Genomic DNA, 57,671 nt, shown 5'->3' on the forward strand with positions numbered 1-57,671 from the left:
GACTACCCCCACCCCCCCCCCCCCCCACCCCCCCCCCCCCCCCCCCCCCCCCCCCCCCCCCCCCCCCCCCCCCCCCCCCCCCCCCCCCCCCCCCCCCCCGCTTTCGTGTGTCGCCGAAAAGTCAGTCGGCCGCCGCCGGCTGCGGTGCCAGCAGCGCCGGCAGCCGGGTCGTCCGCGGCTTGGCCGGAACCTCGGTGACCGCCCGGGCGAGGGCCTGCTCGACGCCGTGAACCACGGAAAGGTGGCGGTCGGCACGGCTGAACGCCGTGTAGACCCACGGGCGGCTCAGGGCCTGGGCCGCGTCGCCGGGGAGGACCACGACGACCGCGGGCCAGCGGGCACCCGCCGCCTGGTGGGCGGTCAGCGCCCAGCCGTGCCGCACGGACTGCTCCACCCGCTCCTTCGGTACGACCACGGCCTCGCCGGCGCAGGACAGGTGCAGCCCCTCGGCGTCGGCCTTCACCACCTGGCCGAGCACCGTACGTCCCGGCGCGGGGGAGTACGCGACGCGGTCGCCGGGGTCGAAGCCGCCGAAGCGGCCGGGGCCCGGGTTGAGACGCTCCTTGAGCGCGGCGTTGAGCGCGCGAGTGCCGGCCGCGCCGCCATGGCCCGGTGTGATCACCTGGGTCTGCTCCGCCGGGACGCCGATCGCACGCGGCACCGAGTCCGCGACGAGCTGCACGGTGCGGTGCACGGCCTCGCCCGCGTCCCGCACCGGCACGATCACGACCTCCTTGCCCGGCGCCTCGACCTGGTTCAGCTCGCCGATGCCGACCCCGGACACCAGCTCGCCCAGCGGGCCGGGATCAGGCCGGCGCGAGGCGATCTGCGGGCAGACCCTGGCCGCCAGCAGATCGGCGAACACCCGCCCGGGCCCCGCCGACCACAACACTCCGGGATCCCCGGCGAGCACCAGCCGGGCCCCGTCCGGCAGTGACTCCGTGAGCAGCGCGGCCGTCTCCACGTCGAGCTGGGGTGCGTCGAGCACGACGAGCAGATCGAGGTCGAACGCCCCGTCCGCGTCCCGGCCGGGCCCCTCGGCGCCGGACAGCAGACCGGCCACGGTGGCGACGCCGGGCACGGACCCCGTCCCGGCGGGGTCGGCGGGGTCGCCGGGCCCGCTCAGCAGCGCCGAGAAGCGCTCCCGGCCCAGCGAGCTCTGCGTGGCTGCCCAGGCGCGCAGTCCGAGAACCCGCGCGGCACGCAGCAGCGCCGCCGGTTCGGCGCGGGACGCCTCCCCGCCGGTGTGCAGGACCAGGCCATGGGCCCCGACAGCCCGGATCAGTTCCGCGGCGGAACCCGCGCCGCCCGCCGCCCGCTCCCACTCCTCGGCCGAACCGTCCTGCTTGGGCGCCGAGTTGATCAGCCGGCCCAGCCCGTCGGCGAGGCTCTCCTCCGCGAGGGCGTACCGCTCCAGGCCGACCAGGACACGGACCGGCCGCTCCTCGCCCTCCTCCGCCTCCTCGTCCTGCCGGGCGGGGGCGCCGGGCTCGTCCAGGGCGTCCTGGAAGGCCAGCGCCTCCCCCTCGGCCAGGGTGTTCTGCACCGCCGTATCGGCGTCCGGTACGCCCCGCTGCGCCAGCGCGGCGATGAGCGCCGGCAGCTCCAGGGCCGTGTGCCCGGCCAGCGCGGCCTGCTCCAGGAGCCAGTTGGTGACAGCCCGGCCGCGCCGCTCGTCGTCCGGTCCGGCTTCCGCGCCGAGCAGCGCACGGGCGAACCCGTCGGCCTGCTCGGGCCGTACGCCCGCGAGGCGCAGCAACTGCCAGGGATCCGCGCGCAACTGGTCGGCGGCGCCTTCACCGAGCACGGCGGCGGCCTGCGCGGCGAGCGCCTGCGGGGCGCCGCCGTCGGACAGCACGCCCCGCACCGACTCGACGGACTCGGGCGCGGGGGCCGCGGGCGAGGCGGACACCGGTGCGGGCTCGGGCCGGCGGGTCTGCTCGGGAGCGGGGCGACGCGGTGGCTCCGGCTCGCTGAAGACGGTCGCCGTGGGCTTCGCACCGCTCTCCACGGCCCGTACGGCGGCGAGGAGATCGGCGGCCTGACCGCTGAGCTTGGCCCCGCTGGCGACGGGCGCTGTCTTCTCGGCCTTGCGCCGCTCGATCCGCTCCCGCTCGACTCGCTGAGCGGCGAGCTCGGCCTCGGCCTCCGACTGCTGTGCGGCGCTCTGCGAGGCTTCACCTTCGACGGTGTCCGACTCGGCCCCGGTGACCTTCTCGCCATCGGCGGATGTGCCGTCCGCGCCTTCGCCTCCCGACCTCGAAGCGGCGGCCTCGTCCCGGGCGGCGGCCCCCGGCGTCCCCGGCTCCGTGTCCTCCGTGGTCTCGGGTGGCTCCGTGCTCACAGCGTGCTCCAGTCGTGATCGGGATAGCGGTGCACGGGCGCCGACACGTCGTCGAGCGCCCGGCAGATCTCGTCAGGAAGACTAAGGGCCTCCACTGACAACGCCGCCGTGAGCTGCTGTGCGTTGCGCGCGCCGATGACGGGCGCGGTCACACCGGGCCGGTCGCGGACCCAGGCGAGGGCGACCTGGAGCGGGGAGACGGCCAGCCCGTCGGCCGCCGTCTGCACGGCGTCCACGATCCGGCTCGCCGTGTCGTCGAGGTACGGCGCGACGAACGGCGCCAGATGCTCAGAGGCGCCGCGTGAGTCGGCCGGCGTGGCGTTGCGGTACTTGCCGGTGAGCACGCCTCGGCCGAGCGGGGACGAGGGCAGCATGCCGATGCCGAGATCGAGCGCGGCCGGCAGCACCTCGCGCTCCACACCGCGCTGGAGCAGGGAGTACTCGAGCTGTGTGCTCGCCAGCCGGGTGCGTATGCCGGGCGCCGCGAGCTGCCAGGTCGCTGCCTTGGCGAGCTGCCAGCCGCAGAAGTTGGAGACACCGGCATAGCGCGCACGGCCGCTGCTGACCGCGAGGTCGAGCGCCTGGAGGGTCTCCTCCAGCGGGGTGTACGGGTCGAAGGCGTGGATGTGCCAGACGTCGACGTACTCCGTGCCGAGCCGGGCCAGCGAGGCGTCCAGCGCGGAGAGCAGATGGCCGCGCGAGCCGTCGAAGCGGCGGTCAGGGTCGGGAACGCTGCCCGCCTTCGTCGAGATGACCAGGTCCCGCCGCGGGATCAGCCCTTCCATCAGCCGCCCGAGCAGATACTCGGCCTCCCCGTCGCCGTACACGTCCGCCGTGTCGACGAGGGTGCCGCCCGCCTCCCAGAACGTCTTCATGAGGTCCGCGGCGTCGTGCTCGTCGGTGTCCCTGCCCCAGGTGAGGGTGCCGAGCCCGATCCGGGACACGCGCAGGCCGGTGCGGCCGAGATGCCTCTGCTCCATGAACGCCGAGATTACTGGCCAGAACCTGCCATGTGGGGGCCTGTGGATAACCAGTTTCCCGGACGGTTGGCGAGGATGCGCGGGGGCAGTCGGGCGACGCCCGCCACATCGGCCTCCCCGCGAGTGGCCCCCCGCGCTAAGGTCTGGCCCACAAGGGACGTTACTGATCGGTAAGGGGATCGGCCATGCAGCTCGGGATCAACCTCGGCTACTGGGGTGCCGGAATGGACGCGGACAATCTCGCCGTCGCGCAGGAGGCCGACCGGCTGGGCTACGCCGTGTGCTGGGCCGCCGAGGCCTACGGGTCGGACGCGGCCACCGTGCTTAGCTGGGTCGCCGCCCAGACCGAGCGCATCGACGTCGGCTCCGCCATCTTCCAGATCCCGGCCCGCCAGCCGGCGATGACCGCGATGACCGCCGCGACCCTGGACTCCCTGTCCGGCGGCCGCTTCCGGCTCGGCCTCGGCGTCTCCGGACCGCAGGTCTCCGAGGGCTGGTACGGCGTCAAGTTCGACAAGCCGCTGGCACGCACGCGTGAGTACGTCGAGATCGTCCGCAAGGCCATGACGCGCGAGCGCCTGACGTACGAGGGACAGCACTGGACGCTGCCGCTGCCCGGCGGCCCCGGCAAGCCGATCAAGCTGACCGTCCACCCGCAGCGTGAGCACATCCCGCTGTACATCGCCGCCATCGGCCCGAAGAACCTGGAGCAGACCGGCGAGATCGCCGACGGCGCCCTGGTGATCTTCCCCTCCGCCGACCACCTGGAGGACACCACGGTCAAGCACCTGCGCGCCGGGCGCGAGAAGGCCGGCAAGACCCTGGACGGGTTCGACATCTGCCCGACCCTGCCGCTCGCCGTCGGCGACGACAAGGACGTGGCCACGCTCGCCGACACCTTCCGCCCCTACACCGCGCTGTACGTCGGCGGCATGGGCAGCCCCAAGCAGAACTTCTACAACCAGCTCGCCCAGCGCATGGGGTACGAGAAGGAAGCCGCCGAGATCCAGACCAAGTACCTCTCCGGCGACAAGCAGGGCGCCGCGGCCGCCGTACCGCAGGACCTGATCGACAAGACCACGCTGCTCGGCTCCGTCGAGCGCATCGCGGACCGGATGAAGGCCTACGCGGCCGCCGGGGTCACCACCCTGTCGCTGGCGCCGGCCGGCTTCACGCTCGACGAGCGGCTCGCCTCGCTGCGCGCCGGCAGCGAGGCCCTGGAGCGTGCCGGACTGGCGTGACGCGGGCGCCGCAGGCCTGGGGAAGTTTCAGCGGCCGTGGTGGGGGCTCGGGGGTCTTCCCCGCCACGGCCGTTACGCAGAACAACGCGCGCGTGCCCACCCGGTTACGCCCTGTCGTGACCCCGATGGTCATTCTTTTGGCGGAGTTGTCCGACTGAGCTGTTGCAGCGGCCCTCTCGCCGCATTTGACTCGTTCTTTGCGGAGTCCTGCGGCGTCCCGAGAGAGGTGCCCCACGATGCTTTCGGCCAAGAGTCTGTTCCAGGAGATCCTCGACAACGACGAGTCCTTCCGGCTGTTCTGCTCGATCGCCGCCAGCGGCGAGTCCCAGGGCGGCTGGGAGAACGCGCGCATCGCCGCGCTCGTGCCCGACAGCGAGCGCGCCATGGCCCCCAAGATCACCCGGCACGGTGCGGACGAGGACAAGCACGGGCGGATCTTCAACGCCCTGCTGAAGAAGCGCGGCCTCGAACCCGTACCCGTCCCGCCGGACACCGACTACACGATGCTTCTGGAGAAGCACGGCATCGGCCTCGCCCACGAGAAACTCAAGGCCGACAAGCCGCTCACGGTCGACGACATCATCACCTACCTCGCCCACAGCCGGGTCACCGAGCAGCGCGCCGCCGAACAAATGATCATGCTCCGCAAGTACTTCGCCGACCACCCCGTGATCGGCAAGGCCGTCCGGATGATCTCCGGCGACGAGGACAACCACCTCGCGTACACGCACGAGGAACTGCTGCGCTTCGCGGCCGCCGGGCACGGCCGGCTCATCCAGTCCACCCTGCGCGCGTGCGCCCTCGCCGAGATCCGCGTCTACCGGGACGTCAGCCTCGCGGTGATGGAGCACATGGGACGCGTCCTCGGCTGGCCCCGGGCCAAGGCCGCCGTGCTCGCCGCGGGCATCCACGGCGTGTACGCCTGGGAGCGGTTCGCGGGCTGGCGACGCATGGTGTCCCTGGCGATGCCGGAACGACGCGACGCCCTCGGCGGGCCCGCCGCCTCGGCACCCGAGTTCGCCTGACGCGCACCACCCGGCCGGCTACAACCAGCCGCGGCGTTTGAACAGCCGGTACAGCAGCACCTCGACGGCGGCCAGGGCCAGGATCAGCACCGGATACGAACCGGTCCAGTGCAGCTCCGGCATGTGCTCGAAGTTCATGCCGTAGATCCCCGCGACCATCGTGGGGACCGCGGCCATGGCCGCCCACGCGGAGATCTTCCGCATGTCGTCGTTCTGCCGGACGCTCATCTGCGCCAGATGCGCCGACAGGACGTCGGACACCAGCCGGTCCAGGCCCTCCACGGACTCGTTCACGCGCGTGAGGTGGTCGCTCACGTCGCGGAAGAAGGGCTGCGCCTTGTCGTGCACGAACGGCACGCGCGCGCCGATCAGACCCGTGCCCGCGAGCCGGGACACCGGCTGCGCGAGCGGGCCGGTGGCCCTGCGGAACTCCATGATCTGCCGTTTGAAGGCGTAGATGCGCGAGGCCGTGTGCCGGGAGCCGCCGCCGGTCGGCGAGAACACCTCCGCCTCCAGCTCCGCCAGGTCCGTGCCCAACTCGCCCGCCACGTCCACGTAGTGGTCGACCACCGCGTCGGCGATCGTGTACAGCACCGCCGTGGGACCGTGCCGCAGCATCTCCGGCTCGTGCTCCAGACGGGCCCGGACGGCCCCCAGCGGCGCCTCCTCGCCGTGCCGGACGGTCACCACGAACGAGTCGCCGATGAAGACCATCACCTCGCCCGAGGAGACGATGTCGCTCTTCGCCTCGTAGCCGACCGGCTTGAGGACCATGAACAGCGAGTCGTCGTACACCTCCAGCTTGGGCCGCTGGTGCGCGTTGAGCGCGTCCTCCACGGCCAGCGGGTGCAGCCCGAACTCCTCGGTGACCTTGTCGAACTCCTTCTCGGTGGGTTCGTACAGGCCGATCCAGACGAACGCGTCGTCCTGGAGACGGCACAGATCCAGGGCGTCGGAGAAGTCCGCGGGCCCCTCCGTGCGGCGCCCGTCCCGGTAGATGGCGCAGTCGACGATCACGGAGCGTATTCTCCCGCCCTCCGCCCCCGAACGCACCCCGTCGTGCGCCTACCCTGGGCGGCATGCCCACGCTGATCCTGGTCCGGCACGGACGTTCCACCGCCAACACCGAGGGAGTGCTCGCCGGGTGGACGCCCGGCGTCGCCCTCGACGAGCGCGGGGCCCAGCAGGCCGCCGCACTGCCCGCACGGCTCGCCGCGCTGTCGGTCTCCGAGGTCGTCACCAGCCCGCTGCAGCGCTGCCAGGAGACGATCCGGCCGCTGCTGGACGCCCGGCCCCAACTCACCGCGCACGTCGACGACCGGATCGGGGAGTGCCACTACGGCGACTGGTCCGGCCGCAAGCTCGCCGACCTCAAGGACGAGCCGCTGATGGAGGTCGTGCAGGCCCATCCGTCGGCGGCGGCCTTCCCCGGCGGGGAGTCGATGCGGGCCATGCAGACCCGCGCCGCCGAGGCCGTACGGGAGTGGAACGCGCGTGTGGAGCGCGATCACGGCGCGGACGCCGTCTACGTGATGTGCTCGCACGGCGACGTCATCAAGTCCCTCGTGGCGGACGCACTCGGTCTTCATCTCGACCTCTTCCAGAGGATTTCCGTTGAACCGTGTTCCATCACCGCGATCCGCTACACACGCCTGAGGCCGTTCCTCGTACGACTCGGGGACACCGGTGACTTCGCGTCCCTCGCCCCGCGCGAGGAGCCGCCGGCCGCGGACGCGACGGTCGGGGGCGGCGCGGGCGCACCGTGATCGTCGGGCGCAGTAGGGTGAAGCGGTCGAAGCAGCACCGCAGTCACGATTCGTCGTACTCACGATTCGTCGTACCCACGATTCCAATGGAGACAGGACGTGTCCCGTCAGGTGTTCCTCTACGACCCCCCGGACCGCTTCGTGGCCGGCACGGTAGGACTGCCCGGACGCCGTACGTTCTTCCTCCAGGCCGTCGCCGGCTCCCGGGTGACCAGCGTGGCCCTGGAGAAGACCCAGGTCGCCGCACTCGCCGAGCGCATGGACGAACTGCTCGACGAGGTCGTACGGCGTAGTGGCGGCAGCGCCGCCGTCCCCGCCATGGCGCCCAGCGAGGTCGCCGACACCCGCCCGCTCGACACCCCCGTCGAGGAGGAGTTCCGCGTCGGCACCATGGCGCTCGCCTGGGACGGCGAGGAACAGCGCATGATCGTCGAGGCGCAGGCACTCGTGGAGCTCGACGCCGACTCCGAGGAGGACCTCGCCGAGGCCGAGGAGAGGCTGCTCCAGGACGAGGAGAACGGGCCCCCGATGCTGCGGGTCCGGCTCACCGGCGCGCAGGCGAGGGCTTTCGCCAAGCGTGCCCTGGACGTCGTCAACGCCGGGCGGCCGCCGTGTCCGCTGTGCAGCCTCCCGCTCGACCCGGAAGGACACGTATGTCCGCGCCAGAACGGATACCGCCGCGGAGCGTGACCTCGGTGGAACTGCTCACCGAGGGTGAGCTGACGGTGCGCGGACGCATCCGCGAGGCGTCCAACGCGGCCCTGTACTGCACCGTCGCGCACGAGGGCCGGGAGGCGACCTGCGTGTACAAGCCGGTCGCCGGTGAGCGGCCGCTGTGGGACTTCCCCGACGGCACCCTGGCAGGGCGCGAGGTCGCCGCGTACGAGGTCTCCGAGGCGACCGGCTGGGGACTCGTACCGCCCACCGTGCTGCGCGACGGGCCGTACGGCGAGGGCATGTGCCAGTTGTGGATCGAGGTGACCCCCGAGGCGGAACTGCTCGCGCTGGTGGACGGCGAGGAGCCCGAGGAGGGCTGGAAGGCGATCGGCCTCGCCGAGGTCGGCGAGGGCAGGACCGCGCTGCTGGTGCACGCCGACGACGAGCGGCTGCGGCGCCTCGCCGTGCTGGACGCCGTGATCAACAACGCCGACCGCAAGGGCGGCCATCTGCTGCCCACCGAGGACGGCCGGCTCTACGGCATCGATCACGGCGTCACCTTCAACGCCGAGAACAAGCTGCGGACGCTGCTGTGGGGCTGGGCGGGGGAGCCGCTCACGCCGGAGGCCGTCGAGGTGCTCGGGGCCCTGCGGGACGGGCTGAAGGAGGGCGGCGCGCTGGCCGTACGGCTGGCCGGGCTGATCACCGCCGCGGAGGTGGACGCCACGCGCGCGCGTGTCGACGCCCTGCTCGCCTCCGGCAGGCACCCGGAGCCGAGCGGTGAGTGGCCGGCCATTCCGTGGCCGCCCGTCTAGCAGCGGCCTCCGGCGGGAAGCACATTGGCCGGTGTCGCGCAAGAACGCCTTCCCGGCCATCCGGCCCGGTCCGGTTCGTGTACGGAACATCCGTCCGGTTAGGCTCAAGACATGTATGCCTGGCCCGCTTCTGAGGTCCCCGTCCTGCCCGGTCAGGGCCGCGACCTGAGGATCCACGACACCGCGACCGAGGGTCTCGTCACCCTGGACCCCGGTCCCGTCGCCCGTATATACGTCTGCGGCATCACGCCGTACGACGCGACCCACATGGGGCACGCGGCGACCTACAACGCGTTCGACCTCGTGCAGCGCGTGTGGCTCGACACCAAGCGGCAGGTTCACTACGTCCAGAACGTCACCGACGTCGACGATCCGCTCCTGGAGCGGGCGCAGCGCGACGACATCGACTGGGTCGCCCTCGCCGAGAAGGAGACCGCCCTCTTCCGCGAGGACATGACCGCGCTGCGCATGCTGCCGCCGCAGCACTACATCGGCGCCGTCGAGGCGATACCCGGGATCGTCCCGCTCGTCGAGCGGCTGCGGGACGCGGGCGCCGCGTACGAACTCGACGGCGACATCTACTTCTCCGTCGAGTCCGACCCCCACTTCGGCCAGGTGTCGAACCTCGACGCCGCCGCGATGCGCCTGCTGTCCGCCGAGCGCGGCGGCGACCCCGAGCGGCCCGGCAAGAAGAACCCGCTCGACCCGATGCTGTGGATGGCCGCTCGCCCGGGCGAGCCCGACTGGGACGGCGGTTCGCTCGGGCGCGGGCGGCCCGGCTGGCACATCGAGTGCGTCGCCATCGCCCTCGACCACCTCGGCATGGGCTTCGACGTCCAGGGCGGCGGCTCCGACCTCGCCTTCCCGCACCACGAGATGGGCGCCTCGCACGCCCAGGTGCTGACCGGCGAGTTCCCCATGGCCAAGGCATACGTCCACGCGGGCATGGTCGGCCTGCACGGCGAGAAGATGTCCAAGTCCAAGGGCAACCTCGTCTTCGTGTCCCAGTTGCGCCGCGACGGCGTCGACCCGGCCGCCATCAGGCTCGCCCTCCTCGCCCACCACTACCGGGCCGACTGGGAGTGGACCGACCAGGTGCTCCAGGACGCCGTGGACCGCCTCGGCCGCTGGCGTGCCGCGGTGTCCCGGCCCGACGGACCGGACGCGCAGGCGGTCGTCGAGGAGATCCGCGACGCCCTGGCGAACGACCTCGACGCCCCGGCCGCGCTCGCCGCGGTCGACCGCTGGGCGGCCCGGCAGGACTCTGAGGGCGGCACGGACATCGGCGCCCCCGGTGTCGTCTCGCGGGCCGTGGACGCGCTGTTGGGCGTGGCCCTGTAGCAGGGCTCGACACTCGACATGAGAGAGGGGCGCCTCCACCCGTGGGTGGAAGCGCCCCTGTTTCAGGTGCCGGTCAGATCCTGCGGATCTGGATGCTCCGCAGGACCAGCGGCTGGGCGCCGTCCCAGACGCCGACGACCTGGTGGCCGAACGCGAAGGCCTCCTGGACCTGGTCATGGGTCTGCGGGTTCGGGTTGTTGAAGACCCGGAAGACGCCGTTGATGCGCAGGAAGATCTGCGACGGCTGCCCCGGCAGCGGCTGGACGACGTCGATGTAGCCGTCCGCGATGCCGGCCTGCGGTGCCTGCTGGACGGCGGCCTGCGTGACCTGCTGCATCAGTTGCAGCACCTGCTGCTCGGACTCCTGTTGCTGCTGCTCGCCCTGGAGCGCCTGGCCGTGGCTCTGCTGCTGCCCGTAGCCCTGCGGCTGGCCGAGCTGCTGGAGCAGGTGCTGGAACGGCTGCTGCTGGCCGAGCTGCCGGAGCTGCTCCAGCGAGCCGCTCATGCCGTACGGCTGCTGCTGGCCGTAGCCCTGCTGGTGCCCGGGTCCCTGCTGCTGGCCGTAGCCCTGCTGGTGCCCGGAGCCCTGCTGCTGCCCGTAGCCCTGTTGCTGGCCGGAGCCCTGTTGCTGGCCGAAGGGCTGCTGATACGGCGACGTGCTCGGGAACTGCTGGCCCTGCTGTTGTCCCATGTGACTCATCTGCGGGGTGGTGCTCATACGGGTGTCACCTTCCCTTGATGTGATGGGCTGCGTCAGCCGGTGATCACCAAGCCGACGATCTCGTCGTCCGAGAACCACACTCGGACCTCTGGCCGTCCCCCCGCGAAGGCGGTATGGACCGCCTGGCGGATCTCGGGGGACGGATGGTTCAGGTTCCGCCACTCACCGGCCACGAACAGCCGGAGCCGGGGCGGAAGTTCGCGCGGATACGGCAGCAACTCGTCCCAGTACCGCTCGGCGAGGCCGGAGCCGACCGCCTGCGGCAGCAGATAGGTGACCGCCGCCTTGATGTCGGGCCTGTTGCCGACCCGCTGGGAAGCCGGGCGGCCCGGCGCGTCCTGCTGCGGGGAACCCGTCGCCCGCAGCACCGCACGCGCCCGCTCCGGGGACATCGGCGGCTGGGCGGCGGCCCTGAGCATGCCCTGGAGCGCGGCCAGCACGCCGACCACCACCGGGGAGGCGGACGACGTCCCCGAGAACGTGTCGGTGTACCAGGCGATCTCCTCGGGTCCGCCCTGGAGGTCGCCAGGCCCGTCCCAAAAGCCGCCGGTCGTCGTCACCTCGCGGCCCCAGCCCTGCGCGTCCACCCGGGCACCGAAGTTGGAGAACGCGAGCCGGGAGCGGTCCGGGCCGTGATCGCGGCCGTGTGTGCCGGGGGGCGGGGCGCCCGCGCCGACCAGGACCGCCCCGGAGGACGGGTTGGACGGGTTGAACGGGTTGCGCCACCACTGCGGGAACTCGTCCGGGCGGCGCTCGTACACGGCGTCGTCGAGGGACTCGCCGCCGTTGCCCGCGGCTGCCACGACCAGCACTCCCTTGGCGGTGGCGTGGCGGACGGCGGCGTAGTCGTCCGGCCACCATTCGAGTGCGACGTAGCCGCGCTGGTCGTCGCGGTCGGCGAACTCGAACCGGGGGCCCGGGCGGTGCAGTTCGACCAGCACGATGTCGCCGGGCCCGAGCCGGTCGGCCGCCGCGTGGATCGCGGCCGCCGTGCCGATGCCCTGGAACGACGCGGCCGCGGTCACCGTCTCCGGCACGATGCCGGTGACGCCGAATTCGTTGCGGTCGCCGCCGATCACGCCGATCACGGCGGTGCCGTGGTTGCGCCAGGCCAGGTCCGTCAGCGGGGTGCCGACGACGACACCGGCCAGCTTGCCCGCCAGGTCCTCGTGGCCGAGCTGCCAGGAACCCTCGACGTCGATCACGGTCACGCCCTGACCGGCGCCGCCCGGCCGCTGCCAGGCCCAGTACGCGTCGACGCCCTCGGGCGCGGGCCGCAGATAGCCCTGCCGGCCGCTGTAGTCGGGCGTGACCGGCGTGCCCTCCTTCAGGCGCCCGCTGCCCTCCCCGACCTGCCCGAAGGCGGCCGGCACCGCGCCCGGCTTCACATAAGCCGTGTCGATCCCCGGCAACGCGGCGATACGGGCCCGCAGTTCCTCGGCCCGGCTCTCCCCGCCGCGCACCCGGTAGAACAGCGCCAGGTCGGGCACGTCCTGGGCGCCCATGGTCTGCTGAAGCCGTTCCTCGCTGCCGAACAGCGGCTCCAGCACGAGTTGTTCGTCACTGAGGAACATGTTGAGGGCCGACACGTCCGCGCCCGCGACCGACCGGACGCCCTCGGCCCGAGCCCGCAGCCGGGCCTCGGAACGGGCGACGACGATCAGTTCAGGTTCGGCTCCTCGATAGGTGAATCCCGCTCCGTCGGGCCCCGGCCCGGCCGCTCCCGGGCCCTGCGCCGGCTGTCCCTGGTCGGTCATGGTCTGCCGCTCCCTTCGGTCCTGGGGTTGCCAAGTGCGGGTGGTGCGGCGCGCCTTCGGTGGACAACCAAGCACGCGCGGCCCGGTCCGTCCAGAGCGTTTTCGTCAACGTGGTTTGAGCACAAGTTGAATTGGGCAACGTGTGCAATCCGTCCGGAAAGAGATGTCACGCCATAATCCGGCCAGCTCCTGTCCAGTCCCTGTCGAGACGCCGTCCTCGGCTGTGGAGGCGCCGGGTGTGTGGTGGGGTGGAGGAGTCAGTTGAAACGTTGGACCGGCCTTGGGCCGGTCCTGTCCGCGGAAGGACGCACAGTGGCCCACGAACACCGCTCCTTCGCACCTCACCCGACCCGCCGCAGACTCCTCACGGCCGGCGCCGCCACCGCGGGTGCCGTACTCGTGGGAACCGCCGGCACCCCCGCAGCCGCGGCCGGAAAGCCCCGGCCCACCGCGATCCGCCTGCCGGACGGCTTCCGCCCCGAGGGCATCGCCATCGGCAGCGGACCGTACGCCTACCTCGGCTCCCTCGGCGACGGCTCCCTCTACCGCGCCGACCTGCGCACCGGCGCGGGCTCGATCATCTCGGCCGGACCCGGCACGCCCTCGGTCGGCCTCAAACTCGACCACCGGGGACGCCTGTTCGTCGCCGGACGCGGCCAGGGCGCCCGCGTGGTGGACGCCCGCACCGGCGAGATCCTCGCCTCGTACGTGCTGACCACGGCGACCCCGACCTTCGCCAACGACGTGTTCCTCACCGCGCGCACGGCCTGGTTCACCGACTCCTTCCAGCCCGCGCTGTACGCCCTGCCGCTCGGCCGGCACGGCGAGCTGCCGGACACGGACGACGTCGTGACGATCACCCTGAGCGGCGACTGGACCCAGGTCGCCGGCGAGGTCGTCAACGCCAACGGCATCACCGCCACGCCCGACGGCTCCGCGCTGCTGGCCGTGCAGTCCGGGGTCGGCGGCCTGCACCGCGTGGACCCGCGCACCGGCGTCACCCGGCTCGTCGACCTCGGCGACGCGGCACCGCTCACCAACGGCGACGGTCTGCTGCTGACCGGGCGCACGCTGTACGTCGTCCAGAACCGGCAGAACGCCATCGACGTCTTCGAGCTCGCCGCCGACGGCCGCAGCGGCGCCTTCCAACGCCGTATCACCGACCCGCGGTTCGACGTGCCGACCACGGTGGCCGCTCACAACGGCCGCCTCTACCTGCCCAACGCGCGCTTCACCACGACGCCGACGCCGGAGACGACGTACGACGTGATCTCCGTGCCCGCGTGACGGACACGATGACCTGAGTCACGACTGAGGGCGATGCGCAGCACAGCGCACCGCCCTCACTCCGGCTCCGCGAGCCTCAGTCCTCCGACGAGTCCTCTTCGTCGTCCTTGTTGCCCGGCTTCGGAGGCATCGGGGGCCGCGTACGGTCGTCGGTCGACGGACCGCCGTCCCGGCGCCGCAGATACCGCTCGAACTCGCGCGCGATCGCGTCGCCCGACGCCTCCGGCAGCTCCGCGGTGTCGCGGGCCTCCTCCAGCGTCTGCACGTACTCCGCGACCTCGCTGTCCTCGGCGGCCAACTGGTCCACGCCGACCTGCCAGGCGCGCGCGTCCTCGGGCAGCTCGCCCAGCGGGATGCGGAGGTCTATGAGGTCCTCCAGCCGGTTGAGCAGCGCCAGCGTCGCCTTCGGGTTGGGCGGCTGCGAGACGTAGTGCGGTACGGCGGCCCACAGGCTGACGGCCGGTACGCCCGCGTGGGTGCACGCCTCCTGGAGGACACCGACGATGCCCGTCGGGCCCTCGTACTTGGTCTCCTCCAGATCCATGCGGCGGGCCAGGTCCGGGTCGGACGTGGTGCCGCTGATCGGGACCGGACGGGTGTGCGGGGTGTCGCCGAGCAGGGCGCCCAGGATGACCACCAGCTCCACGCCCAGCTCGTGCGCGAAACCGAGGAGCTCGTTGCAGAACGAGCGCCATCGCATGGACGGTTCGATGCCTCGGACGAGTACGAGGTCACGCGGCTTCTCGCCGCCGACCCGGACCACGGAGAGCCTGGTCGTCGGCCACGTGATCTTGCGGACGCCCGCGTCCATCCACACGGTGGGGCGGTTCACCTGGAAGTCGTAGTAGTCCTCGGCGTCCAGCGCCGCGAAGACCTCGCCCTTCCACTCCCTGTCCAGATGCGCGACCGCGGTGGAGGCGGCGTCGCCGGCGTCGTTCCAGCCCTCGAACGCGGCCACCATGACCGGGTCGATCAGCTCGGGAACCCCCTCGAGCTCGATCACCCAGTGCCTCCTTCCGACGTGCCCTCGCCTGACGAACCAACCTTACGGCGTGCGGCGGGGGCGCCCGCAGCCCCCTTGCACGGGGGCGTGAACGGATCACTGCCCCGTTCGTCCCCCTGGAACACCCCGCAGTCATCCGAGCTGTGTCCGGGTGGGCGGGAGCGCTGATCAGGGCCGTTCGACGACTGCTCAGGTCATGTTCAGGCCACCGTACGCATGACCGCATCTTACGTCGGATGATCATTCAGAGGTTCGATGCCCGACCGGCACTGCGAGCGGTCACCCACTCGTGTGGCCATGCCCGGAACGGCCCCGGGCGCGTCAGCGGCTGCGGAACTCTTCGTCGAGTGAGCGGAGTTGCCCCCAGGTCCCATGTACGGCGGGTCGGGATCGTGTATCTGACGCTGCTCGGGGTGGGGACGCTGGGGGCACTGCTGGTCGCGCCGCGCGTCGAGGACCCGGCGGCCGTGGTCGCCGCGCTGCTGCCGACCCTGGCCGGCGCCTACCTCGCGTGGAGCGCCTACCGGGCCGACCGCGCCGAGGCGGCGTCCACCCCGACGGACCCCGGCGCGATCGCCGACCGGCTCGCCGTCGCCGTAGGCCGGCAGTGGGAGGCGGAGGCGCGGGCGCGGCGGCTGGCGGACCCGTATCCGCTGCCGGTCGCCTGGCACGGGGCCGATGCCGACCTGGCCGAGGTGACACAGGGCCTGGCGGGCCGGGACGGCGAGATCGGCACGATCCTCGCGGACCGGTCGCCCGATCCGCGGCTGCTGGTGCTGGGGGCTCCGGGTTCGGGCAAGACGCTGTTGCTCGTACGGCTGCTGCTCGCGCTGATCGAGGAGCGCGCGGCCGGCGATCCGGTGCCCGTGCTCTTCCCGCTGGCCTCCTGGAATCCGACGGAGGTGGATCTGCAGGGCTGGATGGAGCGCAAGCTGGTGCAGGACCACGCCGAGCTGGGCGCGCCCGCGCCGGGGGAGTACGGGTACGTCTCGCTCGCCCGGATGCTGCTGGAGCGGCGGCTGGTGCTCCCGGTGCTGGACGGGTTCGACGAACTGCCCGCCGGAATGGGCGGGTTGGCGCTGCACCGGATCGGTGAGGCGTTGCCGTACGGCCGCGGGCTGGTGCTGTCGAGCCGCCCGGCCGAGTACCGGGCAGCGCTGCGGCCCCTTACGGGAGTGCCGGCGCGGCTGTCCGGCATGGCCGGGATCGAACTGGAGCCGCTGAATGCCGGCGACGTCGCCCGCTATCTGCTGCGGGACGCGGGCGGCGAAGGCACACCGGCCGCGGCTCGGTGGGCGCCGGTGGTGGCGGCGCTGGGCACGGGCACGCCGGTGGCGAGGGCGCTCACGAGCCCGTTGACCCTCTCGCTGGCACGGTCGGTGTACAACCCGCGGCCGGGGGAGCGCGAGGGGGAACTGCCCGACCCGGCCGAGCTGCTGCGGTGTCCGACGCGTGCGGCGGTGGAGCGCCATCTGTTCGACGCGTTCGTCGACGCCGCGTACCGGCCGCGGGCGGAGCGGCCGTGCCCGTGGACCGTGCGCGAGGCGCGGCATGCGCTGCGGTTTCTGGCGCGGCACATGGAGCGCGGTGCGGACGGGGCCGCCGAGGTGGCGTGGTGGAAGCTGGGCCATGCCGTGCCGGGCGCCCTGCCCCAGGTGCTGGCCGGTGTCCTGCTGGGCGCGCTGGGATGGCTGGTCGAGGGCGTGGCCATGGAGGTCGTCCACTCCTTCGCACCGCAGTTGGAGTCGTTGCCGCGATGGGAGGAGCGCGGAGGGCTCGGGGTCGTGGCGGCCGGGATCTGCGGCGGCCTGGCGGGGGGCCTGGCGGCGGCCCTGACCGCCACGCTGCTGTGCGCAGCGGTCGTCGCTCCCGACATCCCCGCCGAAGTCGTGCTGCGCCGCCTGGCCGACGGTGGTTCCCTGGCGCTCGTCGGAGTGATCATCTGCGGGTTCGCCGTCGGCCGCCGGACCGACGTGAGGCTGCCCGCCGACTGGGACTGGAGACTTCCGGCGACGGGGTTCGCGGCCGCGATCTGTTACGGACTGTGCTTCGACAACGCCTGCGGAACCGTCAGCGCCCTGCTCTACGGCGTCACGGCGGCGGTCGTCGGACGGGACGGCGTGGGCACGGACCCCGCGTGTCCTGTTGCCCGGGTGCGCTGGCAGTGGAGTCGGCGAGGCGTGTGCCGAGGGCTGCTGGGCGGGCTGCTCCTCGGGGGCAGCATCCTGCTGGAGGGTCTGCTCGCGGACGTGCTCTCGGGCGGGTCCACCGGGGTGTACATCGCGCCCGCCGATCCCGTCGCGGCGGGCTGGGCGGCACTGCAGGTGGGCGCGGTGTTCGCGGTGGCCTGTCTGCTCCTGAACGGCCTGCGGACGGTCCCGGTCGACCTCGGCGTCGGCGTCGAGGGCCGCGCCCTCCTCGTCAACGACCGGCGCACGATCGGCACCTGTGTGCTGACGGCGGTGGTGGTCGGCGCTGTGGTGATCGGCACTCAGGGCTGGTGCGCCACCGTCTGGGGATCGACGGGAGTGTGGGGCGCGAGCGCCGTCGAGAGCGGGCAGTGGGCCTACGTGGTGGGGCTCATCCCCTCGTTGCTGACGGGGCTGGCCATCGGGATCCGCCAGTCGGCCTGGACCCGCTACGCCGTCGCGCGCTGCTATCTGGCCCTGCGTGCCAAGGCGCCCTTCGACCTCATGGCCTTCCTCGCCGACGCCCACGAACACCGAGGTGTCCTGCGCCGCACCGGCGCCGTCTACCAGTTCCGCCACATCGAGTTGCAGCACCGCCTCGCCGAGGCCGACGCGTGAGCCGAGGCCGGGCACCTGATCCGGGGCCGGGCGCCTGAGCCGAGCCGGCGCCTGATCCGGGGCCGAAGCCGGCGCCTGACCGAAGTCGATTTCGATGGTCACGCCGACCCTGGTGGCGACCCCGGCGCCGACTCACAGCGTCGACCGCAGCCACTGCTCCACGCTCGCGATGTGCACGGTCGCCCAGGACCGCGCCGCCTCCGCGTCCCGGTCCCGCAGTGCCGCCAGGATCGCCCGGTGCTCGTGCAGGGTCCGGCTGACCGCGTCCTCCTGGGTCAGCCCCCGCCAGATGCGCGCCCGGGTCGTCGGTCCGGACAGGCCGTCCAGGAGCGAGCACAGCACGGAGTTGCCGGAGCTCTGCACGATGCCACGGTGGAACTCCAGGTCGCAGGCGACGAGTTCCTCCACCGACGGGGCGTCGCCCAGCTTCTCCAACTGAGCCGACAGCGCGCTCAGTTGCTGTTCGCTGATCCGGGACGCGGCCATCGCCGTGGCCGCCGGCTCCAGGATGCGGCGCACGGCGAGGAACTCCAGCACCGTGTCGTCACGGTGGAAGTCGACGACGAAGCTCATGGCCTCCAGCAGCAGTTGCGGGTCCAGGCTCGTGACGTACGTGCCGTCGCCCTGGCGTACGTCCAGGATCCGGATCAGCGACAGGGCGCGCACGGCCTCCCGCAGGGAGTTGCGGGACAGTCCGAGTTCGGCGGCCAGCTCGCTCTCCTTGGGGAGCCGGTCGCCGGGGCGCAGGGCTCCGGAGACGATCATGCCCTTGATCTTCTCGATCGCCTCGTCGGTGACTGCCATGGCGGGCCTCCCTGTCGTTCTGGATATCGTGCAAGACATCCGATGTCTCTCGCCATTATGCGGGGTCGATGGAGCGGCCGACCTATACTCCGGATCCATGGCCGACGCAGCGACCTCACCGGACCCCGACCTGGTCAGCGCCCTGCGGGCGCTGTCGAATCCGGTACGGCTCCAGTTGCTGCTGTGGCTGCGTGAGCCGGAGCGGCACTTCCCCATGGACCGGGCCATCGCGGATCCCGTGACGGTCGGGGTGTGTGTGAGCCATATCCAGGCCAAGGCGGGGCTGGCCCAGTCGACGGTGTCGGCGTACCTGGCCGAGCTTCAGCGGGCGGGGCTGGTGCGGGCGACGCGCGTGGGCAAGTGGACCCACTACCGGCGGGACGAGGAGCGCATCGCCGGGCTGCTCGCCCAACTCGGGCAGACTCTCTAGGAGTTCGTACGTCCTCCCGGCCCGGCGTGTCTGTTGCGCTTCATATCGAGAATCTGCGATATTTCGATGCATGATGAACCTGGGAACGTTCGGCATCTACACCTTCGACTTCGAGCACCAGCCGGCCGCGCAGGTGCGCGACTCGGTGCAGGAACTGGAGGAGATGGGCTGGCGCGCGGTGTGGTTCCCCGAGGTGGGCGGTCGCGAGGCGCTCACCCAGGCCGGATTCCTCCTCGCCGCCACCGAGCGGCTGCACGTCGTCAACGGCATCGCCCAGATCTGGGCGCGCGAGGCCGTCGCGACCCATGGCGCGAGCACCCTGCTGGCCGACGCCCACCCGGACCGGCATGTGCTCGGCCTCGGCTTCGGCGGCCTGACCAGGCCGGGCGTCAAGCCCCTGGCGGCGATGGCCGGGTACCTCGACGAACTGGACGCCCTCGCGGAGAAGTCACCCATCCCCGCCTCGGGGTCCCCGGTGCGCCGCGTCCTTGCCGCGTACGGCCCCAAGATGCTCGCCCTGGCCCGGGACCGCTCCCTCGGCGCCCACACCTACCACGTCAACACGACCCACACCGCGGGCGCCAGGGAGATCCTCGGGCCGGACGCCTTCCTGGGCGTCGAGCACGCGGTCCTCTTCGAGCCGGACCCCGCCAAGGCCCGCGCGACCGCACGCGAACATCTGACGCCGTACCTCAACTCGCCCTACAACGTCGCCAAGTTCCGCAGGCTTGGCTACCCGGACGAGGAGATCGGGGGTGGCGGCAGCGACCGCCTGGTGGACGATCTGGTGTTCTGGGGAGACGCCGAGACGATCGCGGACAGGCTCCGAGCCCATGTCGAAGCGGGCGCCGACCACGTCGCCGTCCAGGTGATCGGCACCGAGCCGGGCGCGACCTCGCTGCCGCACTGGAGGCGGCTCGGGGAGGCGCTGCTTCCCTGACCAGTGCTGCCGGCGGGGCGGGCACTGGCCCAGGTCGAGGGCGATCTTGTCGTGTGCACGGCCCGCTGCTGCGGCTGTTGCCGGCGTGCTGCCGCGGTGCCTGCCGGGATGACTTCGGCGCCCGGCGCCTTCCCACGGCACGCGAAAGGGGCGGCCCCATCGGCGGGGAGCCGCCCCTTTCGGTCGTGGCCGGCCCCGGTGCGGAAGGGGCCGCCCTCATGCGGTCCGGCCTGGTCAGGGGAGTGGCCGGACCCGGCGTCGGGAGAGGCTCATCCGGCAGAAACCTCGTCCGACGCCTGCGAGGTCACTTCTTGTCGAGCAGGTCCTGCACCTTCGCCCGGACGTCGTCCGTGGCAAGGCCCCGGATCGTCAGCGTCGTACGCCGGCGCAGCACGTCGTCCTGCGTCTCGGCCCACTCGTTGTCCCGGGCGTAGACGACCTGCGCCCAGATCTCCGGGGCGTCCGGGTGGACGCGCTCGCCCAGCTCCGGGTTCTCGTTGGCGATGCGGGCGATGTCGAAGGCGAGCGAGCCGTAGTGGGTCGCCAGGTGCTTCGCCGTGTCGGCCGCCATACGCGGACCCGGTGCCGGGCGGTCGGTGAGCAGCCGGTGGGCGACCGCGCGCGGGTTGGCGATACCCGGCAGCGGCAGCTTCTTCGGGAGGGAGGAGATGGGCTCGAAGTCGTCGCCGAGCGGGTGGCCCGGCAGCGCCTCCAGCTTCTTCATGATCGTGCGGCCGATGTGCCGGAAGGTCGTCCACTTGCCGCCCGCGACGGACAGCATGCCGCCGGTGCCCTCGGTCACGACCGTCTCGCGCTTGGCCTTCGCCGTGTCACCGGGACCGCCCGGCAGCACCCGCAGGCCCGCGAAGGCGTACGTGATCAGATCGCGGTCGAGCTGCTGGTCCCGGATCGAGAACGCGGCCTCGTCCAGGATCTGGGCTATGTCCTTGTCGTTGACCGCGACATCCGCCGGGTCGCCCTCGAACTCCTCGTCCGTGGTGCCGAGGAGCAGCATGTCCTCCCACGGCAGGGCGAACGTGATGCGGTACTTGTCGATCGGGGTCGCGAGCGCCGCCTTCCAGGGCGCCGTCCGCTTCAGGACCAGGTGCGCGCCCTTCGACAGCCGGATCGACGGGGCGGCGTTCGGGTCCTCCATCTTGCGCAGGTGGTCGACCCACGGCCCGGTCGCGTTCAGTACGAGACGGGCGTTGACGCCGAACTCGTCACCGGACAGGCGGTCCTTCAGGTCCGCGCCGGTCACCCGGCCCTTGGTGAAGCGCAGGCCGGTGACCTCGGCGTGGTTGAGCACGACCGCGCCCGCCTCGACGGCCCCGCGGACCGTCATCAGCGCCATGCGCGCGTCGTTCATCTGGTCGTCGCCGTACACGGCCACGGCCTTGAGGTTGTCGGTGCGCAGCTCGGGCACGTCCTGCGCCGCCTTGGCGGGGGACAGGAGGTGACCGACGCCGTCACCGAACGCGGAGAGCGCGGAGTAGGCGAAGACGCCCGCTCCGAGCTTCGCAGCGCCGTGCGGCCCGCCCTTGTACACGGGGAGGTAGAACGTGAGCGGGTTCGCCAGGTGAGGTGCCACCTGGCGAGAGACCGCACGGCGCTCGAAGTGGTTCTCCGCCACCAGCTTCACCGCGCCGGTCTGCAGGTAGCGCAGACCGCCGTGGAGCAGCTTGGAGGAGGCGGAGGAGGTGGCGCCGGCGAAGTCGCCGGCGTCGACCAGAGCCACCCTGAGGCCGGACTGCGCGGCGTGCCAGGCGGTGGAGATGCCCAGGATGCCGCCGCCGATCACGAGAAGGTCGTACGACGCCTTGGAGAGCTGCTCCCGGGTCTCGGCTCGGCTCGGGTTGAAGCCGGAGGCCGGGCGGGTGCCGAGGGCAGGCACGGACTGCAGGGTGGTCTGACTGGTCATTTCGGGTTCTTACTCCTCATCAGAGTTCGAGAGCTGGCGAGAACTGCTCTCAGCTCTCGTCGTCCTCGATCCAGCCCATGGTCCGCTCGACGGCCTTGAGCCAGTTCTTGTACTCACGGTCGCGGGTGTCCGCGTCCATGTGGGGGGTCCACTCGGCGGCCCGGCGCCAGTTGGCGCGCAGTTCGTCGGTACCGGACCAGAAGCCGACGGCGAGACCGGCGGCGTAGGCGGCGCCGAGGCAGGTGGTCTCGGCGACCATCGGGCGCACCACGGGTGCGTCCAGGACGTCCGAGAGGGTCTGCATCAGCAGGTTGTTGGAGGTCATGCCGCCGTCGACCTTCAGGGCCACCAGCTCGTCGCCGGAGTCCTTGACCATGGCGTCGGCGATCTCCCGCGTCTGCCACGCGGTCGCCTCCAGGACGGCACGCGCGAGGTGCGCCTTGGTGACGTACCGGGTCAGGCCGGCGATCACGCCGCGGGCGTCGGAGCGCCAGTGCGGGGCGAACAGGCCGGAGAAGGCCGGTACGAAGTAGGCGCCGCCGTTGTCCTCGACCGAGAGCGCGAGCGTCTCGATCTCGGCGGCGGTGGAGATCAGGCCCATCTGGTCGCGCATCCACTGCACCAGCGAACCGGTGACGGCGATCGAGCCCTCCAGGGCGTACACCGTCGGCTGCTCGCCGATCTTGTAGCCGACCGTGGTCAGCAGGCCCGCGTAGGAGTTGATGATCTTGTCACCGGTGTTCATCACCATGAAGGTGCCGGTGCCGTACGTCGACTTGACCTCGCCCTCGGAGAAACAGGTCTGGCCGAACAGGGCCGCCTGCTGGTCGCCGAGCGCGGAGGCGACCGGGATGCCGCCGAGCAGGTCGCCCAGCTTGCCGCCGGTGACCTCGCCGTAGACCTCGGCGGAGGACCGGATCTCCGGCAGGATCTGCAGCGGCACGCCGATCGACTCGGCGATCTTCTCGTCCCACTCCATGGTGTGCAGGTTCATCAGCATGGTGCGGGAGGCGTTGGTGACGTCGGTGACGTGCTTGCCGCCGTTGACACCGCCGGTCAGGTTCCAGATGACCCAGGTGTCCATGGTGCCGAAGAGGATGTCGCCGGCCTCGGCGCGCTCCTTCAGACCCTCGACGTTGTCCAGCAGCCAGCGGGCCTTGGGACCGGCGAAGTAGGAGGCGAGGGGGAGACCGGTCTCACGGCGGAAGCGGTCCTGCCCGACGTTGCGGCCGAGCTCCTTGCAGAGCGCGTCGGTGCGGGTGTCCTGCCAGACGATGGCGTTGTGGACGGGCTCACCGGTGTTCTTGTCCCACAGCACGGTGGTCTCGCGCTGGTTGGTGATGCCGATGGCCTTGATGTCGTCACGGGTGATGCCGGCCTTCTGAACGGCTCCGGCGACGACCTCCTGGACGTTGGTCCAGATCTCGTTGGCGTTGTGCTCGACCCAGCCCGGCTTCGGGAAGATCTGCTCGTGCTCCTTCTGGTCGACGGAGACGATGCGGCCGTCGCGGTCGAAGACGATGCAGCGGGACGAGGTGGTGCCCTGGTCGATCGCGGCGATGAAGGGGCCGGCGGTGTGGGCGTCGGTCACTGTTAGCTCCTGGGAGTTCCGTGGTTATGGGGCTTTACGTACGGCGCGCGCTGAGAGTTTCGGTGCATCTCACCCGGATGGGTGAAGCTCACTGTTCTTAAGCGAATGCGACGTTGTAGATGCCTGCCGCGATGGCGCCGCCGATGAGCGGACCGACCACCGGGATCCAGGCGTAGCCCCAGTCGGAGCCACCCTTGTTGGGCAGCGGCAGAAGGGCGTGCACGATGCGCGGACCGAGGTCACGGGCCGGGTTGATCGCGTAGCCGGTCGGGCCGCCGAGGGACAGACCGATCGAGACGACGACGAGTGCGGTGACGAGGGCGCCCAGGGTGCCCAGGCCCTTGCCGCTGTCGTTCAGGCCCTGCGTGAGAACCGCGAGCACCAGCACGACCGTGCCGATGATCTCCGTGGCGAGGTTCTGGACCACGTTCCGGATCTCGGGGCCGGTGGAGAAGATGCCCAGGACCGGTCCTGCGCCCTTCTCCTGGGCCTCGACGGCCTTGGCGGCCGTGGCCTGTGCGCCCGGACCACCGACGATCTCCTTGTCGGTGAGGTGGGCGTGGAACTGGCCGTAGTAGGCGACCCAGACCAGGGCGGCACCGATCATGGCGCCGAGGAGCTGTCCGGCGAAGTACGTCGGAACGTTGCTCCAGTCGTTGTCCTTGATCGCGAGCGCGACGGTCACTGCCGGGTTCAGGTGGGCGCCGGACAGCGGCGCCGAGGTGTAGACCGCCGTGAGCACTGCGAAGCCCCACCCGAAGGTGATGGCGAGCCAGCCGGCGTTGCGGGCCTTGGAGGCCTTCAGCGTGACGGCGGCGCAGACGCCACCGCCGAGCAGGATGAGTATGGCGGTACCGATGGTCTCGCCGATGAAGATGTCGGAGCTGGACACCCGCGACTCCTTTGTCCTTCGTCCAGGGGAAGCCGAACCCCGGGTCCCACCGGTGGTTCGCGTTGCCCTCGGGGGTGAGGGCGATGCCGGCCCTTGGCACTGTCACACTCTAGCGCGTATTGCCGGTAGGTGTTCGACAATGCCGACCGATGGACGGGAGTCTTGCCCTGGCGTAAGGCGTGCGTCAAGGGTCCTGTTATCGAATGCTCGATCGTTATCGGATGTGTTGATTTGTCGACACTGATCGATCGGATGCGTACTGGCGCGTAGGGAGCACGGTGTGTTCCCGGCGGGCGATTCGCTCGACTATGCGTGGTTATGCCGAAGACCGGAACGTCCTATGCCGTCCCGGTCAGTAACCATTTGTCCGTACGGCGCTCAGAACCGTCCCGCGCCCAGATCCCGTGACACGGCGCGCGCACAGTCCCGCACCGCCGCGATCAGATCGGGACGCAGCTCGCCGTCCCGGCACAGGCGCTCCACGGCGCCGGTGATGCCGACCGCGCCGACCGGCATACGGCGCCGGTCGTGGATGGGGGCGGCCACGGAGGCGACACCTTCCCAGGTCTCCTCGACGTCGGCGGCGTACCCACGCGCGCGTGTCATGTCGAGGATGTGCTCGAAGCCGTCCAGTTCGCACATCGTGCGGTCCGTGAACGCCTTGCGGTCGGCCTCGATCGCCTCGCTGTGCGCGACCGGGTCGTACGCGGACAGGACCTTGCCGAGCGCCGTGGAGTGCAGCGGCTGCATGGCGCCGATCTCCAGGACCTGCCGGCTGTCGTCGGGGCGGAAGACGTGGTGGACGATCAGGACGCCCTGCTGGTGCAGGACGCCCAGATAGACACTCTCCCCGCTGGAGCGGGCCAGGTCGTCCGTCCACACCAGGGCGCGCGCCCGTAGCTCGTGCACATCCAGGTAGGTGGTGCCCAGGCGCAGCAGCTCGGCGCCGAGCTGATAGCGCCCCGAGGCCTCGTCCTGCTCGACGAAGCCCTCCTGCTGGAGGGTGCGCAGGATCCCGTGGGCGGTGCCCTTGGCGAGGCCCAGTGAGGAGGCGATGTCCGACAGGCCGAGGCGTCGCTCGCCGCCCGCGAGAAGCCTCAGCATCGCGGCCGCCCGTTCGAGCGACTGGATGTTCCGTGCCATCGCCGTGCTGCCTCCGTCCCCTTCGACCGTCGACCCTGCGACGCCGCTGCCGCCGTTCGGCAATGTCGAACACTACCGGTCGATGCCGACCTCTCGCTAATGGTCGGTCAGCATCCGTTCACTCGTGTTGCCGCACCCGTGGCCGGAGATCGACCCTGTCGTCATCCTCGTCCCGCGTCGTGGACTGCCTGACCACTTCCGCGTGGTCCCGGTTACGCTGGCGGCGTGCGCCCGCCCCGGACCGTTCCGTGATGGGTGCAAAGCCGACAGCCGTCGCACTCCAGGGAGCCCTTTCATGGCCTCGTTGCCACCGACCCCTTCCGCCGACAGCCGGACCCGTGTGTCCGCGCTCCGTGAGGCACTCGCCACCCGTGTGGTGGTCGCCGACGGAGCGATGGGCACCATGTTGCAGGCCCAGGACCCCACGCTTGAGGACTTCGAGAATCTCGAGGGCTGCAACGAGATCCTGAACCTGACCCGCCCCGACATCGTCCGTTCCGTGCACGACGCGTACTTCGCGGTGGGCGTCGACTGCGTCGAGACCAACACCTTCGGGTCGAACCACACCGCGGCGGCCGAGTACGAGATCGCCGACCGTGTGCACGAACTGTCCGAGGCCGGGGCCCGCATCGCCCGTGAGGTGGCCGACGAGTACGCCGCCCGCGACGGCCGCCCCCGCTGGGTCCTCGGCTCCGTCGGCCCCGGCACCAAGCTGCCCACCCTCGGCCACGTCGGCTACACCACCATTCGCGACGGCTACCAGGCCAACGCCGAGGGCCTGCTCGCCGGCGGCTCCGACGCCCTGATCGTCGAGACCACCCAGGACCTCCTGCAGACCAAGGCCTCCGTCCTCGGCGCCCGCCGCGCCATGGAGGCCACCGGCACCGACGTGCCCCTGCTGGTCTCGATGGCGTTCGAGACGACCGGCACGATGCTGCTCGGCTCCGAGATCGGCGCCGCCCTCACCGCGCTGGAACCGCTCGGCATCGACATGATCGGGCTGAACTGTTCCACGGGTCCGGCCGAGATGAGCGAGCACCTGCGCTATCTCACCCGGCACTCCCGCATCCCGCTGCTGTGCATGCCGAACGCCGGTCTGCCCATCCTCACCAAGGACGGCGCGCACTTCCCCCTCGGCCCCGAGGGCCTGGCCGACGCCCAGGAGAACTTCGTACTCGACTACGGCCTCTCCCTGATCGGCGGCTGCTGCGGCACCACCCCCGAGCATCTGCGCCAGGTCGTCGACCGCGTTCGTGACCTCACCCCGTCCGAGCGCAGCCCGCGCCCCGAGCCCGGCGCCGCCTCCCTGTACCAGACGGTCCCGTTCCGCCAGGACACCTCCTACCTGGCCATCGGTGAGCGCACCAACGCCAACGGCTCCAAGAAGTTCCGCGAGGCCATGCTGGAGGCCCGCTGGGACGACTGCGTGGAGATGGCCCGCGAGCAGATCCGCGAGGGCGCGCACATGCTCGACCTGTGCGTGGACTACGTCGGCCGCGACGGCGTCGCCGACATGGAGGAACTGGCCGGCCGCTTCGCCACCGCCTCCACTCTCCCGATCGTCCTGGACTCCACCGAGGTCCCCGTCATCCAGGCCGGCCTGGAGAAGCTCGGCGGCCGCGCGGTCATCAACTCCGTCAACTACGAGGACGGCGACGGCCCCGAGTCCCGCTTCGCGAAGGTCACCAAGCTGGCGCAGGAGCACGGCGCCGCGCTGATCGCGCTGACCATTGACGAGGAGGGCCAGGCCCGCACCCCGGAGCACAAGGTCGCCATCGCCGAACGGCTCATCGAGGACCTGACGACGAACTGGGGCATCCACGAGTCGGACATCCTCATCGACACCCTGACCTTCACCATCTGCACCGGCCAGGAGGAGTCCAGGGGCGACGGCATCGCCACCATCGAGGCGATCCGCGAGCTCAAGCGCCGCCACCCGGACGTCCAGACCACCCTCGGCCTGTCCAACATCTCCTTCGGCCTCAACCCGGCCGCCCGCATCCTGCTCAACTCCGTCTTCCTCGACGAATGCGTCAAGGCGGGCCTGGACTCGGCGATCGTCCACGCGTCGAAGATCCTGCCGATCGCCCGCTTCAGCGAGGAAGAGGTCCAGACGGCCCTCGACCTCATCTACGACCGCCGCCGCGAGGGCTACGACCCCCTCCAGAAGCTCATGCAGCTCTTCGAGGGCGCCACCGCCAAGTCCCTCAAGGCCGGCAAGGCCGAGGAACTCGCCGCCCTGCCGCTGGACGAGCGCCTCAAGCGCCGCATCATCGACGGCGAGAAGAACGGCCTGGAGGCCGACCTCGACGAGGCACTCCAGGACACGCCCGCCCTGGACATCGTCAACAACACCCTGCTCGACGGCATGAAGGTCGTCGGCGAGCTGTTCGGCTCCGGCCAGATGCAGTTGCCGTTCGTGCTCCAGTCCGCCGAGGTCATGAAGGCCGCCGTCGCCTACCTCGAACCGCACATGGAGAAGACGGACGCCGACGGCAAGGGCACCATCGTGCTGGCCACCGTGCGCGGCGACGTGCACGACATCGGCAAGAACCTCGTGGACATCATTCTGTCCAACAACGGCTACAACGTGGTCAACCTGGGCATCAAGCAGCCCGTCTCCGCGATCCTGGAGGCCGCCGAGGAACACCGGGCCGACGTCATCGGCATGTCCGGCCTGCTGGTGAAGTCGACGGTGATCATGAAGGAGAACCTGGAGGAGCTCAACCAGCGCGGCCTCGCGGCGAACTACCCCGTCATCCTCGGCGGAGCCGCCCTCACCCGCGCCTACGTCGAGCAGGACCTGCACGAGATCTACGAGGGCGAAGTCCGCTACGCCCGCGACGCGTTCGAGGGCCTGCGCCTGATGGACGCCCTCATCGGCGTCAAGCGCGGCGTGCCCGGCGCGAAGCTGCCCGAACTCAAGCAGCGCCGCGTCCGGAGCGCCGCCACCGCCGCCGTACTGGACGAGCGTCCCGAGGAAGGGCACGTCCGCTCCGACGTCGCCACCGACAACCCGGTCCCCGAGCCGCCGTTCTGGGGCACTCGCGTCATCAAGGGCATCCAGCTCAAGGAGTACGCCTCCTGGCTCGACGAGGGCGCCCTCTTCAAGGGCCAGTGGGGCCTGAAGGAGACGCGCACCGGTGACGGGCCGTCGTACCAGGAACTCGTGGAGAGCGAGGGCCGCCCGCGGCTGCGCGGGCTGCTCGACAAGCTCCAGACGGACAACCTCCTCGAAGCGGCCGTCGTCTACGGCTACTTCCCGTGCGTCTCCAAGGACGACGACCTGATCCTGCTGGACGAGCACGGCAACGAGCGCACCCGCTTCACCTTCCCGCGCCAGCGCCGCGGCCGTCGGCTCTGCCTCGCGGACTTCTTCCGCCCGCAGGAGTCCGGCGAGACCGACGTCGTGGGCCTTCAGGTCGTCACCGTGGGCTCGCGGATCGGTGAGGAGACGGCGCGGATGTTCGAGGCGAACGCCTACCGCGACTACCTCGAACTGCACGGGCTGTCCGTGCAGTTGGCCGAGGCGCTCGCCGAGTACTGGCACGCGCGCGTGCGTTCCGAGCTCGGCTTCGCCGGGGATGACCCGGCCGACATCGAGGACATGTTCGCACTGAAGTACCGGGGCGCCCGCTTCTCGCTGGGCTACGGCGCCTGCCCGAACCTGGAGGACCGGTCCAAGATCGCCGACCTGCTCCAGCCGGAGCGCATCGGCGTCCACCTGTCCGAGGAGTTCCAGCTCCACCCCGAGCAGTCCACGGACGCGATCGTGATCCACCATCCGGAGGCGAAGTACTTCAACGCACGTTGAGTCGCCCCGCGCCGCCGCGCCCGGGCCGGCTTCCACGCAGGTGGAGGCGTCCCCTTGGGGTAATCGGTGTGCCCCGCGGCACACCGGTTAAACCAGGCGCTCCGGCGACGCACGTCGTACACTGGACGGTCCACCGCAGGCCGGTTCCCTTAGTGGGAGCCGGCCTGTCCGCCCCTCAAGGAGGTGCGCCAGGATGACCAGCACGGTCCCCGCGCCAGTAACCCGTACGGCCGATGGGTCGGCCCTTCAGGCTGTTCTCCTCGACATGGACGGCACCCTGGTGGACACGGAGGGCTTCTGGTGGGACGTCGAGGCCGAGATTTTCGCCGGCCTCGGTCACACCCTCGACGACTCCTGGCGCCATGTCGTGGTCGGCGGCCCGATGACCCGCAGCGCCGGCTTCCTGATCGAGGCCACCGGCGCCGACATCACGCTCGCCGAACTCACGGTGCTGCTCAACCAGGGCTTCGAGGACCGCATCGACCGCGCCCTGCCGCTGATGCCGGGAGCGGCCCGGCTGCTGGCCGAGCTGGCCGCGTACGAGATCCCCACGGCCCTGGTCTCGGCCTCGCACCGGCGCATCATCGACCGCGTCCTCACCTCGCTCGGCCCGCAGCACTTCGCGCTGACCGTCGCGGGTGACGAGGTGGAGCGCACCAAGCCGCACCCGGACCCGTACCTGTTCGCCGCGGCCGGGCTCGGCGTCGACCCGACCAGATGCGCGGTCGTCGAGGACACGGCGACCGGCGTCGCCGCGGCGGAGGCCGCCGGCTGCCATGTGGTGGCCGTACCCTCCATCGCCCCCATCGCACCGGCCGCCCGGCGCACCGTCGTGAGCTCCCTCGAAGAGGTCGATCTGGCATTTCTGCGTGGGCTGGTGGCCGCCTGACAACACAAATGCGCCGGTCGTTCACCCAGCGTGCAACATCGATAACGCGAGAATTCCGCGAGGAAATTCGAACCTGCCGGATGGCTGAATTCCGGTGCACTCGAAGACCGTTCAGTTTGTGATGTTCACCACTTTAACGGGGGTCGACAGAACCTCGGTGTTGTGCCGTCGACCCCCGGCCGGAGGTGCCGGACGCACCTTTGTGTCCCGATTGGTGGAACGGTGCACGAATCCTTCCCTCCTCAGGTTTTCGTTGCGTCCGCGCCCGGTTCCGCTCCGTGATGGATCCTCAACTCCGGTCGCTTCGAACCGTCCTGCGCGCGCGGACTAATCTCATCGCGAGAACATCGCACTTACCCCGTGATCCGCAGCGACACCCCTGCATGCCGGGTACACGGAGTCGACCGCTGGAGAAACCCGAGCATGAACCGCAAGACTTTGGTGCTGCCGGCCGTCATCGGCCTGCTCGCGCCGGTTCTGGCCGCCTGCGGCGGAACCGACAGCGGCAGCCACAACGGCGACGCGATCGTCGTCGGCACCACCGACGCGTTCACTGTCTCGAAGGACGCTCCCGCCCCCCTCGACCCGGCCTTCGCCTACGACGTCGGCACCTGGAACATCCTGCGCCAGACCGTGCAGACCCTGATGATCCAGCCGCGCGGCGAGGGCGAGCCAGTCCCCGAGGCCGCCCAGAGCTGCGGTTTCACCGACAGCGGCAACGAGCGCTACGCCTGCACGCTGCGCAAGGACCTCAAGTTCGCCAACGGCGACCCGGTCACCGCCTCGGACGTGAAGTACTCCATCGACCGTGCCCGGGCCCTGAAGGCCGACAGCGGTGTCTTCGCCCTGCTGTCCACGATCGACACCGTCGAGACCCAAGGCGACAGCGAGGTCATCTTCCACCTCAAGACCGCGGACGCCACCTTCCCGTTCAAGCTGTCGACCCCGGTCGCCGGCATCGTCGACCCCGACATCTACGCCAAGGGCAAGCTGCGCGACGGCTTCGAGGTCGACGGCTCCGGCCCGTACACCCTCAAGGCCGAGGTCGACGACGACAAGCTGGTCTCCGCCGTGTTCACCAAGAACCCCAACTACCAGGGGAGCCTGACGGTGAACAACGACAAGGTCGAGCTGCGCAACTTCGAGGACGCCGACGAGATGGGCACCGCCCTCGACAAGGGCGACATCGACCTGATGACCCGCACCATGTCGCCCGAGCAGATCCAGAAGCTGTCCGCCGACTCCGACGACAAGGTCGACCTCGTCGACATGTCCGGCCTGGAGATCCGCTACCTGGCCTTCAACACCAACGCCCCGACGGTGAAGAGCAAAGCCGTCCGCCAGGCGATGGCCCAGATCATCGACCGCGGCGAGCTCGTCTCCAAGGTCTACGGCTCCCAGGCCGAGCCGCTGTACTCGCTGGTCCCGGCCAGCATCACGGGCCACTCCAACTCGTTCTTCAACAGGTACGGCGACCCGGACGTCGGCAAGGCCAAGTCGCTGCTGGAGAAGGCCGGCATCACCACCCCGGTGAAGCTGACCCTGCACTACACGACCGACCACTACGGCTCGGCCACCAAGAAGGAGTTCGAGCTGCTGAAGAAGCAGCTCGACGACAGCGGCCTCTTCGAGGTCGGCATCGAGGGCGCCCCCTGGGCGACGTTCCGCCCCGCCGAGCAGAAGGGCGCGTACGACGTCTACGGCATGGGCTGGTTCCCGGACTTCCCCGACGCCGACAACTACCTCGCGCCGTTCCTCGACAAGGACAACTTCCTCGGCTCGCCGTACGCCAACTCCGCGATCCGCAACGAGCTGATCCCGGACTCCCGCCGCGTCGCCGACCGGCTGTCCGCCTCCGGCAGCCTGACGGAGATCCAGGACATCGTGGCCAACGACGTGCCGGTGCTGCCGCTGTGGCAGGGCAAGCAGTACGTCGCGGCGAACGACGCCGTCACGGGCACGGCGTACGTCCTCAACTCCTCCTCGACCCTTCAGCTTTGGGAGCTCGGCCGTGGCGTGAGCGGCTGACGTCTCCCTGTGCCCGGCGCCCTCGACCAGGACGCCGGGCCCGGCCCGGGACCCGGGACGGGTTCCTCACAATCGACGACAAGGCACTCGTACGTGAACATGCGCAACCAGTGGCCAGTCCTGCCCGTCGTGGCAGGGCTGGCCTCCGGCCTGCTGACCGGCTGCGGCACGGAGACGGGGGACGCCGGCGGGACCGGCACCTCGGTGGTCATGGGGATGTCGGACGACGTCCTGGCCACCGACCCCGCCTCCGGCTACGACCCCGGCTCCTGGCTGTTGTTCAACAACGTCTTCCAGTCGCTGCTCAGCTTCCCCAAAGGCGCCACGGAACCGCAGCCCGAGGCCGCCGAGACGTGCGCCTTCTCCGACACGAAGGCCACGGTCTACGAGTGCACGCTCAAGGACGGCCTCAAGTTCAGCAACGGTGACGAGCTCACCGCGAAGGACGTCAAGTTCTCCTTCGACCGCCTGCTGAAGATCAATGACCCCGACGGCCCCGCGGTCATGTTCCCCACCCTCAGCAAGGTCGAGACGCCGGACGACAAGACGGTCGTCTTCCGGCTCAACTCCTCCGACGCCACCTTCCCGAGCAAGATCGCCTCGGGCGCCGGCTCCATCGTCGACGAGGACCAGTACGACGCCGACGGCCTGCGCAAGGACGGCCAGGCGGTCGGCTCCGGCCCGTACAAGCTCGACAAGTTCGACGACGACGAGGCCGTCTTCACGGTCAACGAGAACTACAAGGGCACCGCCGACGTGCAGAACTCCGGCGTGACGATGAAGTTCTTCCACGGCGACCAGGACGCCCTGAAGAAGGCCCTGAAGGACAACGAGGTCGACATCTCCTACCGCGGTCTCACCGCGGGCGACATCGCCGACGTCGAGAACTCCGGCGGCGACTCGGGCATAGAGGTCGTCGAGGGCGGCAGCGCCGAGGTCCAGCACCTGGTCTTCAACATGGACGACCCGGTCACCGGAAAGCTCGGCGTACGCAAGGCCATCGCCTACCTGATCGACCGTGACGCCCTCATCAAGGACGTCTACCAGGGCACGGCCACCCCGCTGTACTCGATCATCCCGGCCGGTATCGGCGGCCACAACACGGCCTTCTTCGACACCTACGGCGCCCGCCCCTCCCGGGCCAAGGCCGCCGCGGCGCTCCAGGACGAGGGCGTGAACGGCAAGGTCAAGCTGACCCTGTGGTCCACCCCGTCGCGCTACGGTCCCGCCACCGACGACGAGTTGAAGGCGATCGCCAAGCAGCTCAACGCCAGCGGGCTGTTCGACGCCGACGTCCAGTCCGTCGCGTTCGACCAGTACGAGAAGGACATCGCCGACGGCAAGTACGGCGTGTACGTCAAGGGCTGGATCCCGGACTACCCGGACGCCGACAACTTCACGGCGCCCTTCTTCGGCAAGGGCAACGTGCTGAGCAACAACTACAGCAACGGCGCGATCACCGGCACGCTCATCCCGCGCACCGCGGCCGAGAGCGACCGCTCCGCGACCGAGGACGACTTCGGCCAGCTCCAGGACATCGTCGCGAAGGAACTGCCGGTCCTGCCGGTCTGGCAGGCCAAGCAGTACGCGGTCGTGCGTGACAACGTCTACGGCCTGGAGTACTGCCTCGACGCCTCCACCGTGTTCCGCTTCTGGGAGCTGAGCAAGGGCTGACGGACGCCGTACGCGGTCCGATACGCCGAGGGCGCCCCTTCCGTCCGGAAGGGGCGCCCTCTTCGTCGTGACCCGGCCTCCTACTGTGCGCCGGGGCGCACCAGACCGCTCTCGTAGGCGTACACCGCGGCCTGCACCCGGTCCCGCAGACCCAGCTTGGTCAGCACGTGACCGACATGCGTCTTCACGGTCGTCTCGCTGACGAACAGGTCGGCGGCGATCTCGGCGTTGGACAGACCCCGCGCCACCAGCTTCAGGACCTCCACCTCGCGCTCGGTGAGCGTGTGCAGGGTGTCCGGGACCGGCTCGTCGCCCGAGGGCAGATGCGCGGAGTACTTGTCGAGCAGCCGGCGCGTGATGCTCGGCGCGAGCATCGCCTCGCCGGCGGCGACCACCCGGATCGCCTGCACCAGCTCGTTGGCCGGGGCGTCCTTCAGCAGGAAGCCGCTGGCGCCCGCCTTCAGCGCCTCCACCACGTATTCGTCGAGATCGAAGGTCGTCAGCACCAGCACCTTCGCCGGACCGTCCCGCCCGGGCCCGGTGATCTGCCGCGTCGCCTCGACGCCGTCCATCCGGGGCATGCGGATGTCCATCAGGACCACGTCGGGCTGCAGGGCCCGCACCTGATCGAGGGCCTGAAGGCCGTCACCGGCCTCGCCCACGACCGCGATGTCCTGCTCGGCCTCCAGGATCATCCGGAAGCCGGTACGCAGCAGGGGCTGGTCGTCGACCAGTAGGACGCGGATGGCCACGTGAGTCTCCTTCGCTCGTCCGGCCCCATTCTGCCCTGCGGGCCGCCACCGGACGCGCCCGCCCCGACCGGCAACGACTACGTCTCCCGGGCGACGCCCCCCGGCCCCCCGGCCGGACCCTGGTCGGCTCCGCTCACCGGCAACGACTGCGTCTCCCGGGGGACAGCCCCCGGACCCCCGGCCGAGCCTTGCCCAGCCCCACTCACCGGCAACGGATACGGCGGGGGAGTGCCGCCGAATTCCGGGCAGTGGGCCTGGTGGTCGCACCAGCCGCACAGCTTCGTCGGCCGGGGACGCCAGTCGCCCGACTCCGTCGCCTGCCGGATCGCGTCCCACAGCGCGTGCAGCTTGCGCTCGACCCGCTCCAGGTCCGCGAGCACGGGGTCGTACGTCAGCACGTCACCGCTGCCGAGATAGACGAGCTGAAGCCGGCGCGGGACGACGTTCTTCAGCCGCCAGACGACCAGGGCGTAGAACTTCATCTGGAAGAGCGCGCCCTCGGCGTACTCGGGCCGGGGCGCCTTGCCCGTCTTGTAGTCGACGATCCGCACCTCGCCGGTGGGCGCCACGTCGACGCGGTCGATGATCCCGCGCAGCTTCAGTCCCGAGTCCAGTTGGGCCTCGACGAACAGCTCGCGCTCGGCGGGCTCCAGGCGGGTCGGGTCCTCCAGTCCGAACCAGCGCTCGACGAGCTGCTCCGCCTCGGCCAGCCAGGTCGCCAGCCGCTCGCCCTCGGGATCGTCCGCGAACAGCTCCACGACCTCCGGCCTGCTCTCCCGCAGCCGGTCCCACTGCCCGGGGATCAGGGACTTGGCCCGCGGTGCCGTCCGCTCGGCGGCCGGAGCGTCGAAGAGCCGCTCCAGCACCGCGTGCACGAGCGTCCCCTTGGTCGCCGCCGCACTCGGCTTCTCGGGCAGCCGGTCGATCACCCGGAACCGGTACAGCAGAGGGCACTGCATGAAGTCACTGGCACGGGACGGGGACAGCGAGGTCGGCGGTATCACCGGCAGAACGCCGACCTTCGCGGCCTCGCCGGCCGGGGTGTCCGCGGCCGGCGAGGCCGGGGTGTCCGCAGCCGCGCCCTCACCCGCCGCGACCGCGGCCGTCGTACCGTCCGCCCCCGCCGGCTCCTCGCCCGCCACCGGCCCTGGGACCGGTGCCGTCACCGGCGTGACGTCACCGCCGCGGTCCGCCGCGGCACCCTCCGTGCTCGTCTCCATGACCACAGACCTTACGGCCCACCACTGACAGTGACCCAGCCCGGCTGTTACGGCCGGTACGTCAGGGGAAACTCAGGGGGTGCCGGGGCGGAACGCGTCAGGACGGCCGCATACCATCGACCCGAGACCCTTCCGCCCGGCAGGCGCGGAAGACGCTGCGAACGAGGGGACACCGTGGACGAGAGCGGCGGGAGCGGGCAGCCGCGGTCCGGCACCGAGGAGTCGACCGAGCGCCGACCGGACCGGATGGCCCCGGCCGTCGACCCCACACGCCCCGACCCGACCCCCGCGTCCGACGAACGGCCCGCGGACACCCCTCGATTCGACCCGGCCGAGGACGACACCGCGCGCGAGGACTCTTCGACCCCGCCCGCCCCTGAGAACCGCTCCGAGGGCCCTGAGAACCGCTCCGAGGCCACTGAGAACCCCTCCGAGGCCACTGAGAACCGCCCCGAGGGCGAAACCCAGCAGGGCTCACGAGGCACGGACGCCAAGAGCGGCACGGCCGACACCGGGAACGCCTCCACCGGCGGCCCGGACGCGGAAGAACCCGCGGAAGCGGGCCCTGCCTCCGGACCTCCCCCCGCGCACACCGCCGAGAGCCCCGACACCCCCACCCCGCACGACCACCAGGCCACGCCCCACCTCGACCGCACGCTCGCCCACTCCGGCACCACCAAGGGCCGTCCGCCCCAGCGGCCGCGGGACCCCCGGGGCGGGCTGCTGATGGGGCGGCCGTTCGGGGTGCCCGTGTACGTCGCGCCGAGCTGGTTCCTCGTCGCCGCGCTGATCACCTGGGTGTTCGGCGGACAGCTCGACCGCGTACTGCCCGAGCTCGGCGCCGCCCGCTACCTCGTCTCCCTCTTCTTCGCGGTCGCCTTCTACGCCTCCGTCCTCATCCACGAACTCGCCCACACGGTCGCCGCCCTGCGCTTCAAGCTCCCGGTCCGGCGCATCCAGCTCCAGTTCTTCGGCGGCGTCTCCGAGATCGAGAAGGAGGCCGAGACACCCGGCCGGGAGTTCGTGCTCGCCTTCGTCGGCCCGCTGCTCTCGCTCGTCCTCGCCGGCGCCTTCTACGGCGCCATGCAGTTCGTGGAACCCGGCACCGTCCCGGGCGTCCTGCTGGCCGGCCTGATGATCTCCAACCTCATCGTGGCCGCCTTCAACCTGCTGCCCGGCCTGCCCCTCGACGGCGGCCGCATGCTCCGCGCGGTCGTGTGGAAGATCACCGGCAGGCCGATGAGCGGCACCGTCGCCGCCGCCTGGGTCGGCCGGGCCCTCGCCGTCTCCGTCCTCGTCGGCCTCCCGTGGCTCACCCAGTCCGGCGCCCTCGGCTCCGACGCCGTCGACAACGTCGGCATGGACACCGTGATGGACGCCCTGCTCGCCGCCATCCTCGCCGCGATCATCTGGACCGGCGCAGGCAACAGCCTCCGCATGGCCCGGCTGCGCGAACACCTCCCGGAACTGCGCGCCCGCAACCTGACCCGCCGCGCCGTGCCCGTCGAGACCGACACCCCCCTGTCCGAGGCCCTGCGCCGCGCCAACGCGGCCGGCGCCCGCGCCCTGGTCGTCGTCGACGCCGACGGCAACCCCCTCTCCCTCGTCCGCGAGGCCGCCATCGTCGGCGTACCGGAACACCGCCGCCCCTGGGTTCCCGTCAGCGGCGTCGCCCAGGACCTGACCGACGGCATGCGTGTCTCCGCCGAACTCTCCGGAGAGGAACTGCTCGACGCCCTGCGCGCCGCCCCCGCCACCGAGTACCTGGTCGTCGAGGAGACCGGCGAGATCTACGGCGTCCTGTCGGCGGCCGACGTCGAGCGCGCTTTCGTGAAGGCGATGGCCCGCCCGAACTGACGCACCCCGCTCCAGGGGGCCGCTTCCCCGTGGTCGGCGGCCCCCGGAAACGCCGGTAGGCTGTTCACATGTCCGAACCGACCGGTGCCGCCCGCCGTCGCGGGCCCTTCAAGGTCGGGGACCAGGTTCAGCTCACCGACCCCAAGGGCCGCCACTACACGTTCACGCTCGAAGCCGGGAAGAACTTCCACACCCACAAGGGTTCCTTCCCGCACGACGAACTGATCGGTGCTCCCGAGGGCAGTGTTGTCCGCACCACCGGGAACGTCGCCTACCTCGCGCTGCGCCCCCTGCTCCCCGACTACGTCCTGTCCATGCCCCGCGGGGCAGCCGTCGTCTACCCCAAGGACGCGGGACAGATCCTCGCCTTCGCCGACATCTTCCCCGGCGCCCGCGTCGTCGAGGCCGGTGTCGGCTCCGGCTCGCTCAGCAGCTTCCTGCTGCGCGCCATCGGCGACCAGGGGATGCTGCACTCCTACGAGCGCCGCGAGGACTTCGCCGACATCGCCCGGCAGAACGTCGAGCGCTACTTCGGCGGCCCGCACCCCGCCTGGCAGCTCACCGTCGGCGACCTCCAGGACAACCTGTCCGACACCGAGGTCGACCGCGTCATCCTCGACATGCTCGCCCCCTGGGAGTGCCTGGAGGCCGTCTCCAAGGCGCTCGTCCCCGGCGGCATCGTGTGCTGCTACGTCGCCACCACCACCCAGCTCGCCCGGACCGTCGAGTCCATCCGCGAGATCGGCTGCTTCAACGAGCCGACCGCCTGGGAGACGATGATCCGCAACTGGCACATCGAGGGCCTGGCCGTCCGCCCCGACCACCGGATGATCGGACACACCGGCTTCCTGCTCACCGCCCGCCGACTCGCCGACGGAGTGGAGCCGCCCATGCGCCGCCGACGCCCCGCCAAGGGCGCCTACGGCGAGGACTACGAAGGCCCCAACGCCGACGGAGGCTCCGGCCGCTGAGCCGGCCCCGTACCGCATCCAACGCACAGGCGCTGTGGTCGAGTTCCCGGAACACCCAGGGAACTCGACCACAGCGCCTTTCTGTTGACGCGAACGCGGGAACCGACAACCTCCCGAGCGCCGCGCGCCCCGCCCGCACCCCGACCACCCGGCACTCCGGCACTCCGGCACCGGAACTCCACACCCCCGCCGTTCCGCCACACTGTGACGTGTGGCACGATGCTGGCCACTCACCCCCACCGGCACAGCACCCACAGGAGACGCTCCTAGTGCAGCAATCCGCCGTCCCGGAACTGGCACACACCCACACCCGGCCCATCCACTGGCTCGCCACCGCCACAGCGGTCGCCGGAGTCGTGGCGTTCTCCTCGGTCCTCCAGCCGGGCGCGGCGACAGCGGCCCAGGCGGCCGGCCCGGAGACGAAGCACGCCGCCGCGGCGGTCACACCCCCCGACCCCGCGCGCATCGACTTCCCGCTCGAATGCGGCCCCGTGAAAGCGGTCGTGGTGAAGAAGGCCACCGGAGACCTCGACGGCGACGGCAGCCCCGAGACCGTGGCCGTGGTGCACTGCGACTCCCCGATGGGCACGCCGCCCGACGGCGTCTACGTCCTCACGAACGCCAAGGAGACCGCCGCTCCCCGGGTCGTGGCGACCCTCGTCGACCCGAAGGACACCATCACCGTCAGTGACATCGCTGTCCGTGACGGAGCGGTCGAGGCGGAGTTGCTCGGCTACTCGTCGGCCGACGTGCCGCGTTGCTGCCCGGACGTGAAGGACAGCGCGAAATGGCAGTGGCAGAACGGCACGTTCGTTCGCTCGACACCCGCCGGCGCCCACAGCGTCTGACGTCCGCCACCGAGTGTTGTGAGAAATCAGACAGTCGTAACACCCCGTGCATGCAAGGTCACTCGGCGTCCGGACCGAATACTTCGACCTTGTCCGAAACCCGACGTACGTGGATGCACTCGCCCGGGCACTCCTTCGCCGAGTCCACCACATCCGTGAGAAGCGGCAGTGGTACGGGCGTTGTGGCCCCCTCGGCCTGCAGGAGCTCGTCGCCGGAGCCCTTCACATAGGCCAGACCGTCGATGTCCAGCTCGAAGACCTCGGGCGCATACTGGGCACAGATGCCATCGCCGGTACAGAGATCCTGATCGATCCAGACCTCCAGCGCCTCACCCTCGACCCCGGCCGTCCGCTCCACGCTCATCTCTCCTACCGCTTGCTACGCCGAGCCGAACGGGAATCCGGCCAGCTCTGACGGGTGTTGAACGCTTCGACCCTACCTTCGACTGGGTTCCAATCATGTGCGGTGGGTATTCCCCTGGCGTGAGGGAGAGCGCAAGGGTGAAGATCGGACACACCCCGACCGTCTTTGTGATCTAGGGGTTTCAATCGACACCCACCCAGGTAGGGTCTGGAAGCGTCCAGCTCCCCTTGGAGGAGGTGAGGACCGTGGCAGCCCACGACGACGACATGAACCGCGGCATCCGCCCGGGACGAGGGTCCGACGACCCGGCCGGGCAGATCGCCTACCTTGAGCAGGAGATCGCCGTCCTGCGACGCAAGCTCGCCGACTCTCCGCGACACACGAGGATTCTCGAAGAGCGGATCGTCGAGTTGCAGACGAATCTGGCCGGCGTGTCCGCACAGAACGAGCGACTCGCGAACACGCTCCGTGAGGCACGGGACCAGATCGTTGCCCTCAAGGAAGAGGTCGACCGGCTCGCACAGCCGCCGGCCGGCTTCGGTGTCTTCCTGCAAGCCAACGAGGACGGCACCGCCGACATTTTCACCGGAGGGCGCAAGCTCCGCGTGAACGTGAGCCCGAGCGTCGAACTCGACGATCTCAGGCGTGGCCAGGAGCTGATGCTCAACGAAGCTCTCAACGTGGTCGAGGCCATGGAATTCGAGAGCGTCGGGGACATCGTCACCCTCAAGGAGATCCTCGAGGACGGTGAACGAGCCCTGGTGCTCGGGCACACCGACGAGGAACGGGTGGTCCGGCTCGCCGAGCCGCTCCGGGGCGTCACCATCCGCCCCGGCGACGCCCTCCTGCTCGAACCCCGATCCGGCTATGTCTACGAAATCGTCCCCAAGAGCGAGGTCGAAGAGCTCGTCCTCGAAGAAGTGCCGGACATCGGCTACGAATCGATCGGCGGCCTCGGCAACCAGATCGAGATGATCCGCGACGCCGTCGAGCTCCCGTACCTCTACCCGGACCTGTTCAAGGAGCACGAACTGCGCCCGCCCAAGGGCGTCCTCCTCTACGGGCCCCCCGGATGCGGCAAGACGCTCATCGCCAAGGCCGTCGCCAACTCGCTGGCCAAGAAGGTCGCCGAGGTCACCGGCCAGGCCTCCGGCAAGAGCTTCTTCCTCAACATCAAGGGCCCCGAGCTGCTGAACAAGTACGTCGGTGAGACCGAGCGGCAGATCCGTCTCGTCTTCCAGCGTGCGCGTGAGAAGGCCAGCGAGGGCACACCCGTCATCGTCTTCTTCGACGAGATGGAATCCCTCTTCCGCACCCGCGGCTCCGGTGTCAGCTCGGACGTGGAGAACACCATCGTCCCGCAGCTCCTCGCCGAGATCGACGGTGTGGAGGGCCTGCAGAACGTGGTCGTGATCGGTGCCTCCAACCGTGAGGACATGATCGACCCGGCCATCCTGCGCCCCGGCCGCCTGGACGTGAAGATCAAGATCGAGCGTCCCGACGCCGAGGCCGCCAAGGACATCTTCGGCAAGTACCTCACCGAGCGCCTCCCGCTGCACTCGGAGGACCTCGGTGAGCACAGCGGCGACAAGTCGATGACGGTCCAGAGCATGATCCAGACCGCCGTCGAGCAGATGTACGCCGAATCCGAGGAGAACCGCTTCCTGGAAGTCACCTACGCCAACGGCGACAAGGAAGTCCTCTACTTCAAGGACTTCAATTCCGGCGCCATGATCGAGAACATCGTGGGCCGCGCCAAGAAGATGGCGATCAAGGACTTCCTGGAGCACAACCAGAAGGGCCTCCGCGTCTCCCACCTGCTCCAGGCATGCGTGGACGAGTTCAAGGAGAACGAGGACCTGCCCAACACCACCAACCCGGACGACTGGGCCCGGATCTCCGGAAAGAAGGGCGAGCGGATCGTCTACATCCGCACCCTCATCACCGGAAAGCAGGGCGCCGACACCGGACGCTCCATCGACACGGTGGCCAACACCGGACAGTACCTGTAAAACTCAGGGCGGCTGCGGGTGCCCTCATCGGGTACCCGCAGCCCACTGTTTTTCCGGCCGCAACCGGAACACAAGGCGTGCAAGGCAATGACGCAAATGATCTCCCCACCAGGGCAAAGGCGCTCTAGGCTCTTCCGTACCGCCGAGTCGCGCAGTGCGGGGACGGGCACCGCACACGCAACCGAGCGCCAGCGGTACTTGTGCGGCGCCCACGACCGAGGGTGCCGCCGGGCAAGGAGGGCCGCATGACCGTACGGCGAGTAATGGGCATCGAGACGGAGTACGGGATCTCCGTCCCCGGCCACCCCAACGCCAATGCCATGCTCACCTCATCCCAGATCGTCAACGCCTACGCGGCGGCGATGCACCGGGCCCGCCGGGCTCGCTGGGACTTCGAGGAGGAGAATCCGCTGCGGGACGCGCGAGGCTTCGACCTCGCCCGTGAGGCCGCCGACGCCAGCCAGCTCACCGACGAGGACATCGGTCTGGCCAACGTGATCCTCACCAACGGAGCGCGGCTCTACGTCGACCATGCCCACCCCGAGTACAGCTCGCCCGAGGTCACCAATCCGCGCGACGCCGTCCTGTGGGACAAGGCCGGCGAGCGCATCATGGCCGAAGCCGCCGAGCGGGCCGCCCAGCTCCCCGGCGCCCAGCCCATCCACCTCTACAAGAACAACACCGACAACAAGGGCGCCTCCTACGGCACGCACGAGAACTACCTGATGAAGCGGGAGACCCCCTTCTCGGACATCGTGCGCCACCTCACGCCCTTCTTCGTCTCCCGTCAGGTCTTCGCCGGAGCGGGCCGCGTCGGCATCGGCCAGGACGGCCACGAACACGGCTTCCAGCTCAGCCAGCGCGCGGACTACTTCGAGGTCGAGGTGGGGCTGGAGACCACCCTGAAGCGCCCGATCATCAACACCCGCGACGAGCCCCACGCCGACGCCGAGAAGTACCGCCGGCTCCACGTGATCATCGGCGACGCGAACCTCTCCGAGATCTCGACCTACCTCAAGCTGGGCACGACGGCCCTGGTCCTGTCCATGATCGAGGACGGCTTCATCGCGGTGGACCTGGCCGTCGACCAGCCCGTTCGCACGCTGCACCAGGTCTCGCACGACCCGTCCCTCAAGCGCCTGGTCACCCTCCGCAGCGGCCGCACACTCACCGCGGTGCAGCTCCAGATGGAGTACTACGAGCTCTCCCGCAAGTACGTCGAGGAGCGCTTCGGCGCGGACGCCGACGAGCAGACCAAGGATGTCCTGTCCCGCTGGGAAGACACCCTGAACCGGCTCGAACGCGACCCGATGAGCCTGTCCGGAGAGCTGGACTGGGTCGCCAAGCGGGAGCTCATGGAGGGCTACCGCCGCCGCGACGACCTCGACTGGGACGCCGCCAGGCTCCACCTGGTCGACCTCCAGTACGCCGACGTGCGCCCCGAGAAGGGCCTCTACAACCGTCTGGTGGCCCGCGGCCGCATCAAGCGCCTCCTGGACGATGAGTCCGTGGAGCGGGCGCAGGTGAAGCCGCCGGAGGACACCAGGGCGTACTTCCGGGGCCGCTGCCTGGAGCAATACGCCGACGACGTCGCCGCGGCCTCCTGGGACTCGGTCATCTTCGATCTGCCGGGCCGCGACTCCCTCCAGCGCGTTCCAACCCTCGAACCGCTTCGCGGAACGCGAAATCATGTCAAGGAGCTCCTGGACCGCTGCCGGACCGCGGAAGACCTGGTCAGGGTCCTGTCAGGCGGCTGACCGGCCCCGGGCGGTGTCAGCCGGACGTCGGCCGGGCAGGGTGGAAAACCCGGCGTCCGGGAATCATCGAGGTGGCCCCCGTACGTTGGAGAAACTGCGGGGCCGATGTCAGACCCGGCTTGTAGGGTCTGATCATCACCGATCGGCAGGAAAGCCGACCTGTCGAACATGTCGGGCGACACGAGCGGGGTGAGGGATATGGCAACCAAGGACACCGGCGGCGGACAGCAGAAGGCCACGCGCTCTACTGAGGAAGTCGAGGAGCAGGCTGCGGAAACGCAGGCTTCCGAGGACCTCAAGGAGCGGCAGGAGAAGCTGAGCGACGACGTGGACTCCGTCCTGGACGAGATCGACGACGTGCTCGAGGAGAACGCAGAGGACTTCGTGAGGTCCTTTGTCCAAAAGGGCGGGGAGTAGCCGCTTTCTCCTTCGATCCGAAGGTAAACGGGGTGGCGTGGTGGTCGGCGAGTCGGAGATGAAGCGCTGCGTGCGGTGCGGCGGGTCCACACCGCGCGCAGCCTTCGCGCCCCGGCACCCGCCCTTCGACGGCTCGCGCCGTCGCGGTCGAGCGCGCCCTGCCGAGTCCGGTCGGAACCGGGATGCCCGCCGGCCCACGGCGGCTCTGCGCGATCCGTTTTCAAGGCCTCGGCCGTTCATGTGGATCACCGCCACAAGACGGGTAGGGTCCGTGGCGTACTGTGCTTCAACTGCAATTCGGCCATCGGCCAGTTGGGGGACGACCCCGACGCCGTCCGCCGGGCCGCCGCTTATTCGGAAGGAATCGCGTGGAAGCCAACACTCGTAGCACCGGGCGTCTACCGGCTGCCTTCCTGACGCCTGGGTCGTCCTCCTTCATGGACTTTCTCTCCGACCACCAGCCGGAGCTGCTGCCCGGCAAGCGTCAACTCCCGCCCACACAGGGCGTGATCGAGGCGCCGCACGGCACGACCATCGTGGCGGTCACGTTCCCCGGAGGCGTCGTGCTCGCCGGTGACCGTCGCGCCACCATGGGCAACGTCATCGCGCAGCGCGACATCGAGAAAGTGTTCCCCGCCGACGAGTACTCGGCCGTCGGCATCGCCGGTACGGCCGGTCTGGCCGTCGAGATGGTCAAGCTCTTCCAGTTGGAGCTGGAGCACTTCGAGAAGGTCGAGGGCGCCCAGTTGTCGCTGGAGGGCAAGGCGAACCGGCTGTCGACCATGATCCGGTCCAACCTCGGCATGGCCATGCAGGGGCTGGCCGTGGTGCCGCTCTTCGCCGGGTACGACGTGGACCGGGAGAGGGGGCGGATCTTCTCCTACGACGTCACCGGTGGCCGTTCCGAGGAGCACGGCTTCGCCGCCACCGGCTCCGGCTCGATCTTCGCGCGTGGCGCCATGAAGAAGCTCTACCGTGACGATCTGAGCGAGGCCGACGCCACGACGCTCGTGGTGCAGGCCCTGTACGACGCGGCTGACGACGACTCGGCGACCGGTGGTCCCGATGTCGCCCGCCGGATCTACCCGATCGTCACCGTGATCACCGAGGACGGTTTCCGTCGGCTGGGCGATGACGAGTCCTCCGAGATCGCCCGTTCCATCCTGGCGCGGCGTCTGGAGCAGCCCGACGGCCCGCGGGCCGCGCTGCTGTAGGCGACGGCCCGGTCTTATCAAGGTGATCCTGTGACTTCGACAGAAAGGGACGGATAACCGGTGTCGACGCCGTTCTATGTCTCACCCCAGCAGGCCATGGCCGACCGGGCGGAGTACGCGCGCAAGGGCATCGCCCGTGGCCGCAGCCTGGTCGTCCTCCAGTACGCCGACGGCATCGTGTTCGTCGGCGAGAACCCGTCCCGTGCGCTGCACAAGTTCAGCGAGATCTACGACCGCATCGGCTTCGCGGCGGCCGGCAAGTACAACGAGTACGAGAACCTGCGGATCGGCGGCGTCCGGTACGCCGATCTTCGTGGCTACACCTATGACCGTGATGACGTGACCGCCCGTGGCCTGGCCAACGTCTACGCCCAGACGCTGGGCACGATCTTCTCCTCCGCGGCCGAGAAGCCGTACGAGGTGGAGCTGGTCGTGGCCGAGGTGGGGGCGACGCCCGAGGGCGATCAGATCTACCGGCTGCCGCATGACGGATCGATCGTGGACGAGCACGGTTCGGTCGCGGTCGGTGGCAACGCGGAGCTGATCAGCAACTATCTGGACCAGCGCCACCAGGACGGCATGACCCTCGCCGAGGCGCTGAAGCTGGCCGTACAGGCGCTGTCGCGTGAGTCGAACGGCACTCAGCGGGAGATCCCCGCCGAGCGCCTGGAGGTCGCGGTGCTGGACCGTACGCGTCCGCAGTCGCGCAAGTTCAAGCGCATCGTCGGCCGTCAGCTCGACCGGCTGCTGGAGGCCGGCGGAGCGGCCACCGAGGCCGAGAGCGCCGACAACGACGAGTCCTCCGAGGAGTCCGGCGCTTCCGAGGAGTAGTCCCCAGTCCGCCTCACCCCGCCCGTACTGTGCCCCGGTCGACCGCTCGGCCGGGGCACAGGGCGTGTCCGAGGGCCGTCAGGGGCTGCTGGGCGGGGCTGTGGAGCCGCGTACGACGAGCTGGACCGGAATGTCGCCCCCTTCCGGCTCGCGGCCTTCCAGGACCGCCAGGAGGGCTTGCATGCCGCGTTCGCCGAAGAGTTCCGCGTCCAGCCGGACGGTGGTGAGCTCGGGGTCGATGGCGGTGGCGAGGGCGAGGTCGTCGAGGCCGGTGACGGAGATGTCGTCGGGGATGCGCAGGCCCAGGCGCCGTACGGCCTTGTAGGCGCCGGCGGCGAGCTTGTCGTCGTCGCAGACGATCGCGGTGGGGCGGGGGCCGTGGGCGGCGAGCGCGGTTTCGGCGGCGGTGCGGGCGCCGTCGATGGAGATGGGGGCGCGCACGGTCAGCAGTGAGGTGCCGGGCACCCGGGTGAGCCGGGCGGCCAGTTCGTGTGCGCGCACCTCGAAGGTCCAGGACGCGATGTCGGCCGCGAGGTGCAGGAAGCGGCGGTGGCCGAGGCCCAGCAGGTGTTCGGTGACCTGACGGACACCGTCGGCGATGTCCAGGTTCACGGTCGCGCCGCCGAGGCTGCCCGCCGGGTCGCTGTCGAGCATGACGAGGGGGAGCTGGTCGCCGCGGATGGCGGTGAGGGCGTCGGCGGCCATGGAGGAGGCGATGACGCCGTCGAGGGCGGCCTGGGCGGAGGCGAAGGGGTCGCGGGCGGGGCCGATGCCTTCGGGGGAGGGGTACAGCACGACGCCGAAGCCGTGCTGCGCCGCGACGCGGGCCGCGCCGGTGTAGACGCCCGCGAAGAATTCGGTGGTGAGGGCGGGGACCACCAGGAGTACGGTTCTCGTGTGGCCGAGACGCAGGTTGCGAGCCGCGAGGTTGGGCCGGTAGCCGAGCTCACGGGCGGCTTCGCGGACCCGTTCCGCGGTGGCCTCGGAGACCCGTCCCCGCCACTTGTCACCGAGCACCAGTGAGACCGCGGCCTGGGACACGCCCGCTGCCTGGGCCACGTCCCGGCTGGTGGGGCGGGTGCTGCCGTGTGCCACCGTGCACCTGCTTCGTCGTCTGGAGTCTGGACTCGTGAACAGCGCACATGGTACGTATGACGAAGGACGTTATACGTAAAACTTCGGCGGAGGGCGGCGCGGCCGATGACCGGCGCATACCTGGAGATCCTCAAGGCGAGGCATGCCGCCCGGCTGCTCGTCGGCACCCTCATAGGGCGGCTGCCGAACGCCGTCGCCGCGCTCGCCATCCTGCTGTTCGTGCGCGCCGAGGGCGGTTCCTACAGCCTGGCCGGAGCCCTGGCGGCCGTCTACGGAGTCGCCAACGCGGTGGGTCAGCCGCTGCTGGGGCGGCTGGTCGACCTGCACGGACAGCCGCGGGTACAGCTTCCGGCCGCGGTCGCCTCGGCGCTCGCGATGGCCGCGTTCGCCTTCGTCGGCATCGACCCGCTGGCCCTGTCCTATGTCGCGGTGGCGGCCGCAGGACTGTTCACGCCGCCCCTGGAAGGCGGTCTGCGGGCCCTGTGGGGGTCGGTCCTGCACAAGGAGGGCCAGGTGCACACCGCGTACGCCATGGACGCGGTGGCGCAGGAAGTCATGTTCACCGTGGGTCCGTTGCTGCTGACGCTGTGCGCCTCGCTGTGGTCGGCGCAGGCGGCGCTGCTCGTCCTGAACGTCATCGGGGTGCTGGGCGCCCTGTCGGTGGTCGTGTCGCAGCCCTCGCGCGCGTGGCGCTCGGCACCGCGCGAGGCGCACTGGCTGGGTGCGCTGCGCTCGGCCGGTCTGCTGGCGCTGCTCGCCTCCTTCCTGTTCGTCGGCATGGCGATGGGGTCCATCGCGGTGGCGGCCGTGTCGTACGCGGACGACAACGGCGGTGACGTGGTGTACGGCTGGCTGATGGCGGGCCTCGGGCTGGGCGCGCTGGTCGGTGGCACGGTCTACGGAGCACGGCAGTGGGGCGGGGAGCCGGCGCGGCGACTGCGGGTGCTGGTGGCCCTTCTGGCGGTGTGTTACCTGCCGCTGATGCTGATGCCGGGCGCCATCGCCATGACACTCCTCGCGGTGCTCGCCGGGGTGTTCCTGGCGCCGTGCATCGCGTGTGCGTTCGTGCTGGTCGACCGGCATGCCCCGCGGGGCACGGTCACCGAGGCGTTCTCCTGGCTCGTGACGACGTTCACCGTGGGAGCGTCGGTCGGAACGGGCCTCGCGGGGCCCGTGGTCGAGGCGGGCGGGGCCTTCTGGGGGTTCGCCGTGCCGGGTGGCGCCGGGCTGGTGTCGTTGCTGGTCCTGCTGGCCACCGGACGGGTCCTCGCAGCTCCCGGCCGGGGTGCGGTGGTTGCGGCTTCATCGGAAAATGATCCAAACCGTGCCGTCGAACCCCGTTTCAGCTCAGGGGATCGGGCGTAATGTTCAGTCATGGACCGCCGCATTTTCGGGCTGGAGAACGAGTACGGCGTCACATGTACGTTCAGGGGACAGCGCCGCCTGTCTCCCGACGAGGTGGCGCGGTACCTCTTCCGCCGTGTCGTGTCATGGGGCCGCAGCAGCAATGTCTTTCTGCGAAACGGCGCCCGCCTCTATCTCGACGTGGGATCGCATCCGGAATACGCCACACCGGAATGTGACAACGTGACCGAACTGGTCACCCACGACAAAGCGGGCGAGCGCATTCTCGAAGGACTCCTGGTGGACGCCGAACGACGCCTGCACGAGGAGGGAATCGCGGGCGACGTCTACCTCTTCAAGAACAACACCGACTCGGCGGGCAACTCCTACGGTTGCCACGAGAACTACCTCGTGGCACGGCACGGGGAGTTCTCCCGGCTCGCGGACATCCTCATTCCGTTCCTGGTCACCAGGCAGCTTCTCTGCGGCGCCGGCAAGGTGCTGCAGACCCCGCGGGGCGCGGTGTACTGCGTGAGCCAGCGGGCCGAGCACATCTGGGAGGGCGTCTCCTCGGCGACGACCCGCTCCAGGCCGATCATCAACACGCGCGACGAACCGCACGCGGACGCGGAGCGCTACCGCCGTCTCCACGTCATCGTGGGCGATTCGAACATGTCCGAGACGACCATGCTGCTCAAGGTCGGCGCCACCGACCTGGTGCTGCGCATGATCGAGGCGGGCACCGTGATGCGCGACCTGACCCTGGAGAACCCCATCCGGGCGATCCGCGAGGTCAGCCACGACATCACCGGCCGGCGCAAGGTGCGCCTGGCCAGCGGCCGGGAGGCCTCCGCGCTGGAGGTGCAGCGCGAGTACTACGAGAAGGCCGTGGACTTCTGCGAGCGCCGCGGCATCCGCACGGGCACCGTCGAGCAGGTCCTGGAGCTGTGGGGCCGCACGCTGGACTCGATCGAGTCCGAGGACCTCGACCGGATCGGCACCGAGATCGACTGGGTCATGAAGTACCAGCTCATCGAGCGGTACCGGGCCAAGCACAACATGACCATGTCGCATCCGCGGGTCGCGCAGATAGACCTCGCCTACCACGACATCCACCGGCGTCGTGGCCTGTACTACCTGCTGGAGAAGAAGGGTCAAGCAGCGCGTATCTGCAACGACTTGAAGATCTTCGAAGGCAAGTCCGTTCCGCCGCAGACCACTAGGGCCCGGCTGCGCGGCGATTTCATCCGCAGGGCCCAGGAACAGCGCCGCGACTTCACCGTCGACTGGGTCCACCTCAAGCTCAACGACCAGGCTCAGCGCACGGTCCTGTGCAAGGACCCGTTCCGTTCGGTGGACGACCGGGTGGAGAAACTCATCGCCGGAATGTGAGCCATTCGTTCCGACCGGTTCGACATCGGATGGCGGTGACATCCGGCCGGAACGCAACACGGGCGCCGTACGTTTCCCGTACGGCGCCCTTCTCACGCCGTAGAGTTGCGCGCACGCCATCCACAAGATCGACCGATTACGAGGCCCCCACCGTGCGCCGACGCTCACTTCTCATCGCTGTTCCCGCAGGACTGGTCACGCTCGCCGGATGCGGGGACGACGACGGGTCAGACTCGAGTCAGGGAAGCGACAGCGCGTCGCCGTCCGGCGCGGACTCGGCGGCGCCGTCGCCGAAGATCGTGGACGGTCCGTTGCCGGCGATCACCGCGGGCACGAAGTTCGGTGAGAAGCCCACGGTCGCCAAGGGCAGCGGCGAGCCGTCGAAGGACCTCGCGGTGAAGACGGTCATCGCGGGCAACGGCAAGGTCGTCGCCGAGAACGACTACCTCCAGGCGAACTACCTGGGCCAGATCTGGGCCACGGCCAAGGTCTTCGACAACTCCTACGACCGTAAGACCCCGCTGCTCATCCAGCTCTCCCAGGGCCGCATCATCGACGGCTGGCGGTACGGCCTGACCGGCAAGAAGGTCGGCAGCCGCGTCGAGATGGCCGTCCCGCCGACCCTGGGATACGGCAAGGAGGGCAACGAGCAGGCCGGTATCAAGGGCACCGACACGCTGGTGTTCGTGGTCGACATCGAGGACTCGTTCAACTCCAAGAGCTCCGCCAAGGGCAAGACCGTCGCCCAGGACGACGCGAACCTGCCCAAGGCCGGGACCAACACCGACGGCAAGGCCCCCTCCATCGAGATCCCCAAGACGGACCCGCCGAAGAAGCTGGTGGCGAACTACGTCATCGAGGGCGACGGCGACGCGGTGGCCGCCGAGAACACGGTGCTGGTGCAGTACAAGGGCGTGCAGTGGAGCAACGGCAAGGAGTTCGACTCGACGTACGCCAACAAGCAGTTGGTGTCGTTCGCGCTCGCACAGGTCGTCAAGGGCTGGTCGCAGGGCCTGACCGGCAAGAAGGTCGGCAGCCGGGTGCTGATCGTCATCCCGCCGGACCTGGGCTACGGCGACACCCCGCCGCAGGGCAGCGGTATCGAGAAGGGCGCCACGCTGGTCTTCACGGTGGACATCCTGGCCAAGATGTGAGTCCGGCCGTGGTGATGAAAGACTGAGACCGTTGCCTTTCCACAACGAGCATGGAGCGTAAGACGTGAGCATCGACAAGCCCGAGATCGACTTCCCGGGCGGCGAGCCGCCGAAGGACCTCGAGATCAAGGACATCTGGGAGGGCGACGGCGCGGTTGCGCAGGCGGGCCAGACCGTCACCGTCCACTACGTGGGCGTGTCCTTCAGCACCGGTGAGGAGTTCGACGCGAGCTGGAACCGCGGGACGCCGTTCCGCTTCCCGCTCGGTGGCGGCCGCGTCATCAAGGGCTGGGACCAGGGCGTGCAGGGCATGAAGGTCGGCGGCCGTCGCCAGCTCACCATCCCGGCGCACCTCGCCTACGGCAACCAGAGCCCCACCCCGGCGATCAAGCCCGGTGAGACCCTGATCTTCGTGGTCGACCTGCTCGGCGTCTGATCGTCGCATCCGATCGCCGCCTGTGATCGGCGGGCGACCGGAGCCGACTACCTGGGGCCCATGCCTGTGCGGGCATGGGCCTCGGCTTTTGCCGGGCCACTTCGGAGCGGTACGGTCAACGCTACTAAGCACCATAGGGAAGGCGAAGGGCGTCGATGGCCATTGCCAAGGCCGAGCGGCTCATGAACCTGGCGCTGTGTCTGCTCGGGACGCGGCGGCCACTGAGCAAGCGCGAGCTGCGTGAGTCCATCGAGGCCTATCTCGAAGCGGGCAGCGACGACTCCTTCAACCGGATGTTCGAGCGCGACAAGGACGATCTGCGCGAACTCGGGCTGGTCATCGAGACCGTGGAGAACCTCGACGGCGAGGTCGGCTACCTGGCCCGCCGGGACAGCAACCGGCTGCCGCCGATCACCCTGGACGCCGAGGAGGCCGCCGCACTGGGCCTGGCCGCCAAGGTGTGGCAGCAGGCCCGGCTCGCGGGCGCGGCCAGCGGCGCACTCCAGAAGCTGCGCGCGGCGGGGCTGCCGGAGGGTGTCGACCCGTACGAGGCGCATGGCGCTCTGGAGCCCCGGATCCCCGTGCACGAGGCGGCGTTCGAGCCGCTGATGCTGGCCTGCCGGGACCGCCGTCCGGTCGTCTTCGACTACCGCAAGGCCACCGCCGCCCGCCCCGAGCAGCGCCATGTCGAGCCGTGGGCGCTGGAGTGCTGGCGCGGCCATTGGTATCTGGCGGGCTGGGACCGGGACCGCGGCGCCGAGCGGGTGTTCCGGCTGTCCCGGATCACCGGCAAGGTGCGCAGCCGCAGCGGCCGCTTCACCGCCGAGATCCCCGATGTCGTCACCGTGCGGGAGACCGTCGCGAGCTGGGCGGGGGAGAACGCCGACCGCTCCGCGCTGATCCGGCTGCGCACGGAGGCCGGCTACCCCCTTCGGGCGAAGGCCACGGCGGTGCGGGAACTCGGCGACGGCTGGGACGAGTTGGAGATTCCGTACGGCCATGGGCTGGATGCCTGGCTGGTGGAGTTCGGGCCGGATGTGGTGGTCCTGGAGCCCGCGGAGCTGCGGGCCGACGTGGTGGACCGGCTGCGTGCCGTGGCCAAGGGCTGAGGGGGAGCGGAGCGAGACAGTGGCAGGCAAACCGGTCAGGCCCGTGAACGCCATCGACCAGACCCGGCGGATGCTCTCGCTGGTGACGTATCTGAAGGAGCGCCCCGGCGCCCGCATCGAGGACGTCGCCCGCGCCTTCGGGATCTCCGAGGACGAGCTCGTCTCCGACCTGGACGTGCTGCCCATGTGCGGCACCAGCTTCCGCGGCGGCGATCTGCTCGACATCGACACCGACGGCGAGCGCATCTGGTGGCACAACCCCGACGACGTGGCCGAGCCGCTGCGGATCGCCGCCGACGAGGCGACCGCGCTGCTGGTGGCCGCCCGTGCCGTGGCGACCCTGCCGGGCCTGCGCGAGAGCGACCGGCAGGCGCTGCTGCGGGCGACCGCCAAGGTGGAGACCGCCTCCGGCGAGGCGGCCGGCGCCAGTGCCCGGCTGTCGGTGACCTTCGAGTCCGAGGGCGGTGTCTTCGCGGACGTCGACCGGGCGATCTCCGAGCGGCGCCGGCTGTGGATCCGCTACTACTCACCGGCCCGCGACGAGGTCACCGAGCGCGAGATCGACCCCATCCGCCTGGTCAGCGTCGGCCATACCTATGTCGAGGCCTGGTGCCGGCGCTCCGAGGCGCGCCGCACCTTCCGGCTGGACCGGGTCGCCGAGATCAAGATCCTCGACGAGCCGTCCGCGCCGCCCGAGGTCGAGCTGCGGGACCTGTCCGAGGGGCTGGTGCAGCCCGCGGCTGAGGATCCGGAGGTCGTCGTGGAGGTCGGTCCGGGCGGGCGCTGGGTCGCCGAGTACTACCCGCACGACAGCGCGGATGAGCTCGCGGACGGCGGGCTGCGTATCACCTTGCGCACCCCCGAGCCGGCGTCGCTGCGGCGCCTGGCGCTCCGGCTGGGACGCGACGGCCGCATCGTGTCGCCGCCCGAGCTGGCCGACAGCGCCCGGCAGGCGGCCCGCGAGGCACTGGCTGCGTACGACGGGGTCGAAGTGCAGGAGTCCCACGGGGCGCGTGTGGTTCAGGAGCGACAGGGCGACAGGCAGGAGCGAGGGCTTTGAGCGAGTCGGCTACGTCCGGGTCCGGTGTGCGGGGAATCACGGTGGCGGCTGCGTTCGCCGGGATGAGAGGCGTGGCTCCCGTCGTGTTCAAGGCGGGGTGCCCGGACTGCCGGGGCCGCTTCGAGCTCGCCGCGAGCGCCCTGCGCCTCGCCATCGGCGCCAGCAGCCGTACGACGTTCTACTCCTTCACCTGCCCCGACTGCGGAGCCGCCGTCCGCAAGCCGGCCGGCGAGCGGATCGTCGAGCTCCTGACCGGCGGTGGGGTCAGCACCCTGCGGCTGCACTCCACGGTTTAGGACGGTCTAGGCTCGCCCTCATGTTCTGGCCGATGTTCGCGGTAGCTGTGGGTTTCGTGGGTCTCGCCGTCCTCGGTGTGCTCGCCGTACGGGTCTTCCTGGAGGCGCAGCGCCTCGGCCGACAGGTCACGGACTCGGCGGCGCGCATCAGCAGGGCAGCCGAGGACCTGGAGCGGGCCAGCATGAGCGCGGCCCGGGCCGTGGACTCCCTGTAGCCAGCCCAAGGATTGGGTGTGAGTGCGGTGCCGCATGCGTTTTGGGCCACTTCGCCCTGTCAACTTGGCGGCGGGGAAAGGTACGCTGCTGGTCGCGGGTCGGAGAACGAGGCCCGGACCGCGGACAGGGAGTAGTACGCACGGGGATTGCCTCTCGTTTACCCCTGAGCGTTACGATCGCTGTCAACGCGATCGTTCGGACACATGTCCGACCGATCGGACAGCATCCCACCCCAGCCGCCTCGGTGAGAAGGTAAAGACTTATGTTCGGAAGGCTCGGAGCCCCCGAGATCATTCTCATCCTCGTCGTCATCATCCTGCTGTTCGGCGCGAAGAAGCTTCCGGACATGGCGCGCTCGCTCGGCAAGTCCGCCCGGATCCTGAAGAGCGAGGCCAAGGCGATGAAGGACGAGGGCAAGTCCCCCGCCCCGGCCGACCCGCCGAACAACGCCGGCGACGACCAGCAGCCCCCGGCTCAGCGCATCATCCAGGCATCCCCCGGCGACGTGACCAGCTCCCGCCCGGTCACCGAGCCGACGGACACCTCCAAGCGCTGACGCAGGGCCGGTGACCTCCGGCCCGCCGTACGAGATGGGAACGTGGGTTGCTGAAGTCTGCCCGCAAAGAGGAGAAGGATCCCGAGGGGCGGATGCCCCTCGCGGAGCACCTTCGTGAGCTCCGCAACCGGCTCGCGAAAGCGCTGCTCGCGATCGTCGTCATCACGATCATCGCCGCCTTCTTCTATCAGGACATCATCAACTTCTTCACCAAGCCGGTCCTGGAGTCGGTCGGCTGCCCGAAGTCGTTCGAGGAACTGGCCAAGACGGCGCGCGACGAGAACCCGTGCGCGCAGATCACGATCAACGGTCTGCTCGCGCCGTTCACGCTGGCCCTGAAGGTGTCCCTGATGGCCGGTGTCGTGCTGGCCGCACCGGTCTGGTTGTACCAGCTATGGGCCTTCGTCGCCCCCGGCCTGCACAGGCACGAGCGGAAGTACGCCTACGCGTTCGTCGCGACGGGCTTCCCGCTCTTCCTCGCCGGCGCCTTCTTCGCCTACAAGGTGCTGCCGAAGACCGCCGACGTCCTGATCGAGTTCACCCCGTTCGGGGTCGACAACCTCCTGCCGCTCGACGACCTGCTCGACCTCGTGACGCGCATGGTGGTCGTCTTCGGTCTCTCCTTCGAGCTGCCGCTGCTGCTCGTGATGCTCAACTTCACGGGCGCCATCACCGGCAAGCGCATGCTCGGCTGGTGGCGCGGCATGATCATGGGCATCACCGTCTTCGCGGCGATCGCGACACCGAGCACCGACCCGCTGACGATGATGGCTCTCGCCGGACCGATCTGGGTCCTGTACTTCGCCGCGGTCACCGTGTCCCTGCTGAACGACCGCCGCCGGCGCCGCCGGGAGGCCATGGGCCCCGCCGACGACGAGGCGTCCGACCTGGACCTGACCCCGGAGGACATCGGCGACGTCGAGACCGTCTCCGCGAGCCGGGCACTGCCCGAGCAGGCCACCACGGAACGGGTCAACGGCTACGACGACGTCACCTGAGAGTCGACTGACAGCAGGATGCGGCCGGGGCGCCTACGGGGCGCACCCGGCCGCTTCCGTTTCGCTTTCGTGAGCTGCGCGGATCCCGGGTTTGCGGGGTGCCGATCCGGATAATGATCGTCCTGTTGTCAGTGGGGCCCGGTACGCTCGAAAGCACGATGACAGAGGACCTCTCACCGGCCGAGCGGTACGCGGCGGCACGCATGCGCGCTGCGGAGCAGGCCACCGCGCTCGCCTCCTTCCGCGAGATGTACGACTTCGGCCTCGACCCCTTCCAGATCGAGGCGTGCCAGGCGCTCGAGACGGGGAAGGGCGTGCTGGTGGCCGCGCCCACCGGCTCGGGCAAGACGATCGTCGGCGAGTTCGCCGTCCACCTCGCCCTGATGCAGGGCAAGAAGTGCTTCTACACGACGCCCATCAAGGCGCTGTCGAACCAGAAGTACGCCGACCTGTGCCGCCGTTACGGCAACGGCATGGTCGGTCTGCTCACCGGCGACAACAGCGTCAACCCGGACGCCGCGGTGGTCGTGATGACGACCGAGGTGCTGCGGAACATGCTGTACGCCGGGTCGCAGACCCTCCTCGGCCTCGGCTACGTGGTCATGGACGAGGTGCACTACCTCTCCGACCGCTTCCGCGGTGCCGTATGGGAAGAGGTGATCATCCACCTGCCCGAGTCGGTCACCCTCGTCTCGCTGTCGGCGACCGTGTCCAACGCCGAGGAGTTCGGCGACTGGCTCGACACCGTCCGCGGCGACACCGAGGTCATCGTCTCCGAGCACCGGCCCGTGCCGCTGTTCCAGCACGTGCTCGCCGGACGCCGGATGTACGACCTGTTCGAGGAGGGCGAGGGCAGCAAGAAGGCCGTCAACCCCGATCTCACGCGGCTGGCCCGGATGGAGGCCCAGCGCCCCTCATACCAGGACCGCAGACGCGGGCGCGCCATGCGCGAGGCCGACCGGGAGCGCGAGCGCAGACAGCGCTCCAGGGTGTGGACGCCCGGGCGGCCCGAGGTCATCGAACGACTCGACACCGAGGGCCTGCTGCCCGCCATCACCTTCATCTTCAGCCGCGCCGCCTGCGAGGCCGCCGTCCAGCAGTGCCTGCACGCGGGCCTGCGGCTGAACGACGAGGAGGCGCGGGAGAAGGTGCGCGCCCTCGTCGAGGAGCGCACCGCGTCCATCCCGACCGAGGATCTGCACGTCCTCGGGTACTACGAGTGGCTGGAGGGCCTGGAGCGCGGCATAGCGGCCCACCACGCGGGCATGCTGCCGACCTTCAAGGAGGTCGTCGAGGAGCTGTTCGTCCGCGGCCTGGTCAAGGCCGTGTTCGCCACCGAGACCCTCGCCCTCGGCATCAACATGCCCGCGCGCTCGGTGGTGTTGGAGAAGCTCGTCAAGTGGAACGGCGAGCAGCACGCCGACATCACCCCGGGCGAGTACACCCAGCTCACCGGCCGTGCCGGCCGCCGCGGGATCGATGTCGAGGGGCACGCCGTGGTGCTGTGGCAGCGCGGCATCAGCCCCGAGCACCTCGCCGGCCTGGCCGGCACGCGCACCTATCCGCTGCGCTCCAGCTTCAAGCCGTCGTACAACATGGCGGTCAACCTCGTCGAGCAGTTCGGGCGGCACCGCTCACGCGAACTGCTGGAGACGTCCTTCGCGCAGTTCCAGGCCGACAAGTCGGTCGTCGGGATCTCGCGCCAGGTGCAGCGCAACGAGGAGGGGCTGGAGGGCTACAAGGAGTCCATGACCTGCCACCTCGGGGACTTCGAGGAGTACGCGCAACTGCGCCGCGAACTGAAGGACCGCGAGAACGAGTTGGCGCGGCAGGGGGCGGTGGAGCGGCGTGCGGAGGCCGCCGTCGCGCTGGAGAAGCTCAAGCCGGGCGACGTCATTCATG

48 protein-coding genes and 1 pseudogene (1 of these 49 only partly in view) are annotated in these 57,671 nt (G+C 70.2%); 34 read left to right on the forward strand and 15 right to left on the reverse strand.

Features of this window, described 5'->3' with window-relative positions:
- Positions 1-121: 121 nt before the first annotated feature.
- Together ACZ69Q_RS39290 and ACZ69Q_RS39295 are read right to left on the reverse strand one after the other, a co-directional pair.
- Positions 122-2,344 carry a helix-hairpin-helix domain-containing protein gene (locus ACZ69Q_RS39290; protein WP_471051934.1) on the reverse strand — a complete coding sequence of 741 codons (2,223 nt, stop codon included), beginning with the start codon at positions 2,342-2,344 and terminating at the stop codon, positions 122-124.
- Positions 2,341-3,324 carry an aldo/keto reductase gene (locus tag ACZ69Q_RS39295; protein ID WP_471051937.1) on the reverse strand — a complete coding sequence of 328 codons (984 nt, stop codon included), beginning with the start codon at positions 3,322-3,324 and terminating at the stop codon, positions 2,341-2,343. Before ACZ69Q_RS39295 ends, ACZ69Q_RS39290 begins: the two co-directional genes overlap by 4 nt.
- 185 nt (positions 3,325-3,509) lie before the next feature.
- Here ACZ69Q_RS39295 and ACZ69Q_RS39300 point away from each other — a divergent pair, with 185 nt between their 5' ends.
- Positions 3,510-4,565: an LLM class F420-dependent oxidoreductase gene (locus tag ACZ69Q_RS39300; protein WP_471051940.1), complete on the forward strand. Its 1,056-nt coding sequence runs from the start codon at positions 3,510-3,512 to the stop codon at positions 4,563-4,565.
- Between the two features lie 236 nt (positions 4,566-4,801).
- Positions 4,802-5,590 carry a ferritin-like domain-containing protein gene (locus ACZ69Q_RS39305; protein WP_471051943.1) on the forward strand — a complete coding sequence of 263 codons (789 nt, stop codon included), beginning with the start codon at positions 4,802-4,804 and terminating at the stop codon, positions 5,588-5,590.
- A gap of 18 nt (positions 5,591-5,608) precedes the next feature.
- Here the strand turns inward: ACZ69Q_RS39305 and ACZ69Q_RS39310 are convergent, their stop codons facing one another.
- Positions 5,609-6,607 carry a magnesium and cobalt transport protein CorA gene (locus ACZ69Q_RS39310; protein ID WP_471051945.1) on the reverse strand — a complete coding sequence of 333 codons (999 nt, stop codon included), beginning with the start codon at positions 6,605-6,607 and terminating at the stop codon, positions 5,609-5,611.
- Between the two features lie 62 nt (positions 6,608-6,669).
- Here ACZ69Q_RS39310 and ACZ69Q_RS39315 point away from each other — a divergent pair, with 62 nt between their 5' ends.
- From ACZ69Q_RS39315 to mshC, 4 genes are all read left to right on the forward strand, one after another.
- A complete protein-coding gene (locus tag ACZ69Q_RS39315; RefSeq protein WP_471051948.1) occupies positions 6,670-7,356 on the forward strand; it encodes a histidine phosphatase family protein in 687 nt (228 codons plus the stop codon).
- A 99-nt stretch (positions 7,357-7,455) separates the two neighbouring features.
- Positions 7,456-8,046 (forward strand): DUF3090 domain-containing protein, encoded by a 591-nt coding sequence (locus ACZ69Q_RS39320; protein WP_471051951.1) that lies wholly within the window; start codon positions 7,456-7,458, stop codon positions 8,044-8,046.
- Positions 8,010-8,828, forward strand: coding sequence for an SCO1664 family protein (locus ACZ69Q_RS39325; RefSeq protein ID WP_471051954.1), 819 nt, complete (start codon positions 8,010-8,012; stop codon positions 8,826-8,828). The genes ACZ69Q_RS39320 and ACZ69Q_RS39325 overlap by 37 nt, the downstream gene beginning before the upstream one ends.
- 111 nt (positions 8,829-8,939) lie before the next feature.
- A complete protein-coding gene (gene mshC, locus ACZ69Q_RS39330) occupies positions 8,940-10,169 on the forward strand; it encodes a cysteine--1-D-myo-inosityl 2-amino-2-deoxy-alpha-D-glucopyranoside ligase (RefSeq protein ID WP_471051956.1) in 1,230 nt (409 codons plus the stop codon).
- A 73-nt stretch (positions 10,170-10,242) separates the two neighbouring features.
- Here the strand turns inward: mshC and ACZ69Q_RS39335 are convergent, their stop codons facing one another.
- Together ACZ69Q_RS39335 and ACZ69Q_RS39340 are read right to left on the reverse strand one after the other, a co-directional pair.
- Positions 10,243-10,887 (reverse strand): hypothetical protein, encoded by a 645-nt coding sequence (locus tag ACZ69Q_RS39335; RefSeq protein ID WP_471051959.1) that lies wholly within the window; start codon positions 10,885-10,887, stop codon positions 10,243-10,245.
- A 35-nt stretch (positions 10,888-10,922) separates the two neighbouring features.
- Positions 10,923-12,647 (reverse strand): S8 family peptidase, encoded by a 1,725-nt coding sequence (locus ACZ69Q_RS39340; RefSeq protein WP_471051961.1) that lies wholly within the window; start codon positions 12,645-12,647, stop codon positions 10,923-10,925.
- A 312-nt stretch (positions 12,648-12,959) separates the two neighbouring features.
- On the opposite strand from ACZ69Q_RS39340, the gene ACZ69Q_RS39345 reads away from it, so the two are divergent.
- Positions 12,960-13,934, forward strand: a complete 975-nt coding sequence (locus tag ACZ69Q_RS39345) for an SMP-30/gluconolactonase/LRE family protein (protein ID WP_471051964.1) — start codon at positions 12,960-12,962, stop codon at positions 13,932-13,934.
- Positions 13,935-14,010: 76 nt separating this feature from the next.
- Here ACZ69Q_RS39345 and ACZ69Q_RS39350 read toward each other — a convergent pair whose 3' ends face one another.
- A complete protein-coding gene (locus tag ACZ69Q_RS39350) occupies positions 14,011-14,937 on the reverse strand; it encodes a PAC2 family protein (protein WP_471051967.1) in 927 nt (308 codons plus the stop codon).
- Between the two features lie 347 nt (positions 14,938-15,284).
- On the opposite strand from ACZ69Q_RS39350, the gene ACZ69Q_RS39355 reads away from it, so the two are divergent.
- Positions 15,285-17,744, forward strand: a complete 2,460-nt coding sequence (locus ACZ69Q_RS39355; RefSeq protein WP_471051970.1) for an NACHT domain-containing protein — start codon at positions 15,285-15,287, stop codon at positions 17,742-17,744.
- Between the two features lie 132 nt (positions 17,745-17,876).
- On the opposite strand, the gene ACZ69Q_RS39360 is transcribed toward ACZ69Q_RS39355, so the two are convergent.
- Positions 17,877-18,548, reverse strand: a complete 672-nt coding sequence (locus ACZ69Q_RS39360; RefSeq protein WP_471051972.1) for a FadR/GntR family transcriptional regulator — start codon at positions 18,546-18,548, stop codon at positions 17,877-17,879.
- 97 nt (positions 18,549-18,645) lie between these two features.
- On the opposite strand from ACZ69Q_RS39360, the gene ACZ69Q_RS39365 reads away from it, so the two are divergent.
- Both ACZ69Q_RS39365 and ACZ69Q_RS39370 read left to right on the forward strand, forming a co-directional pair.
- A complete protein-coding gene (locus tag ACZ69Q_RS39365) occupies positions 18,646-18,978 on the forward strand; it encodes an ArsR/SmtB family transcription factor (protein ID WP_471051975.1) in 333 nt (110 codons plus the stop codon).
- A 70-nt stretch (positions 18,979-19,048) separates the two neighbouring features.
- Positions 19,049-19,918 carry a TIGR03620 family F420-dependent LLM class oxidoreductase gene (locus ACZ69Q_RS39370; RefSeq protein WP_471051977.1) on the forward strand — a complete coding sequence of 290 codons (870 nt, stop codon included), beginning with the start codon at positions 19,049-19,051 and terminating at the stop codon, positions 19,916-19,918.
- A 304-nt stretch (positions 19,919-20,222) separates the two neighbouring features.
- Here the strand turns inward: ACZ69Q_RS39370 and ACZ69Q_RS39375 are convergent, their stop codons facing one another.
- From ACZ69Q_RS39375 to ACZ69Q_RS39390, 4 genes are all read right to left on the reverse strand, one after another.
- Complete coding sequence (locus ACZ69Q_RS39375) at positions 20,223-21,839, reverse strand: glycerol-3-phosphate dehydrogenase/oxidase (protein ID WP_471051980.1); 1,617 nt, start codon at positions 21,837-21,839, stop codon at positions 20,223-20,225.
- A 49-nt stretch (positions 21,840-21,888) separates the two neighbouring features.
- Positions 21,889-23,430: a glycerol kinase GlpK gene (glpK, locus tag ACZ69Q_RS39380; protein WP_471051983.1), complete on the reverse strand. Its 1,542-nt coding sequence runs from the start codon at positions 23,428-23,430 to the stop codon at positions 21,889-21,891.
- A gap of 97 nt (positions 23,431-23,527) precedes the next feature.
- Complete coding sequence (locus tag ACZ69Q_RS39385) at positions 23,528-24,322, reverse strand: MIP/aquaporin family protein (protein WP_471051986.1); 795 nt, start codon at positions 24,320-24,322, stop codon at positions 23,528-23,530.
- Positions 24,323-24,700: 378 nt separating this feature from the next.
- The gene (locus tag ACZ69Q_RS39390; RefSeq protein ID WP_471051988.1) at positions 24,701-25,465 is read right to left on the reverse strand and encodes an IclR family transcriptional regulator; all 765 of its coding nucleotides are present in this window, start codon (positions 25,463-25,465) and stop codon (positions 24,701-24,703) included.
- A 295-nt stretch (positions 25,466-25,760) separates the two neighbouring features.
- On the opposite strand from ACZ69Q_RS39390, the gene metH reads away from it, so the two are divergent.
- The 4 genes from metH to ACZ69Q_RS39410 all read left to right on the forward strand — a co-directional run bounded on the left by metH (position 25,761) and on the right by ACZ69Q_RS39410 (position 33,870).
- On the forward strand, positions 25,761-29,279 hold the full coding sequence (metH, locus tag ACZ69Q_RS39395) for a methionine synthase (protein ID WP_471051991.1): 3,519 nt from the start codon (positions 25,761-25,763) through the stop codon (positions 29,277-29,279).
- Positions 29,280-29,472: 193 nt separating this feature from the next.
- Positions 29,473-30,168: an HAD family hydrolase gene (locus tag ACZ69Q_RS39400; protein ID WP_471051993.1), complete on the forward strand. Its 696-nt coding sequence runs from the start codon at positions 29,473-29,475 to the stop codon at positions 30,166-30,168.
- A 423-nt stretch (positions 30,169-30,591) separates the two neighbouring features.
- A complete protein-coding gene (locus ACZ69Q_RS39405; RefSeq protein ID WP_471051996.1) occupies positions 30,592-32,196 on the forward strand; it encodes an ABC transporter substrate-binding protein in 1,605 nt (534 codons plus the stop codon).
- 93 nt (positions 32,197-32,289) lie between these two features.
- On the forward strand, positions 32,290-33,870 hold the full coding sequence (locus ACZ69Q_RS39410; protein WP_471051999.1) for an ABC transporter substrate-binding protein: 1,581 nt from the start codon (positions 32,290-32,292) through the stop codon (positions 33,868-33,870).
- Between the two features lie 80 nt (positions 33,871-33,950).
- Here the strand turns inward: ACZ69Q_RS39410 and ACZ69Q_RS39415 are convergent, their stop codons facing one another.
- Together ACZ69Q_RS39415 and ACZ69Q_RS39420 are read right to left on the reverse strand one after the other, a co-directional pair.
- Positions 33,951-34,622 carry a response regulator gene (locus ACZ69Q_RS39415; RefSeq protein ID WP_190073527.1) on the reverse strand — a complete coding sequence of 224 codons (672 nt, stop codon included), beginning with the start codon at positions 34,620-34,622 and terminating at the stop codon, positions 33,951-33,953.
- 77 nt (positions 34,623-34,699) lie between these two features.
- A complete protein-coding gene (locus tag ACZ69Q_RS39420; RefSeq protein WP_471052001.1) occupies positions 34,700-35,842 on the reverse strand; it encodes a RecB family exonuclease in 1,143 nt (380 codons plus the stop codon).
- A 174-nt stretch (positions 35,843-36,016) separates the two neighbouring features.
- On the opposite strand from ACZ69Q_RS39420, the gene ACZ69Q_RS39425 reads away from it, so the two are divergent.
- The 3 genes from ACZ69Q_RS39425 to ACZ69Q_RS39435 all read left to right on the forward strand — a co-directional run bounded on the left by ACZ69Q_RS39425 (position 36,017) and on the right by ACZ69Q_RS39435 (position 39,518).
- Positions 36,017-37,699 carry a site-2 protease family protein gene (locus ACZ69Q_RS39425; RefSeq protein WP_471052004.1) on the forward strand — a complete coding sequence of 561 codons (1,683 nt, stop codon included), beginning with the start codon at positions 36,017-36,019 and terminating at the stop codon, positions 37,697-37,699.
- 68 nt (positions 37,700-37,767) lie between these two features.
- The gene (locus ACZ69Q_RS39430; RefSeq protein WP_471052007.1) at positions 37,768-38,670 is read left to right on the forward strand and encodes a tRNA (adenine-N1)-methyltransferase; all 903 of its coding nucleotides are present in this window, start codon (positions 37,768-37,770) and stop codon (positions 38,668-38,670) included.
- A gap of 269 nt (positions 38,671-38,939) precedes the next feature.
- Positions 38,940-39,518 (forward strand): hypothetical protein, encoded by a 579-nt coding sequence (locus tag ACZ69Q_RS39435; protein ID WP_471052009.1) that lies wholly within the window; start codon positions 38,940-38,942, stop codon positions 39,516-39,518.
- A 58-nt stretch (positions 39,519-39,576) separates the two neighbouring features.
- Here ACZ69Q_RS39435 and ACZ69Q_RS39440 read toward each other — a convergent pair whose 3' ends face one another.
- Entirely contained in the window at positions 39,577-39,882 is a 306-nt protein-coding gene (locus tag ACZ69Q_RS39440; RefSeq protein WP_471052012.1) for a ferredoxin, read from the reverse strand.
- Positions 39,883-40,127: 245 nt separating this feature from the next.
- On the opposite strand from ACZ69Q_RS39440, the gene arc reads away from it, so the two are divergent.
- From arc to prcA, 6 genes and pseudogenes are all read left to right on the forward strand, one after another.
- On the forward strand, positions 40,128-41,894 hold the full coding sequence (arc, locus tag ACZ69Q_RS39445; RefSeq protein WP_471052015.1) for a proteasome ATPase: 1,767 nt from the start codon (positions 40,128-40,130) through the stop codon (positions 41,892-41,894).
- Between the two features lie 245 nt (positions 41,895-42,139).
- Positions 42,140-43,651: a depupylase/deamidase Dop gene (dop, locus tag ACZ69Q_RS39450; protein WP_471052017.1), complete on the forward strand. Its 1,512-nt coding sequence runs from the start codon at positions 42,140-42,142 to the stop codon at positions 43,649-43,651.
- 198 nt (positions 43,652-43,849) lie between these two features.
- Positions 43,850-44,068 carry a ubiquitin-like protein Pup gene (locus tag ACZ69Q_RS39455; protein WP_030955201.1) on the forward strand — a complete coding sequence of 73 codons (219 nt, stop codon included), beginning with the start codon at positions 43,850-43,852 and terminating at the stop codon, positions 44,066-44,068.
- Positions 44,069-44,290: 222 nt separating this feature from the next.
- A pseudogene (locus tag ACZ69Q_RS39460) lies at positions 44,291-44,485 on the forward strand (endonuclease domain-containing protein); the annotation flags it as partial.
- Positions 44,437-45,282 (forward strand): proteasome subunit beta, encoded by an 846-nt coding sequence (gene prcB, locus ACZ69Q_RS39465; RefSeq protein WP_471052020.1) that lies wholly within the window; start codon positions 44,437-44,439, stop codon positions 45,280-45,282. The pseudogene ACZ69Q_RS39460 and the gene prcB, both read left to right, overlap by 49 nt.
- A gap of 60 nt (positions 45,283-45,342) precedes the next feature.
- The gene (gene prcA / locus ACZ69Q_RS39470) at positions 45,343-46,113 is read left to right on the forward strand and encodes a proteasome subunit alpha (RefSeq protein ID WP_471052023.1); all 771 of its coding nucleotides are present in this window, start codon (positions 45,343-45,345) and stop codon (positions 46,111-46,113) included.
- Positions 46,114-46,191: 78 nt separating this feature from the next.
- Here prcA and ACZ69Q_RS39475 read toward each other — a convergent pair whose 3' ends face one another.
- Entirely contained in the window at positions 46,192-47,208 is a 1,017-nt protein-coding gene (locus tag ACZ69Q_RS39475) for a LacI family DNA-binding transcriptional regulator (RefSeq protein ID WP_471052026.1), read from the reverse strand.
- 105 nt (positions 47,209-47,313) lie between these two features.
- Here ACZ69Q_RS39475 and ACZ69Q_RS39480 point away from each other — a divergent pair, with 105 nt between their 5' ends.
- From ACZ69Q_RS39480 to ACZ69Q_RS39530, 11 genes are all read left to right on the forward strand, one after another.
- The gene (locus ACZ69Q_RS39480) at positions 47,314-48,573 is read left to right on the forward strand and encodes an MFS transporter (RefSeq protein ID WP_471052029.1); all 1,260 of its coding nucleotides are present in this window, start codon (positions 47,314-47,316) and stop codon (positions 48,571-48,573) included.
- Between the two features lie 9 nt (positions 48,574-48,582).
- Complete coding sequence (pafA, locus tag ACZ69Q_RS39485; RefSeq protein ID WP_388675903.1) at positions 48,583-49,944, forward strand: Pup--protein ligase; 1,362 nt, start codon at positions 48,583-48,585, stop codon at positions 49,942-49,944.
- A 152-nt stretch (positions 49,945-50,096) separates the two neighbouring features.
- Entirely contained in the window at positions 50,097-51,098 is a 1,002-nt protein-coding gene (locus tag ACZ69Q_RS39490) for an FKBP-type peptidyl-prolyl cis-trans isomerase (RefSeq protein ID WP_471052033.1), read from the forward strand.
- Between the two features lie 64 nt (positions 51,099-51,162).
- Positions 51,163-51,534 carry an FKBP-type peptidyl-prolyl cis-trans isomerase gene (locus ACZ69Q_RS39495; RefSeq protein ID WP_471052036.1) on the forward strand — a complete coding sequence of 124 codons (372 nt, stop codon included), beginning with the start codon at positions 51,163-51,165 and terminating at the stop codon, positions 51,532-51,534.
- Between the two features lie 155 nt (positions 51,535-51,689).
- Positions 51,690-52,643: a helix-turn-helix transcriptional regulator gene (locus ACZ69Q_RS39500; protein ID WP_471052039.1), complete on the forward strand. Its 954-nt coding sequence runs from the start codon at positions 51,690-51,692 to the stop codon at positions 52,641-52,643.
- Positions 52,644-52,662: 19 nt separating this feature from the next.
- Positions 52,663-53,703: a helix-turn-helix transcriptional regulator gene (locus tag ACZ69Q_RS39505; RefSeq protein WP_471052042.1), complete on the forward strand. Its 1,041-nt coding sequence runs from the start codon at positions 52,663-52,665 to the stop codon at positions 53,701-53,703.
- A complete protein-coding gene (locus tag ACZ69Q_RS39510; RefSeq protein WP_471052045.1) occupies positions 53,700-53,999 on the forward strand; it encodes a hypothetical protein in 300 nt (99 codons plus the stop codon). Before ACZ69Q_RS39505 ends, ACZ69Q_RS39510 begins: the two co-directional genes overlap by 4 nt.
- 20 nt (positions 54,000-54,019) lie before the next feature.
- Positions 54,020-54,214: a hypothetical protein gene (locus tag ACZ69Q_RS39515; protein WP_471052047.1), complete on the forward strand. Its 195-nt coding sequence runs from the start codon at positions 54,020-54,022 to the stop codon at positions 54,212-54,214.
- Positions 54,215-54,477: 263 nt separating this feature from the next.
- Complete coding sequence (gene tatA, locus ACZ69Q_RS39520) at positions 54,478-54,771, forward strand: Sec-independent protein translocase subunit TatA (RefSeq protein WP_471052050.1); 294 nt, start codon at positions 54,478-54,480, stop codon at positions 54,769-54,771.
- 47 nt (positions 54,772-54,818) lie between these two features.
- Positions 54,819-55,769 (forward strand): twin-arginine translocase subunit TatC, encoded by a 951-nt coding sequence (gene tatC / locus ACZ69Q_RS39525; protein WP_471052052.1) that lies wholly within the window; start codon positions 54,819-54,821, stop codon positions 55,767-55,769.
- 113 nt (positions 55,770-55,882) lie between these two features.
- Positions 55,883-57,671, forward strand: partial view of a DEAD/DEAH box helicase gene (locus ACZ69Q_RS39530; RefSeq protein ID WP_471052096.1) — the 5' portion only. 1,061 nt of this gene lie beyond the right edge of the window; the window shows 1,789 of its 2,850 coding nt (coding positions 1-1,789); it begins with the start codon at positions 55,883-55,885; its stop codon lies beyond the right edge, outside the window.

It is taken from the genome of Streptomyces sp. NPDC036764 (assembly GCF_055609385.1).

Coding starts and splice junctions, on each gene's coding strand:
- ACZ69Q_RS39455 (WP_030955201.1), top strand. CDS start 43,850: ATGGCAACCAAGGACACCGGCGGCGGACAGCAGAAGGCCACGCGCTCT.
- pafA (WP_388675903.1), top strand. CDS start 48,583: ATGGACCGCCGCATTTTCGGGCTGGAGAACGAGTACGGCGTCACATGT.
- ACZ69Q_RS39420 (WP_471052001.1), bottom strand. CDS start 35,842: ATGGAGACGAGCACGGAGGGTGCCGCGGCGGACCGCGGCGGTGACGTC.
- ACZ69Q_RS39480 (WP_471052029.1), top strand. CDS start 47,314: ATGACCGGCGCATACCTGGAGATCCTCAAGGCGAGGCATGCCGCCCGG.
- ACZ69Q_RS39430 (WP_471052007.1), top strand. CDS start 37,768: ATGTCCGAACCGACCGGTGCCGCCCGCCGTCGCGGGCCCTTCAAGGTC.
- ACZ69Q_RS39335 (WP_471051959.1), bottom strand. CDS start 10,887: ATGAGCACCACCCCGCAGATGAGTCACATGGGACAACAGCAGGGCCAG.
- ACZ69Q_RS39300 (WP_471051940.1), top strand. CDS start 3,510: ATGCAGCTCGGGATCAACCTCGGCTACTGGGGTGCCGGAATGGACGCG.
- mshC (WP_471051956.1), top strand. CDS start 8,940: ATGTATGCCTGGCCCGCTTCTGAGGTCCCCGTCCTGCCCGGTCAGGGC.
- ACZ69Q_RS39305 (WP_471051943.1), top strand. CDS start 4,802: ATGCTTTCGGCCAAGAGTCTGTTCCAGGAGATCCTCGACAACGACGAG.
- ACZ69Q_RS39440 (WP_471052012.1), bottom strand. CDS start 39,882: ATGAGCGTGGAGCGGACGGCCGGGGTCGAGGGTGAGGCGCTGGAGGTC.
- ACZ69Q_RS39360 (WP_471051972.1), bottom strand. CDS start 18,548: ATGGCAGTCACCGACGAGGCGATCGAGAAGATCAAGGGCATGATCGTC.
- ACZ69Q_RS39370 (WP_471051977.1), top strand. CDS start 19,049: ATGATGAACCTGGGAACGTTCGGCATCTACACCTTCGACTTCGAGCAC.
- ACZ69Q_RS39375 (WP_471051980.1), bottom strand. CDS start 21,839: ATGACCAGTCAGACCACCCTGCAGTCCGTGCCTGCCCTCGGCACCCGC.
- metH (WP_471051991.1), top strand. CDS start 25,761: ATGGCCTCGTTGCCACCGACCCCTTCCGCCGACAGCCGGACCCGTGTG.
- ACZ69Q_RS39295 (WP_471051937.1), bottom strand. CDS start 3,324: ATGGAGCAGAGGCATCTCGGCCGCACCGGCCTGCGCGTGTCCCGGATC.
- ACZ69Q_RS39405 (WP_471051996.1), top strand. CDS start 30,592: ATGAACCGCAAGACTTTGGTGCTGCCGGCCGTCATCGGCCTGCTCGCG.
- ACZ69Q_RS39365 (WP_471051975.1), top strand. CDS start 18,646: ATGGCCGACGCAGCGACCTCACCGGACCCCGACCTGGTCAGCGCCCTG.
- ACZ69Q_RS39500 (WP_471052039.1), top strand. CDS start 51,690: ATGGCCATTGCCAAGGCCGAGCGGCTCATGAACCTGGCGCTGTGTCTG.
- ACZ69Q_RS39325 (WP_471051954.1), top strand. CDS start 8,010: ATGTCCGCGCCAGAACGGATACCGCCGCGGAGCGTGACCTCGGTGGAA.
- ACZ69Q_RS39340 (WP_471051961.1), bottom strand. CDS start 12,647: ATGACCGACCAGGGACAGCCGGCGCAGGGCCCGGGAGCGGCCGGGCCG.
- tatA (WP_471052050.1), top strand. CDS start 54,478: ATGTTCGGAAGGCTCGGAGCCCCCGAGATCATTCTCATCCTCGTCGTC.
- ACZ69Q_RS39400 (WP_471051993.1), top strand. CDS start 29,473: ATGACCAGCACGGTCCCCGCGCCAGTAACCCGTACGGCCGATGGGTCG.
- ACZ69Q_RS39390 (WP_471051988.1), bottom strand. CDS start 25,465: ATGGCACGGAACATCCAGTCGCTCGAACGGGCGGCCGCGATGCTGAGG.
- ACZ69Q_RS39315 (WP_471051948.1), top strand. CDS start 6,670: ATGCCCACGCTGATCCTGGTCCGGCACGGACGTTCCACCGCCAACACC.
- dop (WP_471052017.1), top strand. CDS start 42,140: ATGACCGTACGGCGAGTAATGGGCATCGAGACGGAGTACGGGATCTCC.
- ACZ69Q_RS39515 (WP_471052047.1), top strand. CDS start 54,020: ATGTTCTGGCCGATGTTCGCGGTAGCTGTGGGTTTCGTGGGTCTCGCC.